The sequence below is a fragment of the Enterocloster lavalensis genome, from assembly GCF_046603895.1.
Classification (GTDB): Bacteria; Bacillota; Clostridia; order Lachnospirales; family Lachnospiraceae; genus Enterocloster; species Enterocloster lavalensis.
Genome location: NZ_CP176637.1, coordinates 5,874,811 through 5,930,861 on the forward strand (window position 1 = coordinate 5,874,811; position 56,051 = coordinate 5,930,861).

Consider the following 56,051-nt stretch of genomic DNA (forward strand, 5'->3'; position numbering starts at 1 on the left):
AATGAACCTGGTGCTCACCGTGGACGCCGCCGGGGAGGGCTACACCGGAAACGTGGGCCTGGTGACTAAGTATATCCCGGAACTGAAGCTCCAGGACGTGCGGACCGCCAAAGCTATTGTGGTGGGGCCTCCCGCCATGATGCGCTTTTCCGTGAAGGCCCTTTTGGAGCGGGGTATCCCGGAGGAGAACATCTGGGTCTCCTACGAGCGGAAGATGTGCTGCGGCATCGGCAAATGCGGGCACTGCCGTATCGGCGACAAATACGTCTGCGCGGACGGCCCGGTATTCCCCTACACCGTGGGCAGAGAACTGGTAGATTAGGAGGCGTAAGAGAATGGATGTCAATACAAAGAAGCTGAAGAAAAATGCGTTCCGCGTCACAAAGGAGCGGGGCCTCACCGCCTCCCGGGTCCGGGTGCCGGGCGGTCATCTGGACGCGAAGTACCTGTCCATGATCCAGGAGATCGCCGAGACCTACGGCGACGGCTCCGTGCACATGACCGTGCGCCAGGGCTTTGAGATTCCCGGAATCCGCTACGAGGACATGGATAAGGTCAACGAGCTTTTGCAGCCAATTATCGAGGGACTGAAGATCAACCAGCCGGAGCCGGGGAAGGGGTATTCCTCCTCGGGCACCCGGAACATTTCCGCCTGCGTGGGCAATAAGGTCTGTCCCTACGCCTGCTACGACACCAGCGGGTTCGCGTTTAAGATCGAGAAGGCCATATTTCCCGACGACCTGCACGTGAAGGTGGCGCTGACCGGCTGCCCCAACGACTGCGCCAAGGTGCGCATGCACGATTTCGGCATTATGGGCATGACCGAGCCCCAGTACCGGGCCGAGCGCTGTGTCAGCTGCGGGGCCTGCGAGAAGGCCTGTAAACGGAAGTCCGTGGGCGCGCTGTCCATGGTGAATTACCGGATTCAGCGCAACCACGAGAAATGCATCGGCTGCGGCGAGTGCGTGATCCAGTGTCCCACCAGGGCCTGGGTGCGCAGTGATAAAAAGTATTACCGTCTGACGCTCCTTGGCAGGACGGGCAAGAAGAACCCGCGGCTGGGCGAGGATTTCATCAAGTGGGCCGACGAGGAGAGCATTTTAAAGATCATTACCAACACCTACGACTATGTCCGGGAATACATCGACCTAAGCGCCCCGGGGGGCAAGGAACACATCGGTTACATCGTGGACCGGACGGGGTTTGAGGAATTTAAAAAATGGGCGCTGAGAGGTGTGGATCTCCCGGAGATCGCCGAGGTTTCGGAGCGGATCTACTGGGGCGGCGTCAAATACTGAGAAGGGGGAAATGAAGATGAAACGGGTACAATCGACCTGCAATTACTGCGCCCTGGACTGCAACATGGACTTCTATGTGGAGGACGGGCGCATCGTCAAGGTGCTGCCCACCAAGGGCTATCCGGTCAACGACGGCTTCTGCTGCATCAAGGGTCTGTCCCTGGACAAACAGCAGACCGTGGTCAAGACCTCTCCGCTGCCGAAGATCCGCCAGGCGGACGGCACCATGAAGGAGGTGTCCTGGGACGAGGGCTTTAAACACGTGGCGGATCAGCTCACAGCGCTCCAGGAAAAATACGGCCGGGAGAGCGTGGCAGGCATCAGCACGGGCCAGCTGACCATGGAGGAATTCGCCATTTTCGGCCATGTGATGCGCAATTACTTAAAGACCAACGTGGACGGCAACACCCGCCTCTGCATGGCCACCGCGGTGGTGGCCCACAAGCAGAGTTACGGCTTCGACGCGCCGGGTTACACCTTAAAGGACCTGGAGCTGTCCGACACCATCGTGTTCGTGGGAGCTAACCCGGTGGTGGCCCACCCCATTCTCTGGCGGCGGGTGAAGCTGAACCCGGACCCCAACAAAAAGGTCATTGTCATCGACCCCAGGGAGTCCGAGACCGCCATGAACGCGGATTACTGGTATCCGGTGCGCTGGAAGGGCGATCTCTGCCTGTTCTACACCCTGGCAAACGTGCTCATCGAAAAGGGCTGGGTGAATGAGGATTACATCGCGGCCCACACCGAGGGGTACGGGGAATTCAAGGAGTTCGTGAAGGATTTCACATTGGAAAAGGCAGAGGAGACCGCAGGTCTTGCGCCGGAGCAGATTCTGGAGCTTGCGGGGCTGATCCATGAGGGCAAACGGGTGTCCTTCTGGTGGACCATGGGCGTGAACCAGGGCTACGAGGCGGTTCGCACGGCCCAGGCTATCATCAACATCGCGCTGATGACCGGCAACATCGGCCGTCCCGGCACCGGGGCCAACTCCATCACCGGCCAGTGCAACGCCATGGGCTCCCGCGCCTACTCCAACACCGCGGTGCTCTACGCGGGCGGCGACTTCACCAACCCGGCCCGCAGGGCGGCTGTGGCAAGTGCCCTGGGCGTGGACGAGAGCGTGCTGGCGGAGAAGCCCACCGCCACCTACAACCAGATCATCGAGGGGATCAACGAGGGCCGGATCAAGGGCCTGTGGATTCTCTGCACCAACCCGCGGCACAGCTGGACCAACAACGAGACCTTTGCGGAGGCGGTGAAAAAGCTGGAGCTGTTTGTGGTTCAGGATATTTACGACACCATCGAGAGCGCGGAGCACTGCACGGTGTTCTTCCCCGTGGTTCCGGGCATCAAGAAGGAGGGCACCTACATCAACCTGGAGCGCCGCCTCTCCGGCATGCGCCCCTGTCTGCCCAGAGGGGAGAACGAGATCAGCGACTACGAGGCCATTCTGGGAGTCGGAAGGGCTCTGGGAATGGGCGATCTGCTCAAGGGCTGGGAGACGCCCAGGGACTGCTTCGAGTTGATGAAGAAATGTTCCAAGGGGATGCCCGGCGATATCACCGGTGTCACCTGGGAAATGCTGGAGAATTCCCGGGGCGTCCAGTGGCCCTTCCGGGAGGGGGAGACCCTGACCGAGGACCAGCGCCGCCTGTACGAGGACGGAAATTTCTTCACCCCCAGCAAGAAGGCCCAGTTCAAGTTCGAGGCGCCCAGGGAGAATCCCCTGCCTCTGACCGAAGAATTCCCCTATGTGTTCAACACCGGCAGAGGCTCGGTGGGGCAGTGGCACACCCAGTCCCGCACCAGGGAAGTCCAGTTCGTGGAGGACGTGTCGGCCAGGGAAGCGTATCTGTATATCAATCCGTTGACGGCACAGGAGAAGGGCATCGGGGAAAATGATTTCCTGCGGGTGCACTCGGCCAACGGGCACAGCGCTGTGTTTAGGGCAAGGATTTCCGGGCATGTGCGGGAGAAGGAGCTGTACGCGCCCATCCATTACATTGAGTGCAACAAGCTGACGCCGTCCATTTACGACCCCTATTCCAAGGAGCCGTCTTACAAGGCGACGCCGGTTTGGTTTGAGAAAGCAGAAGGAGGGAACGGTCATGTATCGGATCAAAATTGACAGAAGCCGCTGTATCGGCTGTCTGACCTGTGTGACGGCCTGCGTGGTCAGCCATGAGTCAAACGACGCCAGAAACCGGGTGGTCATCGACAGCGAGGGCAAATGCGCCCCCATTTTCTGCCGCCACTGCGACCGGCCGGAGTGCGTGTACACCTGCATGACCGGGGCCATGCACAAGAACCCGGAGAACGGTTTTGTGGAGTACGACCAGGAGAAATGCGCCAGCTGCTATATGTGCGTCATGGCCTGCCCCTACGGCGTGCTTAAGAGCGATCGCATCGAGCACAAGGAGATCATGAAGTGCGACATGTGCGTGCACCGCAGTTCGGATGGTTCCCCGGCTCCCATGTGCGTGGAAATCTGTCCCATGAAGGCGATTACGATGGAGGAGGTGGAAGCATGAGATATGTGGTATTGGGCGCCAGCGCGGCCGGAGTGAACGGCGTAAGGCAGCTGAGAAAGCGCTGTCCTGAGGCGGAAATCGTGCTGGTCAGCAAGGATCAGGAGATTTATTCCAGATGTATTCTCCACCATCTGATCGGGAACCTGCGCACCAGGGAGCAGCTCTGCTTCGCGGAGGCGGATTTTGCAGAGCGTTACCGGGTGGACTGGAGAAATGGCGTCGCCTGTACGGGCGTGGACACCGGGAAAAAGGAGGTCGCCCTGTCCGACGGCACGACGGTTTCCTACGACAAGCTGCTGATCGCAACGGGGTCCCACACCTTCCTGCCGCCAGTGAAGGGGCTGCGGGAGGCCAAAGGGGTGTACGGCTTCCGGGATATGGAGGAGACGGAGGCCATCATGGAGGCCGCAAAGGACGCGAAACATATCGTGATCATGGGCGGCGGCCTTACGGGGCTGGACGCGGCCACGGGCTTTATCCATATGGGACGCAGCGTGGAGCTGGTGGAGCTGGCGGACCGGCTGTTGGTGAAGCAGCTGGACGAGAGAGCGGCTTCGGTTTACCAGAAAGCGCTGGAGGCGAAGGGCGTGAAGATGCATTTGGGCTGCGCCCTGGAGGAAGTGCGCTGCGGCGGTGACGGGCGGGTGGTTTCCCTGACGCTCTCCGGCGGCGGAGAAATCCCCTGCGACCTGCTGGTGGTGACGGCGGGTGTGCGCTCCAACGTGGAATTCCTGGAGGGCTCGGGCCTGGAGCTGGATTCCTACGGCCTGGTGATTGATCCCCAGGGGCGCACCAACGTGGCGGACGTGTACGGAGCCGGGGACGTGACCGGGCGTTCCCCCATCTGGCCTGCGGCGGTCAAGCAGGGTATGGTGGCGGCGGACAATATGGCCGGTATTGAAGCCGGAATGGAGGACTTTTTCGCCAGCAAGTCCACCATGAATTTTCTTGACATTCCCACCATGTCCTTAGGTGTGCCGGAGAAGCCGGACGACACTTACGAGGAGATCGTGGAGGATACGGGGGATCAGTACCGCAAGGTGATCCACAAGGGCGGAAAGATCTACGGAGCCATTCTCCAGGGGGATCTGGCCTACGGCGGCGTGCTGACCCAGCTGATCGCCCGGAAAATCGACGTGTCCAGGGTGAAAAAGCCCCTGTTCTCCATCGATTACTCCGATTTCTTCCATACCGGCGACAATTTTGAATTCTACTACGAGGTGACGTAAATGAACGGAAAATTAAAAAATATGCCCATCGCCATTGTTCCCACCATGCTGGGAGCCGCGACCCTTGCCAATGTGTACCAGTCCCTTGGATACGACTGGGTGCGCCATCTGACCATGTGGGTGTCCACGGTGGTTCTGATCTGTTATATCGTGAAAATCATCCGCTTTCCCGGCGTGGTGAACAATGAGTACAAGAACACCATCCCGGCCAGCCTGTACGCCGGAATCACCATGGTGACCATGATCCTGACCAGCTATTACCGGGACTGGATTCCCGGGCCCATGCGGATTCTGCTGATCGCGGCGGTCTGCGTCCATGCGGTACATATTCTGGTGTTCCTCTGGAGAAACGTGTTCCACGGCGTGAATCTGGACACCTTTGTGCCCAGCTGGTTTGTGACCTTTAACGGCATCATGGTGTCTACCGTGGCGGGGGCGGCGGTGCTGCCTCCCATTATGGCGAAGGCCGTGCTCTGCTGGGGCCTGTTCATCTACACCGTCACCATTCCCTTCATGGTGTGGCGTCTGGCCACCCGGGAGGTGAAGCCTGCGGCCTTCCACACCCAGGCCATCGTGCTGGCTCCCTGCAGCCTGTGCCTGGTCAGCTACCTGAATGTGGTGAAGGAGCCGAGCCAGATCGTGGTGGTCATTCTCACGGTCTGCGTGATGGCCTCCCTGGCGTTTATCGTGATCAAGCTGCCCGCGTTTTATGCCGTGCCCTTTGCGCCGGGATTCGCGGGACTGACCTTCCCGATGGCCATCGGCATCGTGGCCTCCAACAAGGCGGCCGCGTATTTTGCGGGAGCGGGGCAGGAGATGATCGGAAATGTGATTAAGCAAATTGCGGGCTTCCAAATTTACCTGACAACTGCTATAATTGGGATGGTACTGTTCTGCTTCTTTAAAATGTGGCGGAATAGCATGAAAGCGGCGGCCTGAGTGTTGCGGGGCGCTGCCCGGAACGCATGAGGATTTAGAATTAAGAATTGAGAATCCGGCCGGCATGGGATTACCAAGCCGGCCGGATTTGTGATGGAATTTGAGGAGGACAGACGAAAGATGAGAGCGGGAGACTTAAAGGTGGAGAGAGAGTTTGGAGAGGGGAGCGTGGATTTCCGCGGAGCCGCGGACCGCGTATCCCTGGAGGAGGCGGCCGGTTCTCTGCTGGCGCACTGCCAGGTGATCCGGGAAACGGAGACGGTGCCGCTGCTGGACTGCACAGGCAGGGTTCTGGCGGAGGACGTGAGCGCCGGTTTTGACAACCCGCCATTTGACCGCTCGCCCGTGGACGGCTACGCGGTGCGCAGCGCGGATATCGCCCAGGCGTCCCAGGAGAATCCCGCCGTCCTCCAGGTCATCGGCGAGGTGGACGCCGGGGGCTGGTCGGATGCTGAGGTGGGGCCGGGGCAGGCCATGCGCATCATGACCGGCGCGCCCATTCCGAGAGGCGCGGACTGCTGCGTGTACCAGGAACAGACGGATTACGGGGAGGAGCGGGTTCAGGTATACAAGCCCTGTGGTCCCTGGAAGAACTACTGCTTCAAGGGCGAGGACATCGAGGCGGGAACCCTGGTCCTGAAGGAGGGAACGGCGCTGACCTATGTGGAGACAGGGATTCTGGCCGGATTGGGCCGGGAGAAGGTGAAGGTGTACCGCAGGACCAGAGTGGCGGTGTTCGCCTCCGGCGACGAGCTGGCGGAGCCGGGCACGGAGCTGGCCCCTGGCAAAATCTACGACAACAACCTGTATTTCCTGGCGGCCCGGCTGCGGGAATTAGGGGTGGAGATCACGGCCCTGGAGCGGGTTCCCGACCAGCCTGAGGTGATGGCGAAGCGGCTGGTCAGTGCCTGCGGTCAGGCGGATCTGATCATCACCACCGGCGGCGTTTCCGTGGGCAAAAAGGACATCATGCATGAGGCCCTGGCCCTGTGTAAAGCCCAGCGCCTGTTCTGGAAGATCCGCATGAAGCCGGGCATGCCCACCATCGGCTCGGTGCTGGAGGGAACGCCCGTCGTCAGCCTGTCCGGGAACCCCTTCGGCGCGCTGGCGGACTGCGAGCTTCTGGTCCGGCCCATGCTGGCCAAAGCGGGCCACAACCCGGCCTTAAATCCCGGGTCCTGCACTGCGGTCATGCCCCAGGGCTTCCCCAAGGCCAGCCCTTCCAGGCGGTTCCTCCGGGGCGTCTGCGAGAACGGCCAGGTGCGGATTCCCGAGGTGAAAAAGCACGCCTCCGGTATTTTGAGCTCCATGAGCGGCTGCAACTGCCTGGTGGACATCCCGGCGGGCACCGAGGCGGTGGAACCGGGGGGAGAGGTGCGGGTGATTCTGCTGTAAGGAAGAATTTTCGGACATAAATATGCAGGGCGCGCCCCGGTGATGGAATCATCGGGATGCGCCCTGCGTCTATTCCGCCTCCCCGGTATACGCGGGGATGTCGAAGTTTTCCGACTTGAAGCTGCTGTAAAACCTGCCCTGGCTGGCGGTGAATTTCAGGACGCAGTAGTCCGGGTCCGTGACGCCGCCGGGATAGTACATGGTGTCCCCGTCCCGCCAGATCATTTCCTTGGAAGCGCTGTCCGTTAAAACCTCCATGGTTCCGGTGAGCATGACCCCGCGGAAGAACCTGCGGTCGCAGAAATAGATGCAGGCTTTGGGATTTTGGCGGTACTGGGAGACCCGCATGGACGAGGTATTTGTGGTGAAATAAAAGGTCTCAATGCCCAGCCGTCTGCGGGGCGGCAGCATGGCCTTGGTGCAGGGCCAGCCGTTTTCGTCCACGGAGCTGATGAAGGATACCCCCTGCTTGTCGATCAGATTGCCGATGGTTTGTTCTGCGTCTCTCATAAAATGCCTCCTTTTCCTCCCATTATAGCCCGGGGCGGAGGAACCGTAAAGAAGGCACTTTTTTGTAACTATAAGAGTCCCTTTTCCCGCAGGAAATCCCCGCGGTTGTCCTCCAGCATGAGCTCGATTCCCACGCTCTGTAAAATGGAGACGGCCTCGAGGATTCTCCGCCCCCGGTCCGTGAGAAAATAATCTACCTTCAGGGGATATCCTTCGTAGGTCTGCTTGCCGACGATGCCGTACTCCGCCAGCTCCTTCAGATGCTGGATCAGCATTTTACGGCTGACGCCCAGGATGGATTTCTCCAGGGAGGACAGGGACGAGGTGCCTTTGCTCAGCTGCCAGAGGATAATGGGCTTCCATTTTCCGCGGATGATGTCGTGGGTGAGCTCCAGCGGACAGGTGTAGTCGGTGCGTTGTTTCATGATGATTCCTCCCTTGTAAGCGGTTCTGTAGTTTATTATAGGGCATGGGATGGAAATGCACAAGCGGGGATGCCGGGAGAATGTTTGTGAAAAATAGATAAAAAGTGACGTTGTATTTTGTGCGCATTTTAAATTGACATTCATGCTGTTTTCTGTTTATACTATACCTAGTTAAAAACAAAACAAAGTGTGTTACTGGTCATGCAGGCATTAGCTATTGAGAACATGGAAATGTTCTTATTAGTTAATGCCTTTTTGTGTGTGGTGGACCGCGGGCTTTACCTGCGGGGACCGCACGGAGTTTCCGGGGAAGATCATTGCGGCCGCAGATCAGGGAGACGGGCATGAAAAGGGCGCACGGAAAGGAATGTGTGAGATGAAAGATAAAATTTTCAGCGTATTACAGCGTGTGGGAAGAAGCTTTATGCTGCCCATCGCGATTCTTCCGGTGGCGGGGCTTCTGCTGGGTATCGGCAGCTCCTTCACCAATGCGACGACCATCGCAACCTATGGATTGGAGGCGTTCCTGGGAGATGGAACCCTGCTTCACAGCCTGCTCACCATCATGAGCAAGGCGGGCAGCGTGATCTTCGACAACCTGCCGATTATCTTTGCCGTGGGCGTGGCCATCGGCATGGCGAAGGCCGAGAAGGAGGTGGCGGCCCTCTCCGCCATGATCGCCTTCCTGGTCATGAACATTTCCATTAACGCAGTGCTTCAGAACACCGGCAAGGTGCTGGCGGACGGCTCTGTAGCCGAGGGCGTGCTGGAGGGGACCATCACCAGCGTTCTGGGGATTCAGACTTTGCAGATGGGCGTGTTCGGCGGTATTATCGTGGGCCTTGGCGTGGCGGCGCTGCACAACCGGTATCACAAGATCGTGCTGCCAAATGCGCTGTCCTTCTTCGGAGGTTCCCGGTTTGTGCCGATCATTTCTACCATCACCTACGTGTTTGTGGGGATTCTGATGTACTTTGTGTGGCCGGTGGTGCAGAACGCCATTTTCGCACTGGGCGGACTGGTGACGGGCACCGGATATGTGGGAACCCTGATTTTCGGGATTGTGAAGCGGGCGCTGATTCCCTTCGGCCTGCACCACGTGTTTTACCTGCCCTTCTGGCAGACGGCGGTGGGTGGCACCATGATGGTGGACGGCAGCCTGATCCAGGGCGGACAGAATATTTTCTTCGCACAGCTGGCCTCCTCCAACGTGGCCCATTTCAGCGCCGACGCAACCCGGTATTTCTCCGGTGAGTTCATTTTCATGATCTTCGGCCTGCCCGGCGCGGCCCTGGCCATGTACCGCTGCGCTAAGCCGGAAAAGAAGAAGGCTGCGGGCGGCCTGCTGCTCTCGGCGGCGCTTACCTGTATGCTGACGGGCATCACGGAGCCCATCGAGTTCTCCTTCCTGTTCGTGGCGCCCATGCTGTTCGGGGTGCAGGTGATCCTGGCAGGCGCGGCGTATATGATCGCCCATATGCTGAATATCGCGGTGGGACTGACGTTCTCCGGCGGACTGCTGGATCTGCTGATTTTCGGCATTTTGCAGGGCAACGCGAAGACCAGCTGGATGTGGATTATTCCGGTGGGCGTGGTTTATTTCTTCCTGTATTACTTTATTTTCAGCTTTTTGATCAAGAAGTTTAACCTGAAAACGCCGGGCCGCGAGGAGGAGGACGAGGAAACGCGCCTCTACACCAAGGCGGATGTGAACGCGAAGCGGACTGGGAACGGTTCGGAGGCGGGGCAGACGGGCGCCGCTGTGGACCAGAGAAGCGCGGATATCGCACGTTTCCTGGGTGGAAAGAAGAATATTACTTCTGTGGACTGCTGCGCTACAAGGCTGCGCTGCTCCGTGGAGCGGCCGGAGCTGGTGGACGAGAAGGGACTGAAGGCCACGGGGGCCGTGGGCGTGATTAAGAAGGGCCAGGGCGTTCAGGTGATCTATGGGCCGAATGTGACGGTGATTAAGGCGGAGTTGGAAGGGTATTTGGAGCAGATGGGGGATGAGAGCGCGGAGGCGCAGGGCGCAGGTCTGGGACAGGATACGGCGCAGGGCAGAGGCGCAGGGAATGCGGAGGATCAGGACGGCGGACTGGGCCAGGGGACGGCGCAGGGCGCAGAGGCAGGGAACGTAAACCGGCAGGGCAGCCAGACGGATGGCCAGGGCGCAGGTGAAGGCCAGGTGAGCGAGCCCGGAGCAGATGCCGCTCAGGAAGCGCCGCAGGCAGCCCAGCAGCCCGCCCGCCACATCCTCTGCTCGCCCTTCAACGGCACGGCGGCCCCCATCACTGAAGCGCCGGACGAGGCGTTTTCCAGCAAGATGATGGGCGACGGGTATGTGGTGAAGCCCTCGGACGGCCAGGTGGTGATGCCAGAGGACGGGGAGATTATGTTCGTGTTCCCCTCCAAGCACGCCATTGGACTGAAAACTGAGGACGGCATGGAGTATCTGCTGCACATCGGCGTGGACACGGTGAAGCTGGACGGAAAGGGATTTGAGGTGTTCGTTCAGGATGGACAGAAGGTGAAGAGGGGTCAGCTTCTCATGAAGTTCGATCTGGATTATATCAGGGCGAACGCGGCTTCGGACGCCTGTATGGCAGTGTTTACCGGCCTGTCCGAGGGACAGTCGGTGCACATGGAGCGCGCCGGACAGGTGAACGCATTGGATGAGATCGCGTGGTATTAATAGAAAAACTCTCTCCGGCCGGTGGCAGTTTTCCGAATTTTCGGGTATAATCAAGGAAACGAATTCATGTTGTCGGTCTGGCGGCCGATGGCATGGTAAAATCAAGAACGCATAATAGCCAGAGAACACATACCAGGGAGGGTTTTTATGTACCGGGTCATCAAGGTTTTAAACAATAACGGGGTTTTGGCCCTGGATATGGAGAAAAAGCAGGAGGTCATTTTGCTGGGAAACGGCGTGGGCTTTGGGAAGAAGATGGGCCAGCGGTTCGGGGGGAGCCCGGACGCGCGGCGCTACGAGCTGGTGAAAAAAGAGACCTCCGCCCTCCAGGCCGTGAACGGCATCGACCCGGTATACATTGAGGTGACGGCCAGAATCATCGAGGCGGCAGAGGGGCTTTTGGGCCCCATCCGGCACGATATTCTCATCGCCATGGCCGACCACATCGCCCTGGCGGTCAGCCGGGCAAAAGAAGGCTGCGAGCTGCCCAATCCCTTCAGCCAGGACATCCGCGCCCTGTTCTCCCAGGAGTACGAGGCGGCCCTTAAGGGGCGGGAGCTGATCCGGCAGGAGCTGGGCGTGGAGATTTCCGAGGACGAGGTGAGCTACATTACGCTGCACATTCACGGCGGCCTCTCCGACGAGAATGTGTCCCAGTCCCTGGAGCTGGCCCGGCTGGTACAGGACGGAATCCGCCAGGTGGAGGAGGGCATGGGAATGAACCTGCCGGCTGCTTCCCTGGGCTACAACCGCCTGATGAGCCATCTGCGTTACATGATCGCTAGAACCCGGAAAAAGGAGCAGACCAACCTGAACATGGGCGATTATGCCAGGGAGAATTTTCCCAGGGCCTATGAGGTGGCGGCGCAGGTCTGCGAGGACATCGGCCGGAAGTTAAAATGTCCCGTGGCCCAGGAGGAGATCGGTTTTCTGGCGATCCATATCCAGCGGGCGGCGGGGCAGGGGTGAGTATTTAAAAATAAAAAACGGCAGTTAAAAAGAGGTGGAGAAGGACGAGGGTTACTGGGATAGTTTGTGCTGATAATTGAATAGACTTTACCCCCTCGATGTGGTACAATCTATCTATAATTAGGCCAGAGTGTGAAGGTGGTGATACTATGACAGATAGCGAAAAGCTTGACTTGTTACTTTCTCAGATACAGGGCATAAATGGTCATATAGGTCATATAGAAAAACAGAATGCGGATACATTCAAAGAATTAATGAATGTGGAACGTGAGGTTTTGAAAAATCAAGATGCCATAAAAGCGCTGAATGCCAAATATGATACGTTACTTTTAAAAGCTGATAATTCTACATTGCTTCTTAAGCTGATCGACAGACAAGCCGAAGAAATGTCAGAATTAAAAGAAAGGGTAACACAGCTTGAAAGCAAGTTAGCATAATCACATAATCAAAAACCATACAGAGTGTAAGCCCATCAAATGATCCGGGTTTACACTCTTTTTATGGTTCAGCGCATTACCCCCAAAAATACCGCTCCAAAAACTCCGCCGCCCCGTCCTCCTCATTGCTCCCCGTCACAAAGCGCGCAGCGGACTTCACATCCTCCTGGGCGTTCCCCATCGCCACGGATACCCCGGCAAAGCGCAGCATCTCAATATCGTTCTGATTGTCCCCAATGGCCAAAACCGAGGACATCGGGATATCCAGGCGCGCGCAGAGGGATTTCAGCGCATTCCCCTTGGAGGCGTGTACGGAGTTGATCTCAATATTACACTCCCCGGTGCGCATGGGCTTCATAGACGGAAGCGGGCTGCCCTCCCGCAGCATCTCCCGAAATGCCTGGTCGCTATGGGGGAACACGCCGATTTTCCACAGGGAGGCATCTGTCCCGCGCAGCCATTGGATCAGGTCAGGTACGGTCGAGGTATCGAATCGCAGGTAGGGGAACCGGGCCGCCAGGCCGCTTTCCTTCCAGCCCTCGGGCCGGATGGGCCCCTGACTGGTGTGAAGATAGAAGAAGAGCGGGCGCTCCCTGTAATATTCCAACAGGCGGATGGCCTCGGGGATGGGGATAGGCGTCTACTCCAGCACGGCCCCGCTTGCCGGGTCCTGGATCGCGGCCCCGTTGGAGCAGATGGCGTGGCAGATGGGTGAGACCTGTAAAATGGTGCCTCGCAGCCCGTCCAGCCCGCGCCCGGTGGCCGGAACCACCCGGATTCCTGCGTCCGCCAGCTTCTGCACCGTCTGTAAGGTGCGCCGGGAAATGTGCTTGTCCTCGTGGAGCAGCGTCCCGTCCATGTCCAGAGCGACCAGTCGGATGTTGTGTGGGTTCATAATCAGTTTCCTCCTTGAATGTTGGGAATTATGAGAGGTATTATACATTGTCGTCATCCGGCACGGGTGACGATAAGTGATACGTTTCCTTGATTATACATTGTCGTCATCCGGCACGGGTGACGATAAGTGATACGTTTCCTTAATTATACCATGTCCGCTCGACTCAGAGTGTCAATTTTAGTGTCGAAACACAAAAGTTTGTTCAAAAAAGTCATATCCTACTGCTGAAATCCCTACATGAGTGGCGGAATGCACAAAAGCCTATTCCCAAAACACAAAAAATTACTATAATGAAACATGTACCAGGTAATTCCCCCAGAACAGGAGAGATGAGTATGCTCAGCACCAAGGAAGAAGTTTACGGATATCTGGAAAAAATCAGCCGGAATTTCTCTACAAAGGAATTGAAGCAGTTTACAGCCAACGACATCAGCGAAAACCTGAATATATCCAGGAACCTGGCCAGCCAGTATTTGAACGAGCTGGTGAAGGAGGCGCGGGCGATCAAGGTCAATTCCAGGCCGGTGTACTTTTTCCATAAGAAAAACGTGGAGCGCAGCGCGCAGGTGACCTTCGACACCTGTATCTTTTCCGGTCTGGACGAATTTCTGATCAAGAGCCGCAGCGGGGAGTCCAAACGGGATTTTCAGAAGGCGGTGGGACATTACCTGAGTTTAAGTCCCTGTATCGAGCAGTGCAAGGCGGCGGTCCAGTATCCGCCAAACGGCCTTCCCACCCTGTTGTACGGCGCCAACGGCACGGGTAAATCCTTTCTGTCCAGACTGATGTTTGAGTACGGGAAGAACGAGAAGGTCATCAAGGCGGACCGGCACTATATTGCGGTGGACTGCGCGGAGTACGCCCAGAATACGGAAGGTTTTGCCCGGAATCTGCTGGGAGAGGGGGACGGGAAGGGATGGCTGTCCAGGGCCGACGGAGGCATGATCTTTTTCGACGAGATCGACCGGCTGCCGGCGGCGGGGCAGGAAATGATCTTTTCCTATTTGGTAAGCGGTCAGTACAGGACCGTGGGCGGAGGCGATGAGCTCTATGAGTCGGGGGCCAGGCTGGTGTTCGCCACCTCCAGGCCGCCGGGGGAAGCGCTGTTCAAGGCATTTGCCAGGCGGATTCCCATTGTGATTCAGGTCCCCTCCTTAAATGAACGGACCATCGACGAGAAGGAGGAGATGCTGGTCGCCTTCCTCAGGCGGGAGGGACAGCGCATGGGGGTGGACGTGAGCATCAGCAAGCGGGCCTTCCACTGCATGCTGGAATACCCCTTCGAGAACAACATCGACGAGCTTTTGTTCTGTATCACCAGCTGCTGCGCCGGGGCCTACCTGGAGCGGGACGCGGGCCAGATCGCCATCCGCACCTACCATCTGCCGGACTACATGATGTCCAGTTTCCGGTTCGGAGCGGAGGAGGAGGACGATAAGCTGATCCGCATGAGCAGCTACAACCGGGACAATTCCTTTGAGCAGGCCATCCAGTATTTCCAGATGATCCTGGACGAGTACCAGGATTTCAAGAGCGGGGATCAGGGCTTTGAGGGAATGTTAAAGGGTTGTCAGCAGCATTTGAAGAATTACTATGATTATCTGATCTACGGGCAGAAGCTGGTCAACAACAAGATCGCCAGCTACGAGCAGATGATCAACCAGATATTTGAGACAGTGGGGGAGACCTATGGGATCAATCTCTCCAAAAAGTACAGCTATCTCCTGGCCCGGTGCCTGTACATCCAGCTCCGGGCGGACCACATCGTGTCCAAGTGGGTAAAGACCAACGGGGACGAGATCGTCTCCCTGTTTGGGGTGATAAAGCAGGAGCTGGCCAAGGAGGCGGCCATCACCGCCCAGATCGCCGGGCTTGTGAAGCAGAATCTGGACGTGGAGGTCAACAGCTTGAACCAGCTGTTCCTTCTGCTCAATGTGAAGAGCCAGAACGAGCACATCGCGGTGGCCTCCACGGCCGGGGTTATTTTGAGCCACGGCTATTCCACGGCCACCAGCATCGCGGACGCGGCCAACCAGATCATCGGAAAGAAGGTGTTCGAGGCCATCGACATGCCCCTGGACGTCCAGAGCCGGGATATCGCCGGGATATTGGAAAAACACATTGAGCGCTACATTACCTGCCGGGACATCGTGCTCATGGTGGACATGGGCTCTCTGGAGCAGATTCACCGGGAGATGCGGAACCTGGCCAATGTGAACATCGGCATCATCAACAACATCAGCACGGCCCTGGCCGTGGATATCGGCCTTGGAATCTGCGGAAACATGGATATGGAGGAGATTTTAAAGCGGGCCAGCGAGAACAATATCTGTACCTACCGGATTATCAACAATGTGCGCAAGGAGGACGCCATCATTTTCAGCGGCGAAAATGGGATCGACACGGCGGAGAAGATCAAGGAGCTGATTCTCCAGAGCTCCGACGCCTGCATTCCGGTCCGGTATATCGCCTACGATTACTACCGTTTGGTGAAAAATGGAAGTCGGGACGAGATTTTCGCCAGATACCGGGTGAAATGCATCATCGGGCTGTTCAACCCGGAGATCGAGGGAGTTCCCTTTATCGCATTGGAGGACATTATCTCCATGGACGGGGCGGAGCAGCTGAAGCGGATCTTTTCCGCCTACCTGGATGAGAAGCAGCTGGAGGTGTTCAATCAGAACATGCTGAAGAATTTTACCCTCCAGAACGTGGTGGAATCCATCACCATCCTGAACCCGGCCAAGCTTCTGGACGAGGTGGAACACTCGGTGACGCGGCTTTCCCGGATCACGGGGCAGAAGCTGGAGGGGAGAATCATCATCGGCCTTTACGTCCACCTGTGCTGCCTGGTGGAGCGGCTGGTGACCAAGACCTCCATCGAGAATTACCAGGATCTGGAAGGGTTCCAGAAAAAACACGGAGATTTTATCGGCTGGGTCCAGGAGTGCTTCCAGGATATTTCCAACCACTACAAGGTGGACCTGCCGGTCAGTGAGATCGCGTACATTTATGACTATATCCACTTGAATTCTAAGAATAAAATGACCGGGCGGCCGGCTTTTGACCAGGGCCGCGAGGACGAATAGGAGGAATGAAACTATGGGAATCACATTGGCTAGAATCGACAACCGTCTGCTGCACGGAATCGTGGCCACCCAGTGGGCGGGGCGCTCAGGGGCCCAGCGCATCATGATCATCGACGACGGGGTGGCGAACAACGAGCTGACCAAGGCCAGTATGAAGCTGGCGCGCCCCACTGGTATGGCCATCTCCATCATCACCCTGGAGAAGGCGCTGAACAATTTTAAGGCCGGGAAATACGAGGATCACAACGTGTTTGTGATCGTGAAGAGCCCGGTGACCCTGGAAAGCCTTTCCGAGGCCGGGGTGAAGATCCCCGAGCTGGTGGTGGGCGGAACCACCCACCCGGACGAGTCCGTGCACAGCGTCAAGCTGTACCAGAGGGCCTACGCCACGGACCGGGAGATTGAGGCTTACAAGGTGTTGAAGGGAAACGGGACCAAAATTTACGCCCAGTACGTTCCGGCGGACTCGGTGGTAAATCTGGATGAGTTTTTGAGATAGCAGGAGGGAAAAAGAGATGACATTAGCTGTATGGCAGATAATTGCACTGATACTGGTGGCCGCGGGGATCAACCTGGACCGCCGCGGACTTTCACTGACCCACGCCCGGCCGGCCATTGTGGGCCTGATCTGCGGCCTGATTCTGGGCGACGTGAACAGCGGGCTTTACATCGGCGGTACCTTTACCCTGATGTCCCTGGGCGTGGCGGCCATCGGCGGCTCCTCGGTGCCGGACTACGGCGTGGCGACCATCATCGCCTGCGCCTTTGCCCAGACCACGGGCCAGGGACCGGAGGTGGGCCTGACCATCGGCCTTCCCGTCGGTATGCTGGGCGTGCAGATGGACGTGCTGTTTAAGATCTGCAACTCCTTTATCGCCCAGAAGGCCCAGCGCTACGCAAACGAAAAGGAATTCAAGAAAATGTACACCATCATGCTGCTGAGCCCGGTGATGGTGGCGGTGTTCATGTCCTTCCCCACAGCGGTGGCCCTGACGGCGGGCGCGCCTCTGGTACAGGCGATCCTGGACGTGCTTCCGGCCTGGGTGACCGGCGGACTGTCCGTGGCCGGAAAGCTGCTGCCCGGACTTGGTATCGCGATGCTGCTGCACTACATGCCGGCGAAAAAGTATTTCAACTACATTCTCATCGGCTTTGTGGTCAGCGCGTACATAAAGGTTCCGGTTCTGGGCGTAGCCCTTTTGGGAACGGCGCTGGCGTACAAGTTCTACACAGATAATGAAGCGAGAGCCACAGTTGGATTTGCAGGAGGATTGGAAGATGAATAGAGAACCGGTATTGACAAAAAAGGATTGTGTGAAGGGAGCCTGCAGATGGTCCCTGATGGCGGTAACCACATTTAACTATGATACGCAGCTGGCCCCGGCCGTGGTATTCGGTATCGGCCCCCTTCTGCGCAAAATCTACCCGGACGACGATGAGTACGTGGAGGCGTTAAACAACCATTTCCGGTATTTCAACACCCATCCCTGGGTGGCGAACCTGGTATTGGGCGCGACCCTGGCCCTGGAGGACAAGGAAGGAATCTCCGCGGCCGACGCGGTGCAGAACATTAAGGTCAGCCTGATGGGCCCGCTGGCCGGTATCGGAGACACCCTAATCTGGACCCTGCTTCCCACCATCTTAGGCTCCATCGCCGGATACATGGCCCTGGAAGGCAACCCGGTGGGAACGATTCTCTGGCTTTTGACCAACGTGTTCTTCATCGCGGTCCGCACCCAGCTCATGTGGGTGGGCTACCGCGAGGGCACCAAGCTGATCACCAAATTCGGCGGAAAGATCGCCCAGATCACCGACGCGGCTTCCGTGCTGGGATTGACGGTGGTGGGAGCCCTGGCCGCCACGGTGGTGACGGCGAAAACGCCTCTGACCTTCCAGATGGGAGCGGTGAACATGGCGCTGGCAGATCTTTTGGACAAGATCCTTCCCTCCATGATCTCCGTGCTCACCGTGTGGGCCCTGTACAAGCTGATCGGCCGCAAGGGCATGAAGGTGACCACTATTATCCTGCTGGTGATTCTGTTCTCCATGGTCTGCTCCGCCTTCGGGATTCTGGCGTAAAGGCGGGTGAGTGCAGATGGTAGAGGTAAGCGCGGCAAAATATGACATAACGCCGGAATTTCCCATGTACATGCGGGGCTACGCCATGCGGACCGGGAAATCCATCGGCGTGCTGGACCGGTTGTACTGCAGGGCCCTGTGCCTGCGGGTGGACGGGGAAATCTTCGTGTGGGTGACGCTGGATTTATGCCGCCTGGAGGAGCTGATCAGCGATTACGTCCGCGGGGTGGTGGCTGCGAAATACAGCGTGCCCGTGGAGCACGTCATCCTGTCCACCATCCACACCCACTCCGGCCCGGACATCAGCTTCGAGGACGAGGGGGAGGACCGGAACCGGAGAAAGGCGGACTACCGGAGCTTTCTGGTGAACCGTGTGCTGGCTGCGGTGGACGAGTGCTTTGACCGGGGATTCCTTGAGGTTACCCCCAGCGTGGTCCAGGGGACCATAGAGGGCGTCTACGGGAACCGCAACTACAAGGACAAGCCCAGCGACAAGGACGTGAATCTGATCCTGTTTCGGAACGAAAACCATGTGGTGGCGGGAATCGCCAGCCTGACCTGCCATCCCACGGTGCTGGGCATCCACAACATGAAGATCAGCTCCGATTTGCTGGGAAATATTGGGAAGGCTCTGGATGAGAAGTATAATACCATTTTCCTGACCATGCAGGGGGCCTGTGGGGACATGGGCAACCGCCAGTACCGCCGGGGGAACGACGAGGCAGAGCTGTGGCGGGTCCGGGATGAGATCATGGACCAGATCGGCGGCTTCGGGGCGGAGGAACGGCCGCTGGAGCTGAAAGCCGTCAGGGTAGGTACCTCCCGGTACACCGTGCGCCACCGCTACGACACGGAGGCCCTGAAGGCCCAGATCGCGGACAGCGAAAAGCAGCTGGCGGCCGCGGTGGGGCAGGACGAGAAAAAGCTTTTGTGGTCCGGGCTGCGGCACATGAAGCGCAAGCTGGAGGCAGGGGGCGTGGACGTCACCCTGAAATCTGTGATCTTCCGCCTGGGAGACCTGGAGATCGTGACGATTCCCGGGGAGCTGTTCTCCACCTTTGGGCTGCGGATCAAAGCAGCCATGGAAGGGCCGGTTCGGATTGTCTGGGGCTACGCCAACTACAGCGCGGGCTATATCGTGGAGCGGCAGGAGTTCGGCAAGGGCTATGAGAGCATGCAGACCCCATTTCCCCAGGGGGAAGCGGAATTGTATGTGGATCAGATAATCGAGGATTTGCGAGGAGAGAGCTTATGAGAAGATTCGTAATTGCATCCCATCACCGGATGGCCCGGGGACTGAAGGAAACCCTGGAATTTCTCACCTCCAGGTCGGATATCGTGGATATCAGCGCCTATGTGGACGAGCGCGACCTGGACGGTCAGATCAGGGAAGCCCTGGCGGGATTCGGGCCGGAGGACGAGGTGGTGATCATGACGGACATGCTGGGCGGCAGCGTGAACCAGAAGTTCTGCCAGTACATGAGCGACCGCTGCCATCTGATCTGCGGCGTCAACCTTCCCTGCGCTCTGAGCCTGGTGCTTCAGCCGGAGGACGTTCCCCTCACGAGGGAGGCGGTCCGGTCGGTGGTGGAGGAAGCTAAAAACCACCTGATCTATGTAAATGAATACGAGACGGGGGAAAACCAGGACGACGAGTAGGCCGTCCGGCCGTCCCCATAACCTGCGGGCTGACGCTTTTAGAGGTCAATCCGCAGGTTTTTGTAGTAATACACCCGGTCCCGCTCCCCGATTTCCCGCAGTACCCGGCAGGGATTACCCGCGGCCACCACGCCGCCGGGCACGTCCTTTGTGACCACGCTGCCCGCGCCGATCACAGAGCCGTCCCCCACGGTCACGCCGGGCAGTATAATGGCTCCCGCGCCGATCCACACGTTGTCCCCGATGTGTACGGGAAGGTTGTATTGCAATAGCTGGCAGCGAAGCTGGGGCAAAATGGGGTGTCCTGCGGTGGCGATTGTCACGTTGGGGCCCACCATGCAGTTGTCCCCGAAGCTGATTTCAGCGTCGTCCACCAGGGTGAGGTTGAAATTGGCGTAGAAATTATCCCCAAGGCGGACCCGCGCGCCGCCCCAGTTGGCCCTGAGGGGCGGTTCGATATAGGCGTTTTTTCCGACGTGGGCGAACAGTTCCTCCAGCATGCGGGCCCGCTTTTCTCCCTCCGAGGGGCGGGACTGATTGTATTCCCAGAGCCGTTCTATACAGGCGGTCTGCTCCGCCATCACGGCTTCGTCGGCCGAAAAATAGAGCTTTCCGCTCTCCATGCGCTCCCGGTTCTGTTTTGAATCCATAACCTTACCTCCTGATTGTTTCATTTCCTCATCACTATAACACAACTTGACTTATATTCCAATCTGATCTAGTATTACAGATGAGGCCGCGGCGGACCGGCTGCAGGGCAGGGCCGCGGTGCGAACGCACAGAACAGGAGACATGCCATATGAATAAGAAAGAAGTCAGCGAAATCAAGAAACTTTTCACTCCCGCAGGCTGCGCCATCACCAGAATCTGCGGCTGTTACGTGGACGCGGAGAAGGAGAAGCGCACGGAGCTAAAGGAGGCCTTTCTCTCCCTTCCCGAGGAGGAGGCGTTTAAATATTTTACCATTTTCCGGGGAGCCATGTCCGGCACCCTGGGGAAGAATCTGATCAACATGGAATTTCCCTTACATACCGAGGCGGAGGGCGGAACCCAGGAGTTTTTGCTGCGGCTGCGGGACAGCGAGCTGAAGGACGACGCGCTGCTGGAAGAATTTTACGACAAGGTCATCGCCAACTATGATTACGGCGAAAACTACTATATTATACTCATCCACTGCGCCTACGACATTCCGGCCAAGTCCACGGACGGTATCGAGATGTTCGACGCCTCGGACTACGTGTACTCCTTCATCCAGTGCAGCGTCTGCCCGGTGAAGCTCTCCAAGGCCGGGCTCAGCTACAATCCTATGACCAACGCCATCGAGAACCGCAACCGGGACTGGCTGGTGGAGGCCCCGGACCTGGGATTTCTCTTCCCGGCTTTCAATGACCGGAACACAGACCTGCACAGCCTGCTGTACTATTCCAAGAACCCGGAGGAGCTGAGCACCCAGCTGATCGACGAGGTGCTGGGCTGCACCATCCCCCTGTCCGCCAAGAGCCAGAAGGAGACCTTCCAGGCCATCGTGGAGGAAACGCTTGGGGAGAACTGCGATTTTGAGACCGTGAAAAATATCCACGAGAGCTTAAGCGAGATGCTGGAGGAGCGCAAGGAGGACCCGGAGCCCCTGACCCTGGACAAGTACCAGGTGAAGCGCCTTTTGGAGAACAACGGCGCGGACCCGGAGAAGCTGCAGGAGCTGGACACGATCTATCCCACCGACGAGAAGAGCCGGGAGGCCAGCTTTGTGGCCACCAACGTGGTCAGCACCCGTGGCTTTGAGATCAAGACTCCGGACGTGAGCATCAAGGTGGCCCCGGACAAGACCTACCTGGTGCAGACCAAGATGGTGGAGGGCCGCTCCTGCATCGTCATCGAGGTCAACGAGCACGTGGAGATCAACGGCATTTCCGTGAAACCCATCCGCTCAAAGCAGGACGAGGAGTAGAAATCTGGGAATCTTTTCCGCCGCCGTCATAATTTTTCCAAAATCCGCATATAATGTAACCAGTGGTACAAACCATGGAATATTGCGGAGATAAAGGAGAGAACTGGATATGGCACGTGGAGTTCGGAAAACGCCCCTGGAGAAGCTGAACGAGGAGCTGGCACAGGTGGTGGAAGCGCTGGAGCAGTATAAGGATTGTATGGAGACTCTGAAAGAGAAGGAGCGGCAGTTAAAGGAGCAGATCGAGCTGGAACAGCTCAAATCCGTGATGGCGCTTCTGGATGAGCAGGGGATGACGGTTGCGGATTTAAAGGAAATGCTGGAGCAGGGCCGGGATACACAGCAGAGCGCTTAGTCGCTCTGCTTTTTTCGTGGGCGGGACCGGCAGCGCTTCAGGCGCAATTTGCGCGGGCAGGGGATTTTCCGGGCCGCTCCCAGCGAACCGGCAGAAAAAATAATGGCTGTTAAAATCATGACAAAATAATCAAAACCTTATTGTAGGTATCAGGTTATTTTGGTATAATCGGGTTATAAAATATGGAAAATATTCAGAAAATTTATCCAAACTACACAAAGAAAGGTCGGGAAATACTGTGAAAGAACTGACAATCGGACAGATGGCGAGACTGAACGGCGTGTCGGAGCAGACCCTGCGCCTGTACGACCGGACCGGCCTGTTTTCCCCGATGTACCGGGACGAGGAGAACGGTTACCGTTATTACGACATCCGCCAGAGCGCCCAGCTGGACATGATTCAGCACATGAAGTCCCTTGGCATGTCCCTGAAGGATATCCGCAGCCAGTTACAGGACTTCGATCTGGAGCAGTTTAAGAAAATTCTGATGAAGAATTCCCGGGCCATCGACGAGCAGATTCAGGAGCTGCACTACCAGAAGCGGGCTATCCGCCGGACCCTGGAGAGCTACGAGTGGTACGAGAACGCGCCGCCGGACGGCACCATTATTCTGGAATATATTCCCAGACGTCTGACCTACATGGTGGATTCCGGGATCAATTTCTACGCCTACGGCATCGACGTCTACGAGAAAATACTCCGGGACCTGAAGAAAAACCTGCTGGCCCACCGTTTGTCGCCCATCTACTTCTACAATGCGGGCACGGTTTTGCGCAAGGACAAGCTGCTGGCCCGGAACTACGACTCCACGGAGATTTTTGTGCTGGTGGACGAGGGCGCGGTGGAGGAGAGTATGATCACCGTGATTCCGCCCAGTCCCTACCTGTGCATTTACTGCAACAGCTTTGACAAAGAAAAGGAATACATAGACAGGCTGCTGGAAACCATAGAACAGAGAGGGTATCAGATTACCGGGGATTACATCTGCGAGGTGGTGGCGGAGGTGCCCATGGACATGCAGGAACGGGGCATGTTCCTGCGCCTGCAAATCCCGGTGCGGCTTTGAAATTGTCTGAAAATAAAAGTGGATTTTCCCCGTTGACTTGATACCTTGTATAAGCCTTATAATTAACTCACAAGGCAATACAAAACCATCACGAAAGGGGTTATTAATAATGATGAATTGTGAGAAGATCCGTGTTGTGCAGTATGGCTGTGGAAAGATGGCAAAGTACATTCTGCGTTACCTGTATGAGAAGGGCGCGGAGATCGTGGGCGCCATCGACGTGAATCCCGAGGTAGTTGGAATGGACGTGGGCGAGTTCGCCGGACTGGGCCAGAAGCTGGGCGTGGTGATCCGGAACGACGCGGACGCCGTGCTGGACGAGTGCGACGCGGACATCGCCGTTCTGACGCTGTTCAGCTTTATGGACGATGTGTATCCCCACTTTGAGAGATGCGTTTCCCGGGGAATCAACGTGGTGACCACCTGCGAGGAGGCCATTTATCCCTGGACCACCGCTTCCGCCATCACCAACCGCCTGGACAAACTGGCCAAGGAGACCGGCTGCACCATCGTGGGCGCGGGCATGCAGGATATTTACTGGATCAATATGATCGGCTGCGTGGCGGGCGGCGTGCACCGCATCGACCGCATCGAGGGCGCCATCAGCTACAACGTGGAGGATTACGGACTGGCGCTGGCAGAGGCCCACGGCGTGGGACTGACGCCTGAGGAATTTGAGGAGAAGATCGCTCATCCCACCACCCTGGAGCCCAGCTACGTGTGGAACTCCAACGAGGCCCTCTGCAACAAGATGGGCTGGACCATCAAGTCCCAGACCCAGAAGTGCGTTCCCTATTTCTATCCCGAGGACCTGTACTCCGAGACCATGGGCCGGGTGATCCCCAAGGGCCAGTGCATCGGCATGAGCGCGGTGGTCACCACCGAGACCTTCCAGGGGCCGGTGATCGAGACACAGTGTATCGGCAAGGTGTACGGGCCGGAGGACGGCGATATGTGCGACTGGAAGATCATCGGCGAGCCGGACACCACCTTCTTCGTACAGAAGCCCGCCACGGTGGAACACACCTGCGCAACGGTTGTGAACCGTATCCCCACGATCATCAACGCGCCCGCCGGATATATTACGGTGGAGAAGCTGGACGATGTGGAGTATTTGTCCTATCCCATGCACCTGTATCTGGATTTATAAGTATTTGTGATTTAGTCTATTAGAAAAAGTAAACAGAGAGCCGCGGGTCCCGCCTGCGGCTCTTTTTCGACTGCAAAACCTACAGTGTTGGATAAAATTGGCAGCGGGGGCTTTGTGAATATTTTCCCGATGCATATGGACAAATACTTTTGTAGTTGCTATAATGACTATATTCGAAATTTAGCAGAGGAAGGACGTACATATGAGTCGGACATCGAATGTAGGATTTGTGTACCGCCAGTATACGAAAGATGGCATTTTCATGGCGGATTATAAGAGCTCCAGGGAGGCCGCTGAGGCGGCCGGCACATCGTCCGGAGCTGTGGTCAGAGCGGCGCACGGAGAGCGCAAGACCGGAGGAGGCTTTATCTGGAAAAAGGTGAAAGAGGAGACCCCTCAGGACAACATTGAGATCAGCGGGGAGAGCTGCATCGGATACCACGACAAGCGGCCGGTACTCCAGATGGATCTGGAAGGAACGGAGATTTGTCAGTTCAATTCCATCGCTCACGCCAGCCGTGCGACAGGCATCAGCCGGCGCAGTCTTTCCTGCGCGCTGAACGGAGCACAGAAGACGGCGGGCGGGTACCGCTGGATGCTGAAGGAGGAGTAGAAGGAAAACGGAACAAGAATGACTGGGATGGCAGCCGTTTGATACCGCGTGAGATTTACAGGGCGGGCGCAGAGAAAATTATCTGCGCCCGCCTTTTTAATGAATGCATCGGGATGCCGGCGCAGCCTGCGGGCATTTGTATCCATCCACAGCCGGGAATGCAGCGAGTGCCGCTTAAAGCCGGACAACCGCTTATAGCGCGGACTTATCAGGAAAAGACCTCATCCCAGTCAAAGTCCGCGGATTCCTCTGAACTGCGGGGCCAGTGGCTGCACCACGCGGGAACGCCGGGATGTTCGATGCGGTCAAAGCTGGGGGTGTAGGGCTTGATGTCCAGCACCGGCGTATTTTCCTCCGCGTCGATGAAGGCCAGCCGGATGATGCCTGCTTCCGGGTCCAGCCCGGTGACCTGGGAGGCGGTCAGAGCCAGGGGATTGGGGCGCTGGGGGGATCGGGTGGAGAAGATCCCCATGACGGCGGGTGCGCCTTTATACGGCTGCTCCGTCTGCAGCAGGGAGCGGGACTTCTGGTCGTCCAGGCGGTCAAACCACCAGATGACGTTTATGTGGCTGAAGCCTTCCAGGGCCTTCAGGGCGGGAATGTAGGCGTTGTCCACCCGGATACAGGGGCCCTCTTCGCTGTGGTGAATGGTTCCGATGGGATTTACCTGAAAATGGTTCATGATGTTTTCCTCCGTTTCGTTTGATGTGAGTTCATCATAAGACCTCACACCGTGTGAGAGTCAAGCCATTTCCAAAGGAATCTGCAATTCCGTGAGATAATGATCCGGATCGTCCTCATTCCACGGCCCGCGGTGGACGATCTGGCGGGTCAGTCCCGCCATCCGGTAAACCTCATTGTCCTGGAGCCACCGGGCAAACGCCTGGAAGGCCCCGGCAATGTTGGGGAAATCTCCGCACACCATTGTGGAAGCCATAAACGGCACCGCCTCCACCGTCCGGCAGGTGAAGCCGTCCCTGTCAGCAACAGACTCTTTGATCGGAACGCACAGCTCCACATCCACCTGTTTTTCCCGGTAATCCGGATCATGGTAGATGGAAAATGGTTCGCCGGTGAGGGCGATCCGCCGCTGTCCGGCGAAACCGGCCAATTCCTTCCACAGAAGTCCCTCGCCGTAGTAATCGGGGATTGTCCGGCGCAGGCTCAGCGCAAGGCATTCTGCGACGGGTTTGACTGAGATATCAAAATGGATCCCGCCGCCTCCGTTTAAAAGCGCTCTTCTGGCTGTCTCCAGCTTCCTGAGTTTTTCGCGGCAGGCTTCGATTTCCGCCCCGATTTCCGCAGACTTCCGGTCCAGCTGTTTTGCCAGCAGGCCTTTTTCCTCCGCATCCAGGGCGGCGGCGATCTCCGCCACGTTGAAACCGCTGTCCCGCAGATAGATGATTTGATTCAGACGCGGTATCTGCCGGGTCTCGTACAGGCGGTACCCGGTCCGGGGGTCAACCCTCGCCGGTCTCAAAAGCCCCGTCTCATCGTAATACCGCAGCATCCGGACCGTCACCTGGGTCAGCCGGGAAAATTCTCCAATTCGAAACACAGAATCACCTCCATGTCCTCATTATACCGGACTGTGATTACACTTCAAGGGTTTTATATCCGTCTGTTTCCGTCCCGTTCCTCATTTTCTCCGTTCCCCCCACATATACATACCTTAAGACTACCCCTGCGGAGGGTATCCTATTTAATGGAAATTTACACTGTGAAACCCAACGACAACATCGATCAGATTGCCCTCACCTATAAAGTCCCTGTGGACTCCCTTATCTATATCAACCAGATGGTCTATCCCTACGCCCTTGCGCTGGGCCAGGCCCTCTTGATTCCCACTGCAAATTCCGCAAAGTCCCGCGTGCCTGCGGAGACTCTGGGTTACGCCTACCCATTTATCAGCCCCTGGGTTCTCTCCGAGAGCCTTCCCTACCTCTCGTCCCTGTACGTCTTTTCCTACGGCTTTACCGAGGAGGGGGAACTGGTGGAGCCTGTGCTGGACGACGCCTGGATGATAGAGGCCGCAAAGGGGCAGAGAACCCGTCCTGTGCTCACCTTTACCTCCATCGGACCGGACGGGCGTTTCCACAGCTCCCTGATCCACACGCTGCTGGGGGATTTACAGCTGCAGCAGCGCATCATCTGGCAGCTGGGCCGGACCATGCAGGAGAAGGGCTTTCAGGGCATTGACATCGACTTTGAGTACATTCCCGCGGAGGACCGGGTGCCGTTTGCGGAGTTTGTGGCTTTGGTGCGGCATATTCTCAGCCCCTTCGGCTACCGGGTCTCCGTGGCGCTGGCCCCCAAAACCTCCAGCGACCAGCAGGGACTGCTCTACGAGGGAGTGGATTATCGGCTGCTGGGCGAGGCGGCGGACCAGGTGATGCTGATGACCTACGAGTGGGGGTATACCTACGGGCCGCCCATGGCCGTTGCGCCCCTTAACATGGTGCGCAGGGTGGCGGAGTACGCCCTGACGCAGATTCCCAAAGAGAAGATCATCCTGGGAATTCCCAATTACGGCTACGACTGGCCGCTGCCCTATGTGCGGGGCACCACCAAGGCCCGGACCATCGGCAACGTGGAGGCCGTGCAGTTGGCCATTTCCCACGGGGCGGCGATCCGGTTTGACGAGCAGGCCCAGTCCCCCTATTTCCACTACGCCCAGAACGGCGTCCGGCATGAGGTGTGGTTCGAGGACGTGCGAAGCTACCGGGCCAAGTTCGCGCTGATCCGGGAGCTGGGGTTAAAGGGGGCGGGGTATTGGCAGATGATGCAGCTGTTCCGCGCCGGACTCATACTCATGGCCGATACCTTTGAAATCGCGAAAGAAGTTTAAGAAAAATGAAATTTTGGGGCAGGTATCTGGTAATATTCAGAATCTTATAGTACAATGAACGTAACTGTGAGGAGACGAAAGGGTTGCCTGCGGCACAGTGACAGAATTTGTAGTTTACCATAGATCAACAGAACAGCGAGGATGATTCCATGAAACGAGAAAATATGATTTGGAGCGAACGTAAGAGAAATGCCCTGGGCCTGCCCTGGACGTTCACCGTGTACGGCCTGGCGGAGGATCGCCTCTTTGTGAAATCCGGCGTGCTGACGGTTCATGAGGACGAGGTGAGACTCTACCGGATTCTGGACCTGACCCTGAGCCGCAGTCTGTGGCAGCGCATGCTGGGCCTGGGAACGATCCACGTGGTCAGCAGCGACAAGACCCTGAAGAATTTCGATATCACCAACATCCGCCGCAGCGCCGACGTGATGGAGCAGATTTCCGAGTTGGTGGAGAAGGAGCGGGACCGCAAGCGGGTGGCCTCCAGAGAGTTCATGGGCGGCGGATATGACGACGACGGACAGGATGACGACGGTTACGACGACGACCTAAACCAGTGATCTTGCGGGAGGCTCGGGATGAGGACGTGCCCGGTGGGAGACCGGGGACGAGGCCGCATGTGCGCCCGGCGGGACTCGGGGATGAGGCCGCATGTGTGCCCGGCGGGAGGCCCGGGATGAGGCCGCATGTGCGCCCGGCGGGAGAGCGGGATAAGGCGGCGCATCACGCCCGGATCGCCGCGCCGCTGCGCCCCGGACAAGCCGGAAAAACCGCTTAAAACCGCGTTTTCATCGCCGTTTTCACGGCTTTGCTGAAAAAATTTCGCACATTCCATAAATCCGAGATCAAGAAAAATCGGGGACCGGTGGGGGAAATCCGCCGGTCCCCATATTTTTGGAAATAGCACCGGGAATCTGCTTAAAATGCGATCGGAATCATCGGGGAATCAAGACAGATTGCACAAGAAAATTCGCCATAAATGGACAATTCTTCCATGAAACGAAATTTGACAACTTTCGTTAATCGTGATATAAGTATTCCAACGGCGAACAAACAGCCGGCGGCCCGGTTCATGTGACCGGGTTTACAAAAAAAGGAGTTTTGAATATGAAACAGAGAAGAATCATGTTACCGTCATTGGCCGAGGCAAAACGTTTTGTCGAGGAGGCCACCAAGTGTGACTTTGATATCGATGTTTTCTATAACCGGATTATTATTGATGCAAAGTCCATTCTGGGAGTGCTGAGCCTGGACCTGACCCGTATTCTGACTGTACAGTTTAACGGCGACAGCGCGGAATTTGAGGCCTACCTTGAGACCATTGACCCTCAGAATGCGGTTGCAGTTGCATAACTGAATTGAAAACCAACGCTTGAACGAGCAGGACAGGGCGGATTGTGAACGTGTGTTTGCAATCCGCCCTGTTTTGTGTTATCATGAAAAGACGGCATAAATGCAAGAACTGTGAGGAGGCCCGCTGTGGAGGAGAGATCGCTGTCAGTCATTCGAATATCGGTGCGCAATCTGGTGGAGTTCGTCCTCAGGAGCGGGGACCTGGACAGCCGTCGGACCGCAGGGGCCAAGAAGGAGGCCATGCAGGCGGGCGGACGCCTGCACCGCAAGATTCAGAAGCGTATGGGCAGCGAGTACCGGGCCGAGGTGAGCTTAAAGCACACCGTGGACGAGGAAGAGTTCAAGCTTCTGGTGGAAGGGCGGGCCGACGGCGTGATCGAGGAGGCGGCCGGCTGCGTCATCGACGAGATCAAGTGCATTTATATGGATTTAAAATACCTGGAGGACGCGGACCCGGTTCACCTGGCCCAGGCCAAGTGCTACGCCTACTTCCTGGCCTGCGACCGGGAACTGCCCGCCATGGGCGTGCAGATCACCTACTGCAACATCGAGTCTGAGGAGGTGCAGCGGTTCCGCTTCGATTATTCCTTCGAGGAGCTTGAGGAGTGGTTTCTGGGATTGGTTCACGAGTATGTGAAGTGGGCCAGATTCCAGTATCTCCACGGGCTCAGGCGGCAGCAGTCCCTGAAGGATTTGCAGTTCCCCTACGCCTACCGGGATGGTCAGAAGGGGCTGGCCGCTGCGGTTTACCGCAGCATCGACCAGGGACGCAACCTGTTTATTCAGGCGCCCACCGGTGTGGGCAAGACCTTGTCCACCGTATTTCCCAGCCTCAAGGCCATGGGGGAGGGTATGGGGGATAAATTGTTCTATCTGACGGCCAAGAGCATCACCCGCAGCGTGGCCGAGGACGCCTTTCGGGTGATGCGGGAACTGCAGCAGCTCTATTTCACCACCGTGACCATCACGGCCAAGGAAAAGCTGTGCGTTCTGGACAAGCCGGACTGCAACCCGGAGACTTGTCCGGTTGCCAAGGGGCACTACGACCGGGTGAACGACGCGGTGTACGACATTCTCCACGAGGAGATGGGGATCACCCGGGAGCTGGTGCTGGAGTATGCAAAGCGCCACAACGTGTGTCCCTTTGAGTTCTGCCTGGATATCACCAACTGGGCGGACGGCATCATCTGCGACTATAATTACGTGTTCGACCCCAATGTGCGGCTCAAGCGGTATTTTGCCGAGGGCAGCACGCCGGGGGAGTACCTGTTCCTGGTGGACGAGGCCCACAATCTGGTGCCCCGGGCCAGGGAGATGTTCAGCGCCGGCCTGCTGAAGGAGGATTTTCTGCTGGTCAAGCGGATTTTAAAGGGCAAGGACGGAGCGGAGCGCACGGTGCGGCAGCTGGAGCGGTGCAATAAGGAACTGCTGAACTTAAAGCGGGCCTTTGCGGCCGAGGAGGGCGGCGAGGAGGGAGTGCGGCAGCGCTCCGTGCTGGGCAGGGACTACCAGCTTCTGGAGGACGTGAACCTGCTGTATCTGGAGCTGTCCGGTTTATTCAGCGAATTGGAAGCCTTTATGAACGAACACCTGGAATTCGGGGACCGGGACCTGGTGCTGGATTTCTATTTCCAGGTGCGGGACTTCCTGTACGTTCACGACCGGCTGGACGACAACTACCGGATCTATTCCCGGCTGCTGGAGGACGGCAGCTTTCTGGTCAAGCTGATGTGCATAAACCCATCGGTGAACCTGCGGGAATGCCTGGACCAGGGCCGATCCACCCTGTTTTTCTCTGCCACCCTGCTGCCGATCCAGTATTACAAGGAACTGCTCAGCGGGGACCAGTCGGAGTACGCGGTCTACGCCAATTCGCCCTTTGATTCGGAAAACCGCCTGATCGTGGCCGCCTCCGACGTGAGCAGCATCTACCGCCGCAGGAACCGCCGGGAATACGAGCGGGTGGCCGGTTACATTGTGGAGATCGTGGGTGCGAGAAAGGGGAATTACATGGTGTTCTGCCCCTCCTACCAGTACCTCCACGCCGTGGAGGAGGTGTTTGCACAGCTGGAAGAGCGGGGAGAGCTTCCCTTTGCCTGGATCTCCCAGTCCAGCCACATGCGGGAGGAGGAGCGGGAGGAATTTCTGGCGCGGTTCGCCAGGCCGGGCGGGACATCGCTGGCCGCGCTCTGCGTGATGGGAGGGATTTTTTCCGAGGGAATCGATTTAAAAGAAGAGCAGCTCATCGGGGCCATTGTGATCGGCACCGGGCTGCCTCAGGTGAACGTGGAGCAGGAGATTCTGCGGGAATATTTCGACGAGCACGGCGGCCAGGGCTTTTCCTACGCCTACCAGTACCCGGGTATGAACAAAGTGATGCAGGCGGCCGGCCGGGTGATCCGCACGGCCACGGACCAGGGTGTGATCGCCCTGTTGGACGACCGCTTTCTGAAATCCGACTACCAGGCCCTGTTTCCCAGGGAGTGGGAGCGATACACCGTGGTCAACCGGCGCAACGTGCGCCGGGCTGTCGCCGATTTCTGGGAACATTTGGGAAATGAAGCACCCGGAGCTCCGAAAGGCGATCTGCAAACTGATCTGCAAACACCCTAAAGCAGTTCCATAAATTGTCTGGCGGCCTGGGAAACGGGCAGACTCTCATTGTAGGCCACCACCATCTGACGGGTGGGAAGGCTCTCGGTGAGCTCCAGGATGAACAGGTCCGGGTCGTCCTTCGGGATACAGAAGTCCGGCACAAAAGCGATGCCCAGGCCGATGCGGGCCAGGTCGATCAGCAGGTCGTTGCTGGAGAGCTCGATCTCCGGCACCAGGTCCAGCTGGCTCTTCTGGAAGATCTGGTGGAGGAACTCGCTGGTGGTGCTCTTGCGGTCCAGCATCATGATGGGATAACCTAAAAGCTCGTCCAGGGAGATGGGACGCCCCGTGAGAGGGAACGCCGCGGCGTTTGCCACGAATACATCGGAGAACTCGTTGATCACCCGGATGTTTAAATTGCCGGTCAGGGCGGAGTTGGGGTAGTTGGTCACGATAAAGTCCGCCTGTCCGTTTTCCAGAAAACGGGCGCACTCGATGGAGGTCTGGTTGGTGACCTTTATGTGGATGCCCGGATATTCCTTGTGAAACTGATTCAGATAGGGAACCAGGTAGTAGCGGCAGATGGTGTCGCTGGCGCCGATGCGCAGCTGCCCGCCGTTTAAGGTGTGGGCCTCTAAAAGCTGATTCTCGCCCTTGCGGATCAGATTCATGGCGGGCTCCACGTGCTTTAACAGAATCTCGCCCTCAGGGGTGAGCTGAACCTTTTTCGTGCTGCGGATGAAAAGGGGCTGACTCAGCTTCTTTTCCAGCACCTTGATGGACTGGCTGACCGCGGACTGGGAGATAAACAGCTGCTTGGAGGCTTCCGAGAAGCTGAGCGTGGTGGCAACGTGGTAAAATACCTTATATAGTTCATAATTGATATCCATTATTAAGCCCTCCTTATAAACTAGCTCTATATTATCACGTTTACGGAAGCTTTGTAAAGATGTTCCCAGGGTATTTTCGCAAATTATCCTGAGATGCGGCGGCTTAGGTCAGAAAGTGGGAGGCACCGGCCTCCGGGTTTTGGAATATCTTGACTTATGCAGTCGCATCGATTATCCTTAATAATAGTTCAAAAGGCGGTGCGGCGAGTGTCCAAAGCGGCGGGATTCCCGTTTCTTTGGACATATTGCTGGTACCGACAATACTTACAAAGGTGGAAGAGAGATTATGGTGGAGACTGTGGTCAGCGTGGGCCTGGCCGTCCAGGAGCATTTGAAAATCCGCAAGCAGGTGATTCGCCCCCTGACCCCTTCGGGAGCGGAAAAGCGCTTCTGCGTGGTGACGGGCATCCACGGGGACGAGCTGGAGGGGCAGTATGTGTGTTACGAGCTGATCCGCAGGATCCGGGAGCGGATGGAGGACTTAAAAGGGGTGGTGGAGCTGTATCCGGCGTTAAATCCCCTTGGGCTGGACTCCATCACCCGCGGCGTTCCGGGCTTTGACCTGGATATGAACCACACCTTTCCCGGGGAAGCGCAGACCTCCATGCCCGAGCATGTGGCCCACAAGATCGTCATGGATCTGGCGGGCGCGGATCTGTGTCTGGACCTCCACGCCAGCAATATTTTCCTGCGGGAGATTCCCCAGGTGCGCATGAGCGCGGAGACCGCGGACCGCCTGCTGCCCTACGCAAGGAAGCTGAATGTGGACTTTGTCTGGGTGTACGAGGCCGCAACGGTGCTGGAGTCCACCCTGGCCCACAGCCTAAACGCCATGGGCGTGCCCACCCTGGTGGTGGAGATGGGCGTGGGGATGCGCATCACGGAACATTACGTTTTTCAGCTGGTGGACGGAATCTTCGCCCTGATGAAGGAAATGGGAATCTGGGAGGGGGAGGCCGTAAAACCCAAGGAGCCTATTGTGTCCCGGGACGGGGAGGTGGGGTTTGTAAACGCAGGCCGCCCCGGTATCTTTGTGCCCTGCGTTCAGCACTGGATCAATGTGGAGAAGGGGGAGCTGATCGGCCGTATTTTAAATCCCCTGGAGGGAACCGTGGAGGAAGAGGTGTTCTCGCCCCTTAAGGGGCTGCTGTTCACGCTGCGGGAATACCCGGTGGTGTCCCCGGGTTCCCTGCTGGCCCGGGTGTTGGGAGGTGATTACCGGTGAGAAAGGAACTGATCTGGTCCCTGCCCGGCCTGTACCGGGAGGATATGGAGGTCTACGGCTACCATTTCGGCAGAGGGGACAAGGCTGCCTGCGTGGTGGGAGCCCTGAGAAGCAACGAGGTGCAGCAGATGTACGTCTGCTCCCAGCTGGTGAAGGCCCTGACCGAGCTGGAAGCCAAGGGGGCCATTGTGAACAACAATGAAATCCTGGTGATCCCAGCGGTCAACTACTATTCCATGAACATCGGCAAGCGGTTCTGGGCGGCGGACAACTCGGACATCAACCGTAAGTTTCCCGGCCGCGCCGGGGGCGAGACCACGGAGCGGATCGCGGACGGCGTGTTCGCCCGGGTCCGGGAGTACAGCTACGGCGTGCAGTTCACCAGCTTTTACATGCCCGGCGAGTTCGTGCCCCATGTGCGGATGATGGAGACGGGGCGGCAGAGCCCCAGCCTGGCCAACTTATTCGGCCTGCCCTACGTGGTGATCCGCACGCCCCAGCCCTACGACACCACCACCCTGAACTACAACTGGCAGCTCTGGGACACCAGCGCATTCTCCGTGTACACCAGCGCCACGGACCGGATCGACCAGGCCAGCGCCCGCCAGGGAGTGGCCAGCGTGCTGCGTTTTCTGACCCGCATGGGGATTTTGCGCTACACCAGCCACAGCGGTTATATCGCCAGCGTGGTACGCGAGAGCGACATGACGGACGTGCTGGCGGACCGGCCGGGTATCTACTGCCAGGGCTTTGCGCCGGGCCAGGAGGTGCGCAGAGGGGATGTGCTGGCAAGCGTGGTGGATCCTCAGGTGGGGGAGACGGTGAGCCGCATTTTGTCCCCAACGGACGGCATCGTGTTTTTCGCCCACTCCTCGCCTCTGGTGATGGAGGGGACGGTTGTATTTAAAATTATCCGGCGTCTCCACGAGTAGAAGCCGGAAGCAAGAGAGATCAGGAGAATCGAATATGGCACAGGATTTTTATGAAATGTATCTGGAGGAGATGGGGCAGATCGCTCCCATGAGCACAGAGGAGGAAGCCCGGATTTTGGAGCAGACGGCCGCGGGGGAGGTTCAGGCCCGCAAGCGCCTGGTGGAGGGGAATCTGCAAAAGGTTCTCTCCATCGCCAAAGAGTACGAGGAAAGCAGGCTTCCCATGGCGGACATTGTGCAGGAGGCCAACACCGCCCTCACCCTGGCTGCGGTGGAGTACGACGGCGCCACGGAGTGGGAAACTCTTCTGGACCGGAGAGTCCGGGAAGCGGTGGAGGAAGCCGTCCGGGAGCAGGAAGCCGAGCTGGAGGTGGAGGAGAACATGGCGGCCAGGGTCAACGCGCTGCAGATCGTTTCCCAGCATTTGGCCGGGGAACTGGGCCGGGAGGCGACCGTGTCGGAGCTGGCGGAGAAGATGAAGATGACCGAGGAGGAGATTCGGGACATTATGAAGCTGGCGCTGGACGCGCTGACGGTCAGCGGGGACACGGCTGCGGCGGGAGGGGAGACGGAATGAAGCTCTACATCATACGCCATGGACAGACGGACTGGAACGTGCTTGGCAAGATCCAGGGCCGTCAGGACATCCCGTTAAATGAAACCGGCCGCCGCCAGGCCGCCTGCCTTGCAAAGGGAATGGAGCACAGGCCGGTGACCATGATCTTTTCCAGCCCCCAGAAGCGGGCGCTGGAGACGGCCCAGGCCATTGCGGACAGCCAGGCGGTCCAGGTGACCCAGCTTTCCTGGCTGGTGGAGATCGGCTACGGAACCTGGGAAGGGCGCACCGGCGAGGACATCATGACCACGGACCGGGAGCTGTACAACGCCTGGTGGGAGCACCCGGCCACGGTGGCGCCTCCGGGAGGCGAGACCTTAAACCAGGTGGACGGGCGCTGCGCTGCGGCCTGGGACTACATCAAAGCGCATATGACCGGGGATGCGGCGGTGGTGGCCCACGGCGGCACCCTGGCCCATTTTATCGTGCATCTGCTGAAGGGTCAGCCGGACGCGGAGGAGATCGTGGTGGGAAACGCCAGCATCACCACCGTGGAGTACGACCCGGAGACCGGGGTCTGCCGGCTGCTGGAGCTCAACGATTGCAGCCATCTGGAGGCGCTTTTGCAGTGAACCATTGGCTGCGCCGGCGGCCCATACCATTCAACCAGAGAAAAGCAGGCGGCTTTGCCCTTTGTGGACAAAGCCGCCTGCTTTATGTTTCGGCGCGCCTTTTGAAATCTGTGTTTACTGTTTTGCCAGAGCGTGCATCAGCTCAACCGTAGCCGGGTACAGCTTGTCGTACACCTCCTGGAACGCCTTGTACTGTTCGTGGGCCTCGGGGTTGGGGGAGAAAGTGCAGCCGGGCTTGATGAACTTGGTCAGGGCGGCGAAGTCCTCGAAGCCCGGGTATTTCACAGCTGTTGCGGCCATCATGGCGTCGCCGAAGCTGGCTCCGATGGTCACAAGGGGCGTGTTGATCTCCTTGCCGGTGACGTCGGCCACGATCTGCATCCAGTGGGGGTTCTGTACGCCGCCGCCCACTGCGAAGATCTGGTCGATGTCCACGTTGTCGTGGGCTTCCATGATGCGGATCTGCTGGTTCACCGAGTAGGCCACGGACTCCAGGGCGCTGCGGTAGAGATGGGCGCGGGTGTGGGCCAGGGTCAGGCCCAGCAGGCAGCCGCAGGCCAGGGGATCGTTGATGGGGGTGCGCTCGCCCGCAAAATAGGGCAGGGTGATCAGGCCGTCGCTTCCGGGGGCGATCTGCTCCACGCCCTCCATCATGGTCTGGTAAGCGTCCGGTCCGCCGTCCTTCTCGATGGCCAGGGCATCCGGGAACAGGTTGTCGCGGTACCACTTGGTCAGGGAACCGGCGGCGTTGGTTCCGGCGGAGATGTCGCAGAGCCCGGGAACGATGAATTCCTCGCGCCACAGGCGGTCGTCGTCCACCAGCTCCTTGGTGCCCAGAATCATGTAGATGGAGGAGCCGAACTGGATCATCATCTTTCCGGGGGCCACAACGCCGATGCTGATGGCCTCCGCGCCGGAGTCGTCGGTGCCGGTGATCACCGGAGTACCCTCGGCCAGGCCGGTCTCGGCCGCGGCTTTGGCGGTGACGGTGCCTGCGATGTCATTGGCCTCCTTGATGGCGGAGAGCTGGTCCGGACGGCAGATGGGCTTGCACAGCTCGGGGTTGGGGGTTCCGTCGCTGTTGTAGAGCGGGTTAAAGCTGGCCAGTCCCAGGAAACGGTCCACCACATACTCGCCGGTGAGCTTGGCGGTGATGAAGGTGGAGGCGGTGATGAATTTGTGGGCCCTGGCGTAGACCTCCGGCTCGTTGTTCTTGATCCAGAGGATCTTGGGCATCACGTCGGAGGAACATAAGGGGCGGCCGTACCATTTCTTGATCTGCTCTTCCCCGTAGAGCTCGGTTAAGTCCGCCATCTCCTTGGTGGCGCGGGAGTCGATTCCGTAGAGAATGGCCTTGCGCAGGGGACGGCATTCCTCGTCCACGGGCAGGCAGTCCGCTCCCAGGGCGCTGGCGCCCACGGCCAGAATGTCGTGGGGGTCCACGCCGCTGTCCGCGATCAGCTTGTTGCTGATCCGGCAGAAGTCGCCCCACCAGTCCTCGTCGGCGTCGTGCTCATAGTGGCCCGGCTTGGGGTTGGTCATGGCGTGCTCCGCGCTGGCGGTGGCGATGATGTTACACTCCTGGTCGATGATCACGCCCTTGCTGGAGTTGGTGCCGGTGTCGATTCCCATAAAATACTTTTTGTTGTTCATAGTAACCCTCCAAATTTGTTGTTACGGTTGTATTGGCCGTTTTCCCTATTTTCCTGCCTTGCCGGGCGTTTTCCGCAGATCATAGCTGTGGAGAAACTTGATGGCGATGATCAGGCAGGCGAAGGAGACGGACAGTGTCAGGATCACGTTGGAGCCGGAAAGCCCCGCTGTGATATAGCCCACGAAACAGCAGCCCGCCACGGTCATGGCGTAGGGCAGCTGGGTGGTCACATGGTCAATGTGGTTGCATTCCGTCCCGGCGCTGGACAAAATCGTGGTGTCCGAGATGGGGGAGCAGTTGTCGCCGAACACGCTGCCTGCCAGGGTGGCGGACAGGGAGACGGTGAGCAGCTGCGGGGCCAGGGCGTAGGCCACCGGCGCGATGATCGGAATCAGAATGCTGAAGGTGCCCCAGGCGGTTCCGGTGGAAAAGCTCAAAAACGCGGCGATCACGAACACGATGGCGGGCAGCAGGAAAATGGGAAAGCTGGCCTTTGCCAGGCAGTCGCTGACAAATTCCGGCGTCTGCAAAATGTCGCGGCACACGGAGCCGATGGTCCAGGCCAGAAACAGGATGCAGCAGGCCGGGATCATGGTCTTGAAGCCCTCGGTGACGCCGTTCATAAACTGACGGAAGGTCATGAGCCTCCGGGGCACGAACATGATGAGAGCCGCGGCCAGGGCTCCGAAACCTCCCCATACCAGGGATTTTGAGGTCTCGCAGCTGCCGAAGGCGCTGCCTAAGTTCATGTAGGACTCACCGCCCGGTACGAAGAAACCGCCGGTGTGGAGCATGGCCGTGATGGCGAAGAAGATCAGGAGCACGATGGGTAAAAGCATATCCGCCACCGTGCCGCGGTCGGAGGATTCCGAGAGCATCTCGTTCTCCGATTTCACGGCGCCTAAGTATCCCCTGGCTGCCATGGCCTCCGCATCCACCATAGGGCCGTAGTCGAGACCGGTCAGAATGATGATGAAGATCATGGCGATGGACAGCAGGGCGTAGAGATTTAAAGGAATTGTGGAGAGGAATACTTCAAATCCGTTTTGGTAGTATCCGGTGGCCTCCAGGTTGCTGCCCACTGCGGCGGCCCAGGAAGAGATGGGCGCGATGATGCACACGGGCGCTGCGGTACAGTCGATGATGTAGGCCAGTTTGGCGCGGCTCACCTTGTATTTGTCGGTCAACGGTTTCATGACGGTTCCCACGGTCAGGCAGTTGAAATAATCGTCGATGAAAATGACGATGCCCAGCATCGCGGTGGCCAGCAGAGAGAGCCGTTTGGACTTGATTTTGGTCGCAGCCCATTTCCCGTAGGCCTTGGAGCCGCCGGCCATGGAGATCACGAACACCAGGCCCCCCAACATGCAGACGAAGAGGATGATATACAGGTCCGCGCTGCCCACCATCAGGTCAAATGCGGTGCCCACTGTGCCTGCGATGGGGTTGAGCCCTATTCCCATGGAATAGATAAAGGTTCCGGCCATGATGCCGACCAGCAGTGACGATACAACTTCTTTTGATACAAGCGCCAGAGCGATTGCCAGTACGGGCGGTACGAGAGAGAGCCACCCAGCGTAATATGGTTCCACGATTCCAGTCTCCTTTAATTCTTTTTAGGGGGCGCTTCCGGCGCGGCTGCCCGTGGGCGCCCCTGTGCATTGCTAATTTGTGGGGTAAACCACGCGGCCGTTCACAAGGGTCATAAAGACCTTCATTCCGCGGGCCTTTGCCGGGTCGACATCGAACAGGTTTCCGTCCAGAACGGCGATGTCCGCCAGCTTTCCGGCTTCCAGGGTGCCAAGCTCCTTTTCGCGGCCCAGATTGTACTGTCCGCCGCTTGTCCAGGCCTTTAACAGCTCGGCTACGGTCAGGGTGTTTTCCTTATTAAAGGGTTCGCCGCCCTCGGGGAACAGGCCGCCCACGGTGTGGTAAACAGATTCCGGAATGTCGTCGTAGAGCAGGGGCAGGTCAGTGCCACAGGAGATCGTCACGCCGCTGTCCGCCATTTTCCTGCGGTTCCAGTAAAAACGTCCGCGGTCCATGCCGATTTTCTCCTCGATCATGGCGATTTTGCCGGCGCGGTCCGCGATGGACATGATCTGCGGATAGACCTCCGCGATGATGCCAAGTCTGCCCATGCGCTCCAGATCCGCGGGATCGGAGCACTCCAGGTCGGTGATGGCCTGACGGTTCTTCATCTTCCCGTTCTCATCTCTCTGGCATTGCTCGAAAATGTCCACGGTTTTGCCGATGGCGCCGTCGCCCTGAGCGTGCAGGGAGAAGCGGAAGCCCTCCTTGTCGGCCGCTAAAGCGTCCCGCTTTAAGCCTTCCCAGTCAATGTCCTTGGCGCAGCAGGTATCAGCGCAGAGGTAGGGCTTCTTCATCTCGCCCTCCAACTGGCTGATGGAGCCGTCGGTCATCTGGTTGTAGCCGGAGAAGGCTACAAAATCGCCCTGGAATTTGTCGCGCATGGATTTTCCGTATTCCAGATTCATGGGCGCGCCCACGGGCTGGCTCATAAAATGAACGCGGGCGGTCAGCTCCTGGCCCTGTTCCAGCTCTGCTAACGCCTCCGTGAAACCGTAGAAGTCGTCAAAGCCCATCTCCTTCACCGAGGTGATGCCCCGGGAGTTCATCATGGCCAGGTATTTCTTGAATTCCGGCACGGAATAGCTGTGATCGCTGAGAATGTAGCGGAGCAGCTTCCAGTAGCTCTCGGACCAGCAGGTGTCCGGGGTGAAACCGTAGGTCTCGCCTGCCGCGCTGTTCATATAGCAGGTCTCCCCGCCTTCCATGAACAGGATCGCCGGGATGGAGCCGAATTCCTGATCCAGCTTTTCCCGGGTCAGGCCGCCGAAGCCGGGTCTGACGTTACGGGCCAGCACGGTGGCGCCGGGCTTTAATGTATTCTGGTACGCTTTAGCCGCCGACAGAACTTCCTCCTCCGTGGCGCAGCCGCCTAAGTCGGCGCCTGTGATGGTCAGAAGATAGCCGGTGAAGAAGCAGTGCACGTCCACGAAGCCGGGACAGATCAGGCGGTCGCCCAGCTCGTGAATCTCGGTTTTTTCCCCGGCGTACTCGGCTCCGTCCGATGGGCCGGCGGCCAGGATCCGGTTGCCTGCGACGGCCACAAAGCCGGGCTGGGGTTCCCTGCCGGAGCCGTCGAAAATGGCGTTGGAGCGCAATAAAAGGTCTGCTTTCTGCATGTGAATTCCTCCTTTGATAGATGGATAAGGTGAATAAGATAAAAGATATTTCATACCAATTCTGTGCAAATCATAACACAGACCAGCTTTAGATTCAATAAAAAAAAGCCTGTTGGCGGAAGAATTGTAAAAAAGGCCGAAAAACGACTGATAATTTGTGCAATATGTACATTTGACAATGAGAAGCGGTTGAAAAAGGCCGATGGTCATTGACAAGAAACGGGGATCATGGTATGCTCGAAGCGGATCGGAAAATTATGTAACATGTATAATAATAGAAGCACTTGAAACTTCGGACGGAAATCTTACAGGGATGAGGAGATGAATGAGATGAGACGGAAGCTGATCGCAATGGATTTGGACGGCACGGCGGTGGACTCGGAGGGCAGGCTGGCTCCGGGCGTGAAGAAAGCGATTGTGGACGCCAGGGCGGAGGGACATATGGTCGCCTTTGTGACCGGGCGGGCGGACACGGATATGGCGGCGCTGGACTGCGGATACGAGTTCGTGGACTATCTTATATTAAATAACGGAGCCAAGCTGGTCCGCGGGCACGACCGGACCGTGCTGGAGAACGAGGTTTTAAACCGGGACGAGGTGGAGCGGCTGATCCGTTTCTGCCAGGAGCGGGATATCCAGGTGTATGTGATCTGCGGCCGGGAGTGCTACGCCAGCAAGCGCGGCGAGCGCCTGGAGCGCTATATGGATTCCATCGGCTGCCGTCCCCATTATTTCGAGGATATTTCCCAGGTGCCCACGGACCGGGTGGAGGGAATGACCATCCTGGGGGAGGCGGCTCCGGTGTGTTCGGCCATCAGGGAGCAGGGCTTCAACCTGCGCGCCGTGATCTCCGAGCCGTTCTGTGTGGATGTGATGAACCCGGAAGTCAACAAGTGGAACGGTCTTAAGGAGCTGCTGCGCCGGATCGGGATGGAGCGGGAGGACGTGGTGGCCGTGGGAGACTACGACAACGACCTGGAGATGATTCTGCAGTCCGGGATCGGCGTTGCGGTGGGCAATGCCAGGGAGTGCGTGAAAGCCCGGGCGGATTACGTGACGGTCCGGGACAACGAGGCCGGAGCGGTGGCGGACATGATCAACGAGCTGGTGTTGGGCAGAACCTCCGGGCTCTGTCTGAGGAACGCAGTGTAGGCGTTCGGATTATTATAGAAGCTGAAGTGAGGGGATCCCAGAGGAAAGCGGATCGATTGATGCCGCCATCCTGCTGGAATCCCTTTTTTGGTATAAAAATTTCGGGATCCTATTTAGATTATAAAGGATTGCTGAGAAAATATGGAAAAAACTATGTGCAATATGCATATAAATAAAATTCAAATATGTAGAAAATAATAAATTGACACAAGGAAGTGAATCTGCTATACTTCAAGTGGTATAAAAAACTGAATAACATATATAAGGCAAGGAGGAAAACGATGAAAGTTGCAGCAATAGGCGATAATTGCATCGACGTATACGAGCGGATCGGCAAAAAGTATCCCACCGGCAATGTAGTGGATACCGGCGTCAACATTCAGAAGCTGGGAATTCCGGTTTCCGTGATCAGCACCACCGGGTCGGACGAGAACGGCGTCTGGATGGTGGAGGCGCTGACAAAGGAAGGCCTGGATTTAAGCCACTTCAAGGTGGGGGACGGAGCCACCGCCATTACATACATGGATATGGACGGCCTGGACCGGGTTCACGGCGATTACGTGGAGGGCGTGCTGGAGAACATCGTTTTTGACGACGAGGACATCCGCTTCGCTGCGGAGCACGATCTGGTACATACCGCGCTGTGGGGAAAGGCGGAGGACACCCTGCCGAAGATCAAGGCGCTGTCCGGCGCGAAGATCAGCTTTGACTATGCGGACCACCTGGACCATGAGCTGGTGGAGAAGACGCTGCCCTACGTGGATTATGGATTTTATTCCTACCACAAGGAGCGGGATCCCTTTATCGAGGGCTACTTAAAGGACAAGGTGGACCGCGGGATGAAGATCGCGGTGGCGACCTTCGGCGATAAGGGAAGCCTGGCCTACGACGGCAAGCAGTTTTACGAGGGCGGCATTTATCCGGCCAAGCTGGTGAACACCGTGGGCGCCGGAGACAGCTTTATCGCCGGTTTCCTGTACGAGATTCTCAAGGGCTCGGATATTGAGAAGTGTCTGGACACCGGAGCCAGGGTGGCGGCCAAGGTTGTCAGCACCTTTAATCCCTGGGAGGATTAAATAGATGAAGAAACGGATTCTTTGTTACGGGGATTCCAACACCTGGGGCTACAAGCCGGTGACCGGGGAGCGTTACGACGAGGATGAGCGCTTTACCGGGGTTCTGGCCCGGGAGCTGGGAGAGGACTACCGGGTGGTGGAGGAAGGCCTGGTGGGCCGTACCACTGTTTTCTCCGACCGGATGGAACCGGAGCGGTGCGGAATCGAGCACCTGCTGCCATTTATCCTCTCCCAGCTTCCGTTAGACTATATGGTCATTATGCTGGGCACCAACGACACCAAGACCCATTTCCATGTGAATGCAAAGGAGATCGGGTACGGGATGGAGGAGCTGATCATCAAAGCGCAGCACATCCTGCGTATCCGCGGCTCAAAGGCAAAGATCCTGCTGGTTGCGCCGGTTCCCATCTGCCCGGAGGACGACCCCATGTTCGGTCCCGAATCCGCAGCGAAGAGCGAGGAGCTGGGCGACGTGTACCGGGAGCTGGCCGCGGCCTGGGACTGCCTGTACCTGGACGCCAAAACCGTGACCAGGGAAGTCGGAGGGGACAAAATCCATCTGACTGCCGACGCGCACAGCGCCCTTGGAAGGGCGATTGCAGCAATTATAAAAGAAAATGAATAAAGGGGGTAATTTATTATGAAACTCGGTATGTTTACATCCGGCTACCAGCGCAATCCGCTGGAGCACTGCTTCCAGGACGCCAAGCGTTTTGGTTATGATTTCATCGAACTCTGGGGAGGAAGACCTCACGCCTACGCGCCGGACTTAAAGGCCGGAGAGCTGGACGACGTGAAGCGCCTGATCGACAAGTACGAGATTCCGGTGCTGGGCTACACGCCGGAGCACAACGGCTATCCGTACAACTTCATGATCGGCAGCGAGCTGCAGAGAAGAGACGCGGTGGAATACTTAAAGCTCAGCCTGGATATGGCCAAGGAGCTGGGATCCGACTATATGCTGATCTCCCCGGCCCACGCGGGATATGAGACCACCTACGAGGAGATCTGGAACCGTATGGAAAAGACCGTCCGGGAGCTGGGCGACCACGCTGAGAAGGTGGGCGTGAAGCTGGTGGTGGAGACGCTGACTCCCTACGAGAGCAACGCGTTCAAGAGCGCCAACGACGCGGTGGAGTTGTTCAAACGCGTGAATTCCCCCTACGTGGTGGGTATGGTGGACATCGTTCCGCCCTTCGTGCAGCACGAGAGCATCATGGCGTACTTAAGCAAGCTGGGCGACAAGATGTACCACATGCACATCATCGACGGCGATCAGGGCACGGACAGCCACATCGTTCCGGGCGAGGGTTCCATTCCGCTGCCTGAGCTGTTCAAGGAGTTAAAGGAAGCGGGCTATGAGCGGACCGCAACCCTGGAGCTGGTGACCGGCTACATCAACGAGCCGCGCCTGTACGCCAGAAGGGCCATCGACCGGGCCAGAGAGTACATGAAAGAGGCCGGTTTTTAGTTTCATACAATAACAGTACAGCTTGGAAGGGAGACATACGATGTTTATTGATATTCACGTGCATCCGGCCTTTTATGATCCCATAAACGGGGATGAAGCGGTGGAGGAGATGCGCCACAGCGCCCTGGATATCCACAAAAACGGCACGGCGCCCCTGGAACATATTTTCAATCAGATGCGCTGCGCCGGACTTGACAGGCTCTGCCTGCTGCCCGAGGATTACACCACGGAGCTGGGCAGGCCGGTGGTGACCAACGAGGAGGTAAAAGCCCTTGTGGACCTGGCCCCGGACAAATTCATCGGATTTGCCAGCGTGGACCCGTTTTTGCCAGACGCGGCACAACGGCTGGAACACGCCTTCGGCGACCTGGGCTTAAAGGGGTTGAAGCTCCATCCGTCCAGACAGCATTTTTATCCCTGCGATGAGCGCCTGAACGCGGTGTACGACGTCTGCGAGGCCTACAAAAAGCCCATTATTTTCCACAGCGGGCTTTCCTGGGAGCCCAACACGCTGACCAAGTATTCCAGACCCACGGAGTTCGAGGAGCTGGCGGCCACCCGCCCGGGCCTTAAGATCTGCCTGGCCCACTTCGGCTGGCCCTGGGTACAGGAGACGGCCATGCTGATGCTCAAGTACCCCAACGTTTACGCGGACACGGGAATCCTGTATTTTGACAACGCCTGGGAGTTTTACCGCCGGGTGTTCACCCAGGATCTCCCCGCAACCTGGATTGACCGCAGCCTGCGCCACCAGGTGATGTTCGGCAGCAACAATCCGCGGTTCGAGCAGATCCGCATGGCGGACGCCATCGGCAAGCTGGGATTCAGAGAGAGCACCCTGGAACTGATCAAGGGCGAAAACGCCATCGAGTTCCTGGGCGGACTGTAGGGAGGTGATTCGGAATGGTCGTTTTAAAAGAAATTACGGTGCTGACAACACAGTACAACCAGTGGATCCGGATCACGGACGAGATCGAGCGGGTGATGAAGGAGAGCGGAATACAAAACGGCATCGTCAACGTGATCAGCCGCCACACCACAACCGGTGTCACGGTCAATGAATCCCTGGAATGCCTGGAGAGCGATATGTCGGAATTCCTTTCCCGGCTGGCTCCTGAGGACTGGCCCTACGCCCACGCGCGGATGCTGCGGGACTACGGTTCCACGGCCGGCAACCCAACGGGCCATCTCAAATCCCTGATGACCGGGAACCACTGCCACCTGGTGGTGAGCGGCGGCGAGCTGGAACGGGGCGGCGCCCAGGAGGTCTATTTCTGTGAATTCGACGGTCCGGCCAAGCGGACCGTGATGGTACAGATCATGGGCGAGTGATTGCCCCCTGCAATGATGAAGCATACGCGCCCAGCGCGATGTGATATGGTTAAGGTTCCTATAAACCAAATACAAAAAAAGGAGATATGAGTATGTCAAATCCAAAAACTCCGGAACAAAGTGCAAATGAACTGAAGAGGAAACTGGGGCTGGGAGCGGTTATCGCGCTCGGCGTTGGTACCACCGTGGGATCCGGTATCTTCTCCTCATTGGGAGAGGTGGCAAACGCCGCCGGAAGCAGCCTGTTCCTGGTGCTGGCCTTCCTGATCGGAGGTCTCTTACAGATCCCGGCAAACTTCTGCTACGCAGAGCTTGCCAGCGCCTTCCCTGAGGACGGCGGACAGTATGTTTATTTTAAAGAAGCGGGTTCCAGACCCCTGGCCTTCCTCTGCGGATGGATCAGCTTCTGGGCCACCGATCCGCCCAGCATCTCCATCATGGCTCTGGCAATCGCCAACTACCTGGCATTCTTTATCCCGGTACACGGCATTATCCTGCGCCTGGTGGCCGTGGCCTTTGTACTGATCTTTATGATGATGCATCTGCGCTCGGTGGAGGGCGGCGGTAAGTTCCAGACCGTCATCACGGCTCTGAAGATCATTCCCTTCGTGCTGATCATCGGAATCGGTATCTTCTTCATCAAGGGAGAGCTGTTCCTGTCCTCAGCGCCGCTGGCTACCGTGACCGCAACCGGATTTACCGCTCTGATGGCCGGTATCTCCGCTACCACCTGGTCCTTCGACGGTATGGCCGCAGCCTGCTACATGTCCGGAGAGATCCGCGAACCCAAGAAGAATCTGCCCAAGGGCCTGATTCTGACCGCATTTATCGTGCTTGGCCTGTACGTTGGCCTGACCGTAGTCGCTTCCGGTCTGCTGAGCGTGGATGAGCTGGCCGCTTCCGAGGCACCCATCGCCCTGCTGGCATCCAAGATCCCGGTGATCGGCAACTACGCCGGAACCATCGTGGCGATCATGGCCGTTATCGTGGTAGTTGGTTCCCTGTCCAGCTGTATCATGTTCCAGCCCAGAATTGAGTACGCAATGGCAAGAGACGGACTGTTCTTCAAGTCCTTCGGCAAAGTACATCCCAAATACGAGACTCCGTACTTCTCCATCCTGGTACAGTGCGCTGTGGCAATCGTTCTGATCTTTGCAAGTTCCCTCTCCGATCTGCTGGGATATTTCACCCTGGTAGCTCTGCTGAAGAACTTCCTGACCTTCGGCACCATCATCGTGCTGCGCAACAAGGAGCACTACAAACCGGCGTACCGTATGCCCGCCAGACCTCTGATGGTCGGCATCGCCATGATTATCACCGGAACCCTGATCTGGTCCACCTTTATCTGGGCTCCTCTGGCTGGCATCGCCTGCGCAGTGATCGCAGTGGTCACCGGTCTTCCGGTTTACTATTTCTGGGAGAGCAAGAATAAGAAGGCAGCCGGTAAATAACAGGTTTTTAACCGCGGCAAGGTTGACACTTTGTGGCAGATGTTCTAAGATGAGTTGTAGGAATACGTTTAACAAATGTAGTATTACATGATTTTCGACTGAAAAAGGAATGTCTGCCATGAATATAGAACGCCAGAAGCCTCGGGACGAGGCCATTGAAAAAATTGAAAATTATATCATTCAAAACCATTTAAAACCGGGTGACAGGCTTCCCTCTGAGCGGAGCATGTGCGATATGTGGGATTTCAACCGTTCCACCTTAAGAAGCGCGATCAAGCAGCTGATTCTCGAGGGAAAGATTTATAATAAGAACGGATCGGGAACCTACGTGTCCGGTGAAAAGCTGGTGCGAAACCTGCAGGATACGGACGGATTTTACCAGACCGTAAAGCGTTCGGGCCGTGAGATCACCACCAAGGTGGTGCACATGGATTTCTGTGAGACTCCGAAGAACATCGGGCGGAAGATGAAGCTCCCGCTGGGACATAAGCTGTTCCGCCTGGTGCGTATCCGGTATCTGGACGGGATTCCGGTGATGATTTCCACCGCCTTTCTGGACGCGGAGCGTTTTCCCGGCCTCGAAGCCCTGGATTTTGAGAGCAATTCTCTGTACAGCCTGCTGAAACAGCACTATAACGTGGAGATTTCAGGCGGTCATGAGAAGCTCAGCATCACCTACTGCGATGCCCAGGAAGCCGGTTATCTGGAAATGGAAGAGGGCGCCCCTGTGATCTATCAGTCCGGTGTGACCATGGATGAGCAGGACGTTGTATTTGAGTATTTTAAGGAGATTACCCGTTCGGAGTACATCTGCTATGCCAGCGAGCTGACGAGGCGGTAACAGAGCCACGTGGATTGCCCGGCAGGGCGGAATTAGGGAGGTATAAACATGAAGTTAGCTGCAGTTGGCGATAACTGTATGGACGTTTACGAAAATATCGGAAAAGCATATCCCGGCGGAAATCCCGTCAACGTAGCCGTATATTTTGTGCGGCTGGGGGGAGAGTCCTCCTATACGGGAGTGGTCGGAACCGACCAGTACGGAAAACTGATGAAGGAAAAAATTGCGGAGAAGGGCGTTGACGTGTCCCACATCCGCTTTATGGAAGGCAGCACGGCGATCACCCATGTGGAACTGGTGGACGGAGAGCGCGTGTTCGGAGAGTACGAGGAAGGCGTTCTGGCGGACTTCAAGCTCACCGACGAGGAGATCGATTTCCTCTGCAGCCATGATATGGTGGTGACCGGCCTCTGGGGGAATGTTCACGACGATCTGGCGAAGATCCAGGCCAGAGGTGTGAAGGTTGCCTTTGACGCGGCTACCCGCCCGGAGGATCCGGCGGCTGTCACCGCAATCCCCTCCGTGGATTACCTGTTCTTTGCCACGGACGACGGGGACACGCCTGAATTGCGTGAGACCATGAAACAGATTAAGGCCAAGGGGCCCAAGCTGGTGATCACCACCCTGGGCGAAAAGGGCAGTATTGTCTACGACGGAGAGAAGTACACCACCTTCGGAATCATTCCCTGCAACGTGGTGGACACCATGGGAGCCGGGGACAGCTTTATCGCCGGGTTCTTAAAGGGGATTCTGGAGGAGAAACCGGTTGAAGAGTGTATGAAAATGGGCGCGACCAATTCCAGCGTGACGCTGGAGTACAACGGCGCCTGGTAAGAAGCGTAAAGGGGGTTATTGCGTTGGCAAAACCGGCAGAGGTTTCCTACAATGCACCGATCTATCTGCAGCTCAGAGAGGTTGTGCGTTCCAAAATTGAGGATGGGGAGTATGCGCCCGGAACGGCGATCCCCTCCGAGAATCTATTGGCCAGCACCTATGGCATCAACCGCCTGACCGTTCGCAGCGCCATCGACGCGCTGGTGAACGAGGGCCTGCTCAAGCGCGTGCAGGGCAAGGGCGTGTACGTGGTGGCGCAGATCGAGCGCGATCTGGAGGTGTTGGGCGGATTCACACAGACCATGAACGCCAAGAACGTGGAGACCAGAAGGAAAATTTTGTCCAAAGGCCAGCGCAGAGCCGGGGAGAAGTACGGGGCGATTTTTGGGATTGAACCGGACGACATGCTGTATTTTATCAGGCGTCTGGACTATGCGGACGAGGAACCCATCGCCATCCAGGAGATTTACATTCCCTACAATCTTGTTCCCAAGATGGAGGGGATCGATCTGTCGGTGTTCAGCATGTACGAGATTTACAAGTTTTACGGCATCAATCCGGTGCGGGCCTGGCAGACCCTGGATTTGGTACAGCTTACCCAGTCCGACGCCCGGCTGATCAACATCAACAAGGATCAGACGGTATTCCTGTTCGGCTGCACCACGTACGACGACCATAACCGCGTGATCGAGTATTCCAAGTCCTATACGCGGGGGGACAAATGCAACTTTACGGTACATTTTCATAAATAGAGGAAGGAAATATCAGCGATGTTAAAATTTGACGAGCAGAAACAGATTGACAGTGTAAACGGCGCTCTGGCCCTGAGACCGGAGATTGAAAAGGTAGTGGACGAGATTCAGAACCGCGGATTTGATGCGATTTTCTTCATCGGCATCGGCGGAACCTGGGCCTCCAGCATGCAGGTTGAGGTTTATATGCGGGGCAGAAGCTCCATTCCGGTATATGTTGAGAACGCGGCGGAATTTCTGACCACGGGCAACAAGCGTTTCACCAAGGATTCTATCGTGATCTTCTCATCCGTGACGGGCAGCACCTCCGAGATGGTGAAAGCCGTTGACAAGGCTCACGAGATCGGCGCAAAGGTGTTCGGTTTCATCGACAAGCCCGAAGCTCCCATGGTAAAGCAGTGCGACTGGTGCATCTCCTATCCCATGAACGAGCAGCTGAAGTTCTATATGGTAGCCAACCGCCTGATGTACAACAACGGCGAGTTCCCGGAGTATGACAAATACAATGCTGAGATGGAAGCTCATCTGGCCCAGGCTCTGGTGGACGTGGAGAAGGAAGCCGACGAGTGGGCGGCAGATTTTGCCAAGAAGAAATACGAGTATTTCAGAGCCAACCCGGATATGCCCCATTACTTTGTGGGCAGCGGCAACCAGTGGGGCGCAACCTACTCCTACGCGATGTGCTACTGGGAGGAGCAGATGTGGATCCGCACCAAGTCCATCACCTGTCCGGAATTCTTCCACGGCATGCTGGAGATCGTGGAGGCCGAGACCCCGGTAACCCTGTTTATCGGCGAGGATGAGCAGCGTCCGCTGGCAGAGCGGGTGAAGAATTTCCTGCCCAGAATCTGCAAGAACTACACCATCATCGACACCAAGGACTACGAGCTTAAGGGAATCAGCGAGGAGTTCAGAGGTTCCATCTCCCACCTGGTGATGCACGCAGTGAACAACCGCGTGGACGCCCACATGGAAGCGGAGCTGTGCCATCCCCTGGAGATCCGCCGCTACTACCGCCAGCTGGATTATTGATAACGAGCGCAACAGAGCAAATAGTGAATGAAAAGCGAAAAGCGGGAAGTGCAGGTCTTTGACTCTCCCGCTTTCGCTTTACAAAAATATGGAAAATATTGGGTGATAAATGGCCCGCAGGTAATGCCGGCGGCCCGTTCCATTCAAGCAAAAAGGAGAAAAATTATGCTTTGGACTGAAAAAATGTTTGGGGTTAAGAAACCGATTATTACGATGCTGCACCTGGATCCGCTGCCCGGAGATCCCCGGTTCCACTACGGCGACACCATGGAGCGCGTGGTGGAGCACGCAAGAGCGGACCTGCACGCGCTGCAGGAGGGCGGCGTGGACGGAATCATGTTCAGCAACGAGTTCAGCCTGCCCTATGAGCGCCACATGAGCTTTATCACACCGGCCGCCATGGCCCGCGTGATCGGCGAGCTCAAATCCGAGATTCGCGTGCCCTACGGCGTGGACTGCATCTCCGACGGCCAGGCCAGCATCGAATTGGCGGCGGCTGTGGACGCGAAGTTTATCCGCGGAACCTTCTCCGGCGTGTATGTTGGGGACGGCGGCTTCTACAACAACGATTTTTCCGCTCTGCTGCGCCGCAAGGCAGCGCTGCACCTGGACGATCTGAAGATGCTCTATTTCATCAACCCTGAGTCCGACCGCAGCATGGACACCAGACCTCTGGTGGATATCGCCAAGTCCACCATCTTCAAGGCTCATCCCGACGGGCTTTGCATCTCCGCCAACGCCGCCGGTCAGGACGTGGACGACGAGCTGATCGCCAGCGTGAAATCCGGAGCTCCCGACGTGGTGGTGCTGTGCAACACCGGCTGCCGCCCGGATACCATCGAGCGCAAGCTGACCACGGCGGACGCCGCGGTGGTGGGAACCTACTTCAAGGAAGGCGGAAAGCTGGAGAACGACAAGCTGGAGAACGTGCGGGTGGATGTGAACCGCGTGAAGGAGTTCATGGAAGTCGTGCGCAGATTCCGCGAAACCCTGTAATCCGGAGCTGACGGTAGAGCAGATTGCCGGCGAACCGGCTGAGCGGGGCTTATGACCAGCCGGATGAACCATAAAACGAATCAGGAGGTATTTTGATATGTCGAAGATTACGATGGACAATTTTGCGGTGATGAGCGTGCAGTATGTGCACTATTCCCTGGAGTATTATCTGGATTCCATGGTGAAAAACGGCTTAAAGCACGTTGACCTGTGGGGCGGCATTCCCCATTACTGCCGCCTGGACTATCCGTTCGCCGAGGACGCCAAAAAGAAGATCGGCTCCATCCGGGCTATGATGGAGGAGAGAGGTCTGGACGTTTCCGTCTACACGCCGGAGACCCTGGCCTATCCCTACAGCTTCTCCCATCCCGAGGAGGAGGTGCGCAAGCGCACGGTGGACTATTTCAGCATGGCCATGGACGACGCCCTGCTCTTTGGGACCAACAAGGTATTCTTAAACTCCGGCTGCGGCCTGTTGGATCTGCCACGGGAGGAATCCTTCGCGCGCCTGGTGGACACCTACAAAAAGATCGCGGCCATCGCGGAGCAGAAGGGCATCGAGCTGGTATTGGAGCAGCTTCAGCCCTATGAGAGCAACCTGGTGTTGAACCTTCAGGACATCAAGCGGGTGCTGGACGAGGTGGATTCCCCGGCGATGTACATCTGCGTGGACGTGGTAGCCATGGCAGTGGCGGGAGAGGAGTTAAAGGATTACTTTGAGGTGCTGGGCAGAGACCGGATCAAACTGATCCATTTTGCGGATACCTGCCACTATATCCTGGGAGACGGGGAGCTGCCCCTGAAGGATTACTTAAAGACTCTGGAAGAATACGATTATGACGGGATTGTGGACCTGGAGATCAACGACTCCATCTACTGGGACGATCCCCACGAGTCCATCCGCAAGTCGGTGGAATGGCTGAAGGCTGAACTGTAAGAGCGGCTTCATGAAAAAAGACATTTAAAAAAGAGCTGGCGCCGGAAATTCATATTTCCCGGGCGTCAGCTCTTTTTCACTTTATAGGAAACTTCTCAAATCAGCGAAGATGGTGTATAATAGATTGGAAATAAAAAAGGCATAGCAAAAGAGCGAAGGTGTGACTTCGCCATGACGTTGTCTATGTATTTTTTGTTTTTGGTTTAGGCTGCACTATCTGACGGTAGAGAAAGAATAGGGCATATGGAACTATCCATATCCCATAACCTTTCGATAGCGTTCAAATAGTGCAGTTTTTTTGTGGTAAACTTCTAAAACCAACATAGAAGTGCCACACTCCGGGCATCTGAGCGGATCATAGCCAAAGGTCAGAAGAATCAAATTCCGCCAATCTAGGAGCTTAGAAAGATAATGCTGCTTCTGCTTGGATAAACATTTCCGGAGATTTTTTTCCTGTTTGTGGTGCTTTGCATAAATGCCGTAGTAGCGGACCATTTTAAAATGCTTGTCAGGGATATGCAGGATCAGGCGTTTGATAAAGTCAATGGCGGGGATGCATTCTGTGATCGTTTTATGGTCCTCATGTCGCTGATAATGGAACGTCACAGAATCCCCGTCATAGGCATCCATCCTGGAAGTGGCAATGACAGGCCGTCCAAGGTATCTGCTGATGTATTTAATGGTGATATCAGGAGAACACAAATTAGGTTTGGCTCTCACATAAAAGCCTTCGGGATGGTCTTTGTAGATTTGATTTTTAAGCTTCTTAAAAGGCGGTCCCAGTTTAAGAGAGAGCTGATCCAAAAGGACTTTCCGAAAAGCCAGGCGCAGGAAATCATAATCAAAATGGGGATTGGGTCGCCAGGGAGTAATGTTGCCAGCACCGCCTTCCGAAATCAGGGCATGGATGTGAGGATTCCACTTTAAATCTCTACCGAAGGTATGAAGGACGCAGATAAAACCAGGAGTAAAGAGTTCGGACTTATTCATCTTGAAGAACATGCGTAGGACGACATCCCTGACAGAATGGAACAGGCAGTTAAGGAGTGAGTGGTCCTTAAGAAAGAAGATGCGCAGTTCCTCAGGAATGGTAAAGACACAGTGTCTGTGGATACAGGAAACGAGTTTACAAGACATACGAAAAGCACGTTTCTGGTTATAGACGTTGCCGCATGAGGGACAGAACCGGCTTTTACAGGAAAAGGGAACAAATTTAAGGTTACCACAATGAGGACAGCCAAAGAAAGCTCCGCCATAAGAAGGATCATGGCAGAGGATCATCCGGTTGATGTTATCCAAAACATTTTTATCAGGTCGAATAACATATTGGATATATTCAAAGTGGTCAGAAAAAATAGTTTGGAGGATGTTCTTATGCATAAGAACATTTTACAATAAAGCAGCAAAAAAGGAAATCCCCTAAAACCCCTCATGAGTGAGGGGCAGGGGAGTTGAGAGTGCCGAAGGCACTTTGTTCTGTCATTTTCGCAGCAGCGGCGGACCGGCGGCGCGATCTGCGGCGGTCTGCGCCGCCGGTCCATTGCGGTAAGGATCAATGATACAGTTTTTTGTGCTCGTAAACCGGCTCGGAGGTCAGCTCCGCGCCCAGCTTCTTGAATACCTTGATGTCCACGTCGGAGAGCATCACCGAGGTGTGCACCTGGCAGCCGCGAAGCCTGGGCAGCTGGTCCAGGGCCTTTTTGGCGATGGGATCCGTGGCTGCGCTCATGGACAGGGCGATCAGAACCTCGTCGGTGTGCAGCCGGGGATTGCGGCTTCCAAGGTAGTTGGTCTTTAAGGTCTGGATGGGTTCAATGGCCGAGGGCGCGATCAGGTGAAGATCGTGGGGGATGCCGCCTAACATCTTGATGGAGTTTAGCAGCACGGCGGCGGAAGCGCCCAACAGGTTGCTGGTCTTGCCGGTGACCAGGGTGCCGTCGCCCAGCTCGATGGCCGCGGCGGGGGCCTGGATCAGGTTGGCCCGCTCCATACAGGGGGCGATGACCCGGCGCATACCGGGGGTGATCTTGGCCTGCTTCATCAGCAGCTCCAGCTTATACACCTCGTCCTCGGAACCCTCCTCCTTGGCAAGGCGGTTGAGGGCGTGGTAATACCGGCGGATGATCTCTTGGTAGGAGGCCTCCCGGCACACCTCGTCGTCCACGATGCAGAAGCCGGCCATATTTACGCCCATATCCGTGGGGGACTTGTAGGGGCTCTCGCCGTAGATTCCCTCAAAAATGGCGTTTAACACCGGGAAAATGTCCACGTCCCGGTTGTAGTTGACCGCGGTCTTGCCGTAGGCTTCCAGGTGGAAGGGATCGATCATGTTCACGTCGTTCAAATCAGCGGTAGCCGCCTCGTAGGCCAGGTTCACCGGATGCTTTAAGGGCAGGCTCCAGATGGGGAAGGTCTCGAACTTGGCGTAGCCCGCCTTGATGCCCCGCTTGTTCTCGTGGTAGAGCTGGGAGAGGCAGGTGGCCATCTTGCCGCTGCCCGGGCCGGGGGCGGTGATGATCACCAGCGGGCGGGTGGTCTCGATGTAATCGTTTTTGCCGTAGCCCTCGTCGCTGACGATCAGGGATACATTGCTGGGATAACCCTCGATGCAGTGGTGGCGGTACACCTTGATACCCATGTGTTCCAGCTTGGTCTTAAACTGATCCGCCCCGCTCTGGCCGCTGTACTGGGTAATCACAACGCTTCCCACGTAGAGGCCCTTGTCCTGGAACTCCTGGATCAGGCGGAGCACGTCCACGTCGTAGGTGATCCCAAGGTCGTGGCGGACTTTATTTTTCTCGATGTCCGCGGCGTTGATGGCGATGACGATCTCCGCCTGGTCGGCCATCTGCAGCAGCATCCGCAGCTTGCTGTCCGGGGCAAAGCCGGGAAGAACCCTGGAGGCGTGGAAGTCGTCGAAGAGCTTGCCGCCGAATTCCAGGTACAGTTTGTCGCCGAACTCGCCGATGCGCTGTTTAATGTGCTCTGATTGGAGCTTCAG

55 protein-coding genes and 1 pseudogene (2 of these 56 only partly in view) are annotated in these 56,051 nt (G+C 57.1%); 42 read left to right on the forward strand and 14 right to left on the reverse strand.

Annotation, left to right across the window (positions count from 1 at the left end; all coding sequences use genetic code 11):
• From asrB to glp, 7 genes are all read left to right on the forward strand, one after another.
• Positions 1-322, forward strand: the final stretch of a protein-coding gene (gene asrB / locus ACK2JC_RS26325) for an anaerobic sulfite reductase subunit AsrB (RefSeq protein WP_320936968.1). It extends 473 nt beyond the left edge of the window; only the last 322 of its 795 coding nucleotides appear in the window; its start codon lies off the left edge, out of view; its stop codon occupies positions 320-322.
• Between the two features lie 13 nt (positions 323-335).
• Positions 336-1,298, forward strand: coding sequence for a sulfite reductase subunit C (asrC, locus tag ACK2JC_RS26330; protein WP_118754095.1), 963 nt, complete (start codon positions 336-338; stop codon positions 1,296-1,298).
• Positions 1,299-1,314: 16 nt separating this feature from the next.
• A complete protein-coding gene (locus ACK2JC_RS26335; protein WP_302327315.1) occupies positions 1,315-3,426 on the forward strand; it encodes a molybdopterin oxidoreductase family protein in 2,112 nt (703 codons plus the stop codon).
• A complete protein-coding gene (locus ACK2JC_RS26340; RefSeq protein WP_302327314.1) occupies positions 3,407-3,829 on the forward strand; it encodes a 4Fe-4S dicluster domain-containing protein in 423 nt (140 codons plus the stop codon). Before ACK2JC_RS26335 ends, ACK2JC_RS26340 begins: the two co-directional genes overlap by 20 nt.
• Positions 3,826-5,058, forward strand: a complete 1,233-nt coding sequence (locus tag ACK2JC_RS26345; RefSeq protein WP_118754094.1) for an NAD(P)/FAD-dependent oxidoreductase — start codon at positions 3,826-3,828, stop codon at positions 5,056-5,058. The genes ACK2JC_RS26340 and ACK2JC_RS26345 overlap by 4 nt, the downstream gene beginning before the upstream one ends.
• Complete coding sequence (locus tag ACK2JC_RS26350) at positions 5,059-5,997, forward strand: TDT family transporter (RefSeq protein ID WP_092361165.1); 939 nt, start codon at positions 5,059-5,061, stop codon at positions 5,995-5,997.
• Between the two features lie 120 nt (positions 5,998-6,117).
• Positions 6,118-7,392, forward strand: coding sequence for a gephyrin-like molybdotransferase Glp (gene glp, locus ACK2JC_RS26355; protein WP_320936967.1), 1,275 nt, complete (start codon positions 6,118-6,120; stop codon positions 7,390-7,392).
• A 69-nt stretch (positions 7,393-7,461) separates the two neighbouring features.
• Here glp and ACK2JC_RS26360 read toward each other — a convergent pair whose 3' ends face one another.
• Both ACK2JC_RS26360 and ACK2JC_RS26365 read right to left on the reverse strand, forming a co-directional pair.
• A complete protein-coding gene (locus tag ACK2JC_RS26360; RefSeq protein WP_092361167.1) occupies positions 7,462-7,902 on the reverse strand; it encodes a pyridoxamine 5'-phosphate oxidase family protein in 441 nt (146 codons plus the stop codon).
• 68 nt (positions 7,903-7,970) lie between these two features.
• Positions 7,971-8,327, reverse strand: a complete 357-nt coding sequence (locus ACK2JC_RS26365) for a winged helix-turn-helix transcriptional regulator (RefSeq protein WP_368271326.1) — start codon at positions 8,325-8,327, stop codon at positions 7,971-7,973.
• A gap of 376 nt (positions 8,328-8,703) precedes the next feature.
• Here ACK2JC_RS26365 and ACK2JC_RS26370 point away from each other — a divergent pair, with 376 nt between their 5' ends.
• From ACK2JC_RS26370 to ACK2JC_RS26380, 3 genes are all read left to right on the forward strand, one after another.
• Positions 8,704-11,019 carry a glucose PTS transporter subunit IIA gene (locus ACK2JC_RS26370; protein WP_320936966.1) on the forward strand — a complete coding sequence of 772 codons (2,316 nt, stop codon included), beginning with the start codon at positions 8,704-8,706 and terminating at the stop codon, positions 11,017-11,019.
• Positions 11,020-11,166: 147 nt separating this feature from the next.
• Positions 11,167-11,988, forward strand: coding sequence for a PRD domain-containing protein (locus ACK2JC_RS26375; protein WP_227167565.1), 822 nt, complete (start codon positions 11,167-11,169; stop codon positions 11,986-11,988).
• Positions 11,989-12,137: 149 nt separating this feature from the next.
• Positions 12,138-12,425 carry a hypothetical protein gene (locus ACK2JC_RS26380; RefSeq protein ID WP_276852061.1) on the forward strand — a complete coding sequence of 96 codons (288 nt, stop codon included), beginning with the start codon at positions 12,138-12,140 and terminating at the stop codon, positions 12,423-12,425.
• A gap of 76 nt (positions 12,426-12,501) precedes the next feature.
• Here ACK2JC_RS26380 and ACK2JC_RS26385 read toward each other — a convergent pair whose 3' ends face one another.
• Positions 12,502-13,032, reverse strand: coding sequence for an HAD family hydrolase (locus tag ACK2JC_RS26385; protein WP_368271325.1), 531 nt, complete (start codon positions 13,030-13,032; stop codon positions 12,502-12,504).
• A gap of 33 nt (positions 13,033-13,065) precedes the next feature.
• Positions 13,066-13,320 carry an HAD family hydrolase gene (locus ACK2JC_RS26390; protein WP_368271324.1) on the reverse strand — a complete coding sequence of 85 codons (255 nt, stop codon included), beginning with the start codon at positions 13,318-13,320 and terminating at the stop codon, positions 13,066-13,068.
• A gap of 338 nt (positions 13,321-13,658) precedes the next feature.
• Here ACK2JC_RS26390 and ACK2JC_RS26395 point away from each other — a divergent pair, with 338 nt between their 5' ends.
• From ACK2JC_RS26395 to ACK2JC_RS26420, 6 genes are read left to right on the forward strand one after another with little or no spacing between them, the layout of a single operon-like run.
• Entirely contained in the window at positions 13,659-16,412 is a 2,754-nt protein-coding gene (locus ACK2JC_RS26395; protein ID WP_411338119.1) for a sigma 54-interacting transcriptional regulator, read from the forward strand.
• Between the two features lie 13 nt (positions 16,413-16,425).
• Positions 16,426-16,911 carry a PTS system mannose/fructose/N-acetylgalactosamine-transporter subunit IIB gene (locus tag ACK2JC_RS26400; protein ID WP_092361173.1) on the forward strand — a complete coding sequence of 162 codons (486 nt, stop codon included), beginning with the start codon at positions 16,426-16,428 and terminating at the stop codon, positions 16,909-16,911.
• Between the two features lie 16 nt (positions 16,912-16,927).
• The gene (locus ACK2JC_RS26405) at positions 16,928-17,698 is read left to right on the forward strand and encodes a PTS mannose/fructose/sorbose/N-acetylgalactosamine transporter subunit IIC (protein ID WP_092361174.1); all 771 of its coding nucleotides are present in this window, start codon (positions 16,928-16,930) and stop codon (positions 17,696-17,698) included.
• Positions 17,691-18,491 carry a PTS system mannose/fructose/sorbose family transporter subunit IID gene (locus tag ACK2JC_RS26410; RefSeq protein WP_320936963.1) on the forward strand — a complete coding sequence of 267 codons (801 nt, stop codon included), beginning with the start codon at positions 17,691-17,693 and terminating at the stop codon, positions 18,489-18,491. Before ACK2JC_RS26405 ends, ACK2JC_RS26410 begins: the two co-directional genes overlap by 8 nt.
• A gap of 16 nt (positions 18,492-18,507) precedes the next feature.
• Positions 18,508-19,746, forward strand: a complete 1,239-nt coding sequence (locus ACK2JC_RS26415; RefSeq protein ID WP_320936962.1) for a neutral/alkaline non-lysosomal ceramidase N-terminal domain-containing protein — start codon at positions 18,508-18,510, stop codon at positions 19,744-19,746.
• Positions 19,743-20,150 carry a PTS sugar transporter subunit IIA gene (locus ACK2JC_RS26420; protein WP_092361176.1) on the forward strand — a complete coding sequence of 136 codons (408 nt, stop codon included), beginning with the start codon at positions 19,743-19,745 and terminating at the stop codon, positions 20,148-20,150. The genes ACK2JC_RS26415 and ACK2JC_RS26420 overlap by 4 nt, the downstream gene beginning before the upstream one ends.
• 38 nt (positions 20,151-20,188) lie before the next feature.
• On the opposite strand, the gene ACK2JC_RS26425 is transcribed toward ACK2JC_RS26420, so the two are convergent.
• Positions 20,189-20,800 carry a sugar O-acetyltransferase gene (locus tag ACK2JC_RS26425; RefSeq protein ID WP_320936961.1) on the reverse strand — a complete coding sequence of 204 codons (612 nt, stop codon included), beginning with the start codon at positions 20,798-20,800 and terminating at the stop codon, positions 20,189-20,191.
• Positions 20,801-20,949: 149 nt separating this feature from the next.
• Here ACK2JC_RS26425 and ACK2JC_RS26430 point away from each other — a divergent pair, with 149 nt between their 5' ends.
• From ACK2JC_RS26430 to ACK2JC_RS26450, 5 genes are all read left to right on the forward strand, one after another.
• Positions 20,950-22,098, forward strand: coding sequence for a DUF4317 domain-containing protein (locus ACK2JC_RS26430; protein WP_092361178.1), 1,149 nt, complete (start codon positions 20,950-20,952; stop codon positions 22,096-22,098).
• A gap of 109 nt (positions 22,099-22,207) precedes the next feature.
• Positions 22,208-22,453, forward strand: coding sequence for a hypothetical protein (locus tag ACK2JC_RS26435; RefSeq protein ID WP_092361179.1), 246 nt, complete (start codon positions 22,208-22,210; stop codon positions 22,451-22,453).
• 238 nt (positions 22,454-22,691) lie between these two features.
• Positions 22,692-23,519 carry a MerR family transcriptional regulator gene (locus tag ACK2JC_RS26440; RefSeq protein WP_092361180.1) on the forward strand — a complete coding sequence of 276 codons (828 nt, stop codon included), beginning with the start codon at positions 22,692-22,694 and terminating at the stop codon, positions 23,517-23,519.
• Between the two features lie 109 nt (positions 23,520-23,628).
• Positions 23,629-24,669 carry a dihydrodipicolinate reductase gene (locus tag ACK2JC_RS26445; protein WP_320936960.1) on the forward strand — a complete coding sequence of 347 codons (1,041 nt, stop codon included), beginning with the start codon at positions 23,629-23,631 and terminating at the stop codon, positions 24,667-24,669.
• Between the two features lie 202 nt (positions 24,670-24,871).
• The gene (locus ACK2JC_RS26450) at positions 24,872-25,282 is read left to right on the forward strand and encodes an NUMOD1 domain-containing DNA-binding protein (protein ID WP_007712214.1); all 411 of its coding nucleotides are present in this window, start codon (positions 24,872-24,874) and stop codon (positions 25,280-25,282) included.
• A gap of 208 nt (positions 25,283-25,490) precedes the next feature.
• Here the strand turns inward: ACK2JC_RS26450 and ACK2JC_RS26455 are convergent, their stop codons facing one another.
• Together ACK2JC_RS26455 and ACK2JC_RS26460 are read right to left on the reverse strand one after the other, a co-directional pair.
• Positions 25,491-25,964 (reverse strand): SAM-dependent methyltransferase, encoded by a 474-nt coding sequence (locus tag ACK2JC_RS26455; RefSeq protein ID WP_320936959.1) that lies wholly within the window; start codon positions 25,962-25,964, stop codon positions 25,491-25,493.
• Positions 25,965-26,024: 60 nt separating this feature from the next.
• Positions 26,025-26,840, reverse strand: coding sequence for a MerR family transcriptional regulator (locus tag ACK2JC_RS26460; RefSeq protein ID WP_227167556.1), 816 nt, complete (start codon positions 26,838-26,840; stop codon positions 26,025-26,027).
• A gap of 147 nt (positions 26,841-26,987) precedes the next feature.
• Here ACK2JC_RS26460 and ACK2JC_RS26465 point away from each other — a divergent pair, with 147 nt between their 5' ends.
• The 4 genes from ACK2JC_RS26465 to ACK2JC_RS26480 all read left to right on the forward strand — a co-directional run bounded on the left by ACK2JC_RS26465 (position 26,988) and on the right by ACK2JC_RS26480 (position 32,096).
• Positions 26,988-28,130: a glycosyl hydrolase family 18 protein gene (locus tag ACK2JC_RS26465; RefSeq protein ID WP_092360966.1), complete on the forward strand. Its 1,143-nt coding sequence runs from the start codon at positions 26,988-26,990 to the stop codon at positions 28,128-28,130.
• Positions 28,131-28,279: 149 nt separating this feature from the next.
• Positions 28,280-28,690 (forward strand): PH domain-containing protein, encoded by a 411-nt coding sequence (locus tag ACK2JC_RS26470; protein WP_092360965.1) that lies wholly within the window; start codon positions 28,280-28,282, stop codon positions 28,688-28,690.
• Between the two features lie 547 nt (positions 28,691-29,237).
• Positions 29,238-29,483: an HPr family phosphocarrier protein gene (locus tag ACK2JC_RS26475; protein ID WP_092360964.1), complete on the forward strand. Its 246-nt coding sequence runs from the start codon at positions 29,238-29,240 to the stop codon at positions 29,481-29,483.
• 126 nt (positions 29,484-29,609) lie between these two features.
• Positions 29,610-32,096, forward strand: a complete 2,487-nt coding sequence (locus tag ACK2JC_RS26480) for a helicase C-terminal domain-containing protein (protein WP_368271445.1) — start codon at positions 29,610-29,612, stop codon at positions 32,094-32,096.
• On the opposite strand, the gene ACK2JC_RS26485 is transcribed toward ACK2JC_RS26480, so the two are convergent.
• Complete coding sequence (locus ACK2JC_RS26485; protein WP_092360962.1) at positions 32,093-32,968, reverse strand: LysR family transcriptional regulator; 876 nt, start codon at positions 32,966-32,968, stop codon at positions 32,093-32,095. The genes ACK2JC_RS26480 and ACK2JC_RS26485 overlap by 4 nt on opposite strands.
• 286 nt (positions 32,969-33,254) lie before the next feature.
• Between ACK2JC_RS26485 and ACK2JC_RS26490 the strand changes: the two genes are divergently transcribed.
• From ACK2JC_RS26490 to ACK2JC_RS26505, 4 genes are read left to right on the forward strand one after another with little or no spacing between them, the layout of a single operon-like run.
• A complete protein-coding gene (locus ACK2JC_RS26490; RefSeq protein WP_320936957.1) occupies positions 33,255-34,193 on the forward strand; it encodes a M14 family metallopeptidase in 939 nt (312 codons plus the stop codon).
• Positions 34,190-35,125: a M14 family metallopeptidase gene (locus tag ACK2JC_RS26495; RefSeq protein ID WP_411338127.1), complete on the forward strand. Its 936-nt coding sequence runs from the start codon at positions 34,190-34,192 to the stop codon at positions 35,123-35,125. The genes ACK2JC_RS26490 and ACK2JC_RS26495 overlap by 4 nt, the downstream gene beginning before the upstream one ends.
• Positions 35,126-35,159: 34 nt before the next feature.
• Positions 35,160-35,702 (forward strand): sigma-70 domain-containing protein, encoded by a 543-nt coding sequence (locus ACK2JC_RS26500; protein WP_368271444.1) that lies wholly within the window; start codon positions 35,160-35,162, stop codon positions 35,700-35,702.
• Positions 35,699-36,313, forward strand: coding sequence for a histidine phosphatase family protein (locus ACK2JC_RS26505; protein ID WP_107435262.1), 615 nt, complete (start codon positions 35,699-35,701; stop codon positions 36,311-36,313). The genes ACK2JC_RS26500 and ACK2JC_RS26505 overlap by 4 nt, the downstream gene beginning before the upstream one ends.
• Before the next feature lie 114 nt (positions 36,314-36,427).
• Here ACK2JC_RS26505 and ACK2JC_RS26510 read toward each other — a convergent pair whose 3' ends face one another.
• From ACK2JC_RS26510 to ACK2JC_RS26520, 3 genes are all read right to left on the reverse strand, one after another.
• Complete coding sequence (locus ACK2JC_RS26510) at positions 36,428-37,966, reverse strand: FGGY-family carbohydrate kinase (protein WP_092360957.1); 1,539 nt, start codon at positions 37,964-37,966, stop codon at positions 36,428-36,430.
• Between the two features lie 45 nt (positions 37,967-38,011).
• Positions 38,012-39,559 (reverse strand): Na+/H+ antiporter NhaC family protein, encoded by a 1,548-nt coding sequence (locus ACK2JC_RS26515; RefSeq protein WP_368271443.1) that lies wholly within the window; start codon positions 39,557-39,559, stop codon positions 38,012-38,014.
• A 72-nt stretch (positions 39,560-39,631) separates the two neighbouring features.
• Positions 39,632-41,176: an amidohydrolase gene (locus ACK2JC_RS26520; protein WP_320937592.1), complete on the reverse strand. Its 1,545-nt coding sequence runs from the start codon at positions 41,174-41,176 to the stop codon at positions 39,632-39,634.
• A 330-nt stretch (positions 41,177-41,506) separates the two neighbouring features.
• On the opposite strand from ACK2JC_RS26520, the gene ACK2JC_RS26525 reads away from it, so the two are divergent.
• The 13 genes from ACK2JC_RS26525 to ACK2JC_RS26585 all read left to right on the forward strand — a co-directional run bounded on the left by ACK2JC_RS26525 (position 41,507) and on the right by ACK2JC_RS26585 (position 53,050).
• Positions 41,507-42,328, forward strand: a complete 822-nt coding sequence (locus ACK2JC_RS26525; protein ID WP_227167551.1) for a Cof-type HAD-IIB family hydrolase — start codon at positions 41,507-41,509, stop codon at positions 42,326-42,328.
• 281 nt (positions 42,329-42,609) lie between these two features.
• A complete protein-coding gene (gene frlD, locus ACK2JC_RS26530) occupies positions 42,610-43,404 on the forward strand; it encodes a fructoselysine 6-kinase (RefSeq protein ID WP_320936506.1) in 795 nt (264 codons plus the stop codon).
• A 4-nt stretch (positions 43,405-43,408) separates the two neighbouring features.
• The gene (locus ACK2JC_RS26535) at positions 43,409-44,029 is read left to right on the forward strand and encodes an SGNH/GDSL hydrolase family protein (protein WP_092360952.1); all 621 of its coding nucleotides are present in this window, start codon (positions 43,409-43,411) and stop codon (positions 44,027-44,029) included.
• Between the two features lie 15 nt (positions 44,030-44,044).
• The gene (gene frlC / locus ACK2JC_RS26540; protein WP_007712171.1) at positions 44,045-44,875 is read left to right on the forward strand and encodes a fructoselysine 3-epimerase; all 831 of its coding nucleotides are present in this window, start codon (positions 44,045-44,047) and stop codon (positions 44,873-44,875) included.
• A gap of 40 nt (positions 44,876-44,915) precedes the next feature.
• Positions 44,916-45,764 (forward strand): amidohydrolase family protein, encoded by an 849-nt coding sequence (locus ACK2JC_RS26545; protein ID WP_092360951.1) that lies wholly within the window; start codon positions 44,916-44,918, stop codon positions 45,762-45,764.
• Between the two features lie 14 nt (positions 45,765-45,778).
• Positions 45,779-46,207 (forward strand): secondary thiamine-phosphate synthase enzyme YjbQ, encoded by a 429-nt coding sequence (locus ACK2JC_RS26550; protein WP_024734895.1) that lies wholly within the window; start codon positions 45,779-45,781, stop codon positions 46,205-46,207.
• 92 nt (positions 46,208-46,299) lie between these two features.
• Positions 46,300-47,658: an amino acid permease gene (locus tag ACK2JC_RS26555; protein WP_276950708.1), complete on the forward strand. Its 1,359-nt coding sequence runs from the start codon at positions 46,300-46,302 to the stop codon at positions 47,656-47,658.
• Positions 47,659-47,776: 118 nt separating this feature from the next.
• On the forward strand, positions 47,777-48,499 hold the full coding sequence (locus ACK2JC_RS26560; protein ID WP_227167547.1) for a GntR family transcriptional regulator: 723 nt from the start codon (positions 47,777-47,779) through the stop codon (positions 48,497-48,499).
• A 48-nt stretch (positions 48,500-48,547) separates the two neighbouring features.
• A complete protein-coding gene (gene frlD / locus ACK2JC_RS26565) occupies positions 48,548-49,333 on the forward strand; it encodes a fructoselysine 6-kinase (RefSeq protein WP_092360948.1) in 786 nt (261 codons plus the stop codon).
• A 23-nt stretch (positions 49,334-49,356) separates the two neighbouring features.
• Positions 49,357-50,085 carry a GntR family transcriptional regulator gene (locus ACK2JC_RS26570; RefSeq protein WP_007712160.1) on the forward strand — a complete coding sequence of 243 codons (729 nt, stop codon included), beginning with the start codon at positions 49,357-49,359 and terminating at the stop codon, positions 50,083-50,085.
• 18 nt (positions 50,086-50,103) lie between these two features.
• Entirely contained in the window at positions 50,104-51,117 is a 1,014-nt protein-coding gene (locus ACK2JC_RS26575; protein WP_092360947.1) for an SIS domain-containing protein, read from the forward strand.
• Positions 51,118-51,282: 165 nt separating this feature from the next.
• Positions 51,283-52,113: a BtpA/SgcQ family protein gene (locus ACK2JC_RS26580; protein ID WP_092360946.1), complete on the forward strand. Its 831-nt coding sequence runs from the start codon at positions 51,283-51,285 to the stop codon at positions 52,111-52,113.
• A gap of 97 nt (positions 52,114-52,210) precedes the next feature.
• Entirely contained in the window at positions 52,211-53,050 is an 840-nt protein-coding gene (locus ACK2JC_RS26585; RefSeq protein WP_092360945.1) for a sugar phosphate isomerase/epimerase family protein, read from the forward strand.
• 249 nt (positions 53,051-53,299) lie between these two features.
• Here ACK2JC_RS26585 and ACK2JC_RS26590 read toward each other — a convergent pair whose 3' ends face one another.
• The 3 genes and pseudogenes from ACK2JC_RS26590 to ACK2JC_RS26600 all read right to left on the reverse strand — a co-directional run.
• Positions 53,300-54,052 (reverse strand): transposase, encoded by a 753-nt coding sequence (locus ACK2JC_RS26590; RefSeq protein WP_368275016.1) that lies wholly within the window; start codon positions 54,050-54,052, stop codon positions 53,300-53,302.
• Between the two features lie 144 nt (positions 54,053-54,196).
• A pseudogene (locus tag ACK2JC_RS26595) lies at positions 54,197-54,430 on the reverse strand (transposase zinc-binding domain-containing protein); the annotation flags it as partial.
• Between the two features lie 172 nt (positions 54,431-54,602).
• Positions 54,603-56,051 carry the 3' portion of a DUF1846 domain-containing protein gene (locus tag ACK2JC_RS26600; RefSeq protein ID WP_320936505.1) on the reverse strand. The gene runs 30 nt beyond the window's last position, so only the last 1,449 of its 1,479 coding nucleotides appear in the window; its start codon lies beyond the right edge, outside the window — the gene reads right to left on this strand; its stop codon occupies positions 54,603-54,605.

What these genes read in the sequence shown, in the direction of transcription:
- ACK2JC_RS26590 (WP_368275016.1), bottom strand. Translation starts at nt 54,052, where the DNA reads ATGTTCTTCAAGATGAATAAGTCCGAACTCTTTACTCCTGGTTTTATC.
- ACK2JC_RS26410 (WP_320936963.1), top strand. Translation starts at nt 17,691, where the DNA reads ATGAATAGAGAACCGGTATTGACAAAAAAGGATTGTGTGAAGGGAGCC.
- ACK2JC_RS26425 (WP_320936961.1), bottom strand. Translation starts at nt 20,800, where the DNA reads ATGGATTCAAAACAGAACCGGGAGCGCATGGAGAGCGGAAAGCTCTAT.
- asrC (WP_118754095.1), top strand. Translation starts at nt 336, where the DNA reads ATGGATGTCAATACAAAGAAGCTGAAGAAAAATGCGTTCCGCGTCACA.
- ACK2JC_RS26585 (WP_092360945.1), top strand. Translation starts at nt 52,211, where the DNA reads ATGTCGAAGATTACGATGGACAATTTTGCGGTGATGAGCGTGCAGTAT.
- ACK2JC_RS26405 (WP_092361174.1), top strand. Translation starts at nt 16,928, where the DNA reads ATGACATTAGCTGTATGGCAGATAATTGCACTGATACTGGTGGCCGCG.
- frlD (WP_320936506.1), top strand. Translation starts at nt 42,610, where the DNA reads ATGAAAGTTGCAGCAATAGGCGATAATTGCATCGACGTATACGAGCGG.
- frlC (WP_007712171.1), top strand. Translation starts at nt 44,045, where the DNA reads ATGAAACTCGGTATGTTTACATCCGGCTACCAGCGCAATCCGCTGGAG.
- ACK2JC_RS26510 (WP_092360957.1), bottom strand. Translation starts at nt 37,966, where the DNA reads ATGAACAACAAAAAGTATTTTATGGGAATCGACACCGGCACCAACTCC.
- ACK2JC_RS26450 (WP_007712214.1), top strand. Translation starts at nt 24,872, where the DNA reads ATGAGTCGGACATCGAATGTAGGATTTGTGTACCGCCAGTATACGAAA.
- ACK2JC_RS26350 (WP_092361165.1), top strand. Translation starts at nt 5,059, where the DNA reads ATGAACGGAAAATTAAAAAATATGCCCATCGCCATTGTTCCCACCATG.
- ACK2JC_RS26525 (WP_227167551.1), top strand. Translation starts at nt 41,507, where the DNA reads ATGAGACGGAAGCTGATCGCAATGGATTTGGACGGCACGGCGGTGGAC.
- ACK2JC_RS26465 (WP_092360966.1), top strand. Translation starts at nt 26,988, where the DNA reads ATGGAAATTTACACTGTGAAACCCAACGACAACATCGATCAGATTGCC.
- ACK2JC_RS26535 (WP_092360952.1), top strand. Translation starts at nt 43,409, where the DNA reads ATGAAGAAACGGATTCTTTGTTACGGGGATTCCAACACCTGGGGCTAC.
- ACK2JC_RS26345 (WP_118754094.1), top strand. Translation starts at nt 3,826, where the DNA reads ATGAGATATGTGGTATTGGGCGCCAGCGCGGCCGGAGTGAACGGCGTA.
- ACK2JC_RS26400 (WP_092361173.1), top strand. Translation starts at nt 16,426, where the DNA reads ATGGGAATCACATTGGCTAGAATCGACAACCGTCTGCTGCACGGAATC.
- ACK2JC_RS26550 (WP_024734895.1), top strand. Translation starts at nt 45,779, where the DNA reads ATGGTCGTTTTAAAAGAAATTACGGTGCTGACAACACAGTACAACCAG.
- ACK2JC_RS26500 (WP_368271444.1), top strand. Translation starts at nt 35,160, where the DNA reads ATGGCACAGGATTTTTATGAAATGTATCTGGAGGAGATGGGGCAGATC.
- ACK2JC_RS26435 (WP_092361179.1), top strand. Translation starts at nt 22,208, where the DNA reads ATGGCACGTGGAGTTCGGAAAACGCCCCTGGAGAAGCTGAACGAGGAG.
- ACK2JC_RS26520 (WP_320937592.1), bottom strand. Translation starts at nt 41,176, where the DNA reads ATGCAGAAAGCAGACCTTTTATTGCGCTCCAACGCCATTTTCGACGGC.
- ACK2JC_RS26395 (WP_411338119.1), top strand. Translation starts at nt 13,659, where the DNA reads ATGCTCAGCACCAAGGAAGAAGTTTACGGATATCTGGAAAAAATCAGC.
- ACK2JC_RS26490 (WP_320936957.1), top strand. Translation starts at nt 33,255, where the DNA reads ATGGTGGAGACTGTGGTCAGCGTGGGCCTGGCCGTCCAGGAGCATTTG.
- ACK2JC_RS26575 (WP_092360947.1), top strand. Translation starts at nt 50,104, where the DNA reads ATGTTAAAATTTGACGAGCAGAAACAGATTGACAGTGTAAACGGCGCT.
- ACK2JC_RS26485 (WP_092360962.1), bottom strand. Translation starts at nt 32,968, where the DNA reads ATGGATATCAATTATGAACTATATAAGGTATTTTACCACGTTGCCACC.
- ACK2JC_RS26560 (WP_227167547.1), top strand. Translation starts at nt 47,777, where the DNA reads ATGAATATAGAACGCCAGAAGCCTCGGGACGAGGCCATTGAAAAAATT.
- ACK2JC_RS26390 (WP_368271324.1), bottom strand. Translation starts at nt 13,320, where the DNA reads ATGAACCCACACAACATCCGACTGGTCGCTCTGGACATGGACGGGACG.
- glp (WP_320936967.1), top strand. Translation starts at nt 6,118, where the DNA reads ATGAGAGCGGGAGACTTAAAGGTGGAGAGAGAGTTTGGAGAGGGGAGC.
- ACK2JC_RS26365 (WP_368271326.1), bottom strand. Translation starts at nt 8,327, where the DNA reads ATGAAACAACGCACCGACTACACCTGTCCGCTGGAGCTCACCCACGAC.
- ACK2JC_RS26380 (WP_276852061.1), top strand. Translation starts at nt 12,138, where the DNA reads ATGACAGATAGCGAAAAGCTTGACTTGTTACTTTCTCAGATACAGGGC.
- ACK2JC_RS26455 (WP_320936959.1), bottom strand. Translation starts at nt 25,964, where the DNA reads ATGAACCATTTTCAGGTAAATCCCATCGGAACCATTCACCACAGCGAA.
- ACK2JC_RS26430 (WP_092361178.1), top strand. Translation starts at nt 20,950, where the DNA reads ATGAATAAGAAAGAAGTCAGCGAAATCAAGAAACTTTTCACTCCCGCA.
- ACK2JC_RS26555 (WP_276950708.1), top strand. Translation starts at nt 46,300, where the DNA reads ATGTCAAATCCAAAAACTCCGGAACAAAGTGCAAATGAACTGAAGAGG.
- ACK2JC_RS26360 (WP_092361167.1), bottom strand. Translation starts at nt 7,902, where the DNA reads ATGAGAGACGCAGAACAAACCATCGGCAATCTGATCGACAAGCAGGGG.
- ACK2JC_RS26420 (WP_092361176.1), top strand. Translation starts at nt 19,743, where the DNA reads ATGAGAAGATTCGTAATTGCATCCCATCACCGGATGGCCCGGGGACTG.
- ACK2JC_RS26445 (WP_320936960.1), top strand. Translation starts at nt 23,629, where the DNA reads ATGATGAATTGTGAGAAGATCCGTGTTGTGCAGTATGGCTGTGGAAAG.
- ACK2JC_RS26335 (WP_302327315.1), top strand. Translation starts at nt 1,315, where the DNA reads ATGAAACGGGTACAATCGACCTGCAATTACTGCGCCCTGGACTGCAAC.
- ACK2JC_RS26470 (WP_092360965.1), top strand. Translation starts at nt 28,280, where the DNA reads ATGAAACGAGAAAATATGATTTGGAGCGAACGTAAGAGAAATGCCCTG.
- ACK2JC_RS26580 (WP_092360946.1), top strand. Translation starts at nt 51,283, where the DNA reads ATGCTTTGGACTGAAAAAATGTTTGGGGTTAAGAAACCGATTATTACG.
- ACK2JC_RS26505 (WP_107435262.1), top strand. Translation starts at nt 35,699, where the DNA reads ATGAAGCTCTACATCATACGCCATGGACAGACGGACTGGAACGTGCTT.
- ACK2JC_RS26475 (WP_092360964.1), top strand. Translation starts at nt 29,238, where the DNA reads ATGAAACAGAGAAGAATCATGTTACCGTCATTGGCCGAGGCAAAACGT.
- ACK2JC_RS26340 (WP_302327314.1), top strand. Translation starts at nt 3,407, where the DNA reads ATGTATCGGATCAAAATTGACAGAAGCCGCTGTATCGGCTGTCTGACC.
- frlD (WP_092360948.1), top strand. Translation starts at nt 48,548, where the DNA reads ATGAAGTTAGCTGCAGTTGGCGATAACTGTATGGACGTTTACGAAAAT.
- ACK2JC_RS26375 (WP_227167565.1), top strand. Translation starts at nt 11,167, where the DNA reads ATGTACCGGGTCATCAAGGTTTTAAACAATAACGGGGTTTTGGCCCTG.
- ACK2JC_RS26545 (WP_092360951.1), top strand. Translation starts at nt 44,916, where the DNA reads ATGTTTATTGATATTCACGTGCATCCGGCCTTTTATGATCCCATAAAC.
- ACK2JC_RS26415 (WP_320936962.1), top strand. Translation starts at nt 18,508, where the DNA reads ATGGTAGAGGTAAGCGCGGCAAAATATGACATAACGCCGGAATTTCCC.
- ACK2JC_RS26370 (WP_320936966.1), top strand. Translation starts at nt 8,704, where the DNA reads ATGAAAGATAAAATTTTCAGCGTATTACAGCGTGTGGGAAGAAGCTTT.